This window comes from Chromobacterium sp. Rain0013 (genome assembly GCF_015291765.1).
Taxonomy (GTDB): domain Bacteria; phylum Pseudomonadota; class Gammaproteobacteria; order Burkholderiales; family Chromobacteriaceae; genus Chromobacterium; species Chromobacterium haemolyticum.
Window position 1 is genome coordinate 452,444 of record NZ_CP031514.1, and the last position, 57,671, is coordinate 510,114.

The following is a 57,671-nucleotide window of genomic DNA, read 5'->3' on the forward strand; positions in this document are numbered from 1 at the left end:
GTCAGCGAGTTGGGCGACGGACAAGTCCGCCTGCGCTGGGACATCCGCGACGGCTATTACCTGTATCGCAAGAACATCAAGATCGCGGCCGAGCCCGTCGGCAGCATCCCGCCGCCGGCGATGCCGGCCGGCAAAACCATCCGTGATGAATTCTTCGGCGAATCCGAGGTGTATTACCAGCGGCTGGAACTACTGGTGCAGGCCGGCCAGGCGCGCCGCCTCATGCTGAGCTGGCAAGGCTGCGCCGAAGCCGGACTGTGCTATCCGCCGCAGCATCGCGCCGTTGAACTATCAGGAAGCGGTAAGGCCGTTAAAACCAGCGCGGCGGGAGCGACAGGGATGGATGCCGCCGTCCCCATCGCGCCGGCCTTGGGCGAAGACCAGGCGCTGGCGGCGCGGCTGGCTCAATCCGGCACGGGCTGGGTTTTGCTGGCCTTCTTCGGCCTTGGCCTGCTGATGACCTTCACGCCCTGCGTGTTGCCGATGGTGCCCATTCTCAGCAGCTTGATCGTGGGCAGCGGCGCCACGCCGCGGCGCGGCCTGGTGCTCGCCCTGGCCTTTGTGCTGCCGATGGCCTTGACCTACGCGGCGCTGGGCGCGCTGGCCGCCAGCATGGGCGCCAACCTGCAGGCCGCGCTGCAAACGCCGTGGGCGCTGGGCCTGTTCGCCGCGCTCTTCGTCCTGCTGGCGCTGGCCATGTTCGGCGTTTACGAGCTTCAATTGCCGGCCATGCTGCGCGACCGGCTGGCCATGGCCAGCCAGCGCCAGCACGGCGGCACCCTGGGCGGCTCGGCGACGATGGGCGTGCTGTCCGCCTTGCTGGTGGGCCCCTGCATGACCGCGCCGCTGGCCGGCGCCTTGCTCTACATCAGCGACAGCGGCGACGTGCTCAAAGGCGGCCTGGCCTTGCTCTCCATGGGCCTGGGCATGGGCGTGCCGCTCTTGCTGGTGGGCGTGCTGGGCGCCAAGCTGCTGCCGCGCCCCGGCCTGTGGATGAACCGGGTCAAAGCGGTGTTCGGCTTCCTGCTGCTGGGCATGGCCATCTGGTTCCTCGGCCGCGTGCTGCCCCCGGCTGCCAGCTTGGCCCTATGGGGCGCGTGGCTGTTCGCCGTCGCCGTCGGCTTGCTGACGCTGACCCGGCCCTGGCGCGCCAGCCCAGGCCAATGGACGCTGCGCGGCACGGCGGCGCTGCTGAGCTTGTGGGCGGCGGCGATGCTGATCGGCGCGGCCGCCGGGCAAAGCGATCCGCTGCGGCCGCTCGCCTTCATTTCCACGGCGGCCGCTCCCGCCGCCGGCATGGAACAGCTCGGCTTCGTCACCGTACGCGATGTCCGCGCGCTGCAAAACGGCCTGGACGAAGCCGCGCGCCAAGGTCAGTGGGCGCTGGTGGACTACTACGCCGACTGGTGCGTGGCCTGCAAGGAAATCGAACACAAGGTGTTTGGCGACCCCCGCGTGCAACAAGCCTTGGCCGGCATGAAACTGCTGCGTCCCGATGTGACCGAGTCCGGTCCGGACAGCGCCGCGCTGCTCGCCTCGCGCCAGGTGATCGGCCCGCCCACGCTGCTGTTGATCGGCCCCGACGGCCAGGAGCGCCGCGCCCAACGCATCGTCGGCGCGCTCAGCCCAGACGCCTTCCTTGAACGCCTGAACCAGGCGCGACAGGCCCGCTGAGTTCAACACACCGCAAAGGACTATCAATGTTTTTCAGAATGATCCCGCCGCTGCTGCTGGCCTTGAGCCTGCCCGCCCACGCCCTGGCCGCGCCGGCCAAGCCCGCGCCCATCCAGGCGCTGGAGCGCCAAGGCTATCAAATCCTGGGCCGCTTCCCCGCGCCAAGCGGCCTCAGCGGCTACACCGCTCTTTATCTGGGGCAGCCGCAAACCGTCTACCTGACTCAGGACCGCAAGCAGGTCATCGTCGGCCAGCTCAGAGATGCCAACGGCGAGCCTTGGAACGCCCCGCAGCTGGAACGGCAATTCAGCCAAGTCCTGTGGCGGCAGCTGGAAAACAGCCACTGGGTCGCCGACGGCGACGCCCGCGCCCCGCGCATCGTCTATGTCTTCACCGACCCCAATTGCCCCTACTGCAACCGCTTCTGGAATGACGCGCGCCCCTGGGTGCAAGCCGGCAAGGTTCAAATCCGCCATATCCTGGTGGGCGTGATCAAGGCGGATAGCCCGGGCAAGGCCGCCGCCATCCTGACCGACGCCGACCCGGCCGCCGCGCTGAACCGCCATGAGCGGCAACACGCCAGCGGCGGCGTCAAACCACTGGCCAAGCCGCCGGCCGAGACTCGCGCCAAACTGGAAGCCAACCATAAACTGATGGAACGCTTTGGCGTGTTCGCCACCCCGGTGATCTTCTATGCCGACGCCAAGGGCGCCCTGCAAAAAACCCAGGGCGCGCCCAACCCCGAACTGCTGCGCCGCATTCTTGGCCCGCGTTGACGCCGAACCGACGCGGCTCGCTGAATTTTTTGGAAAGGACCCAGTCTATTCAAGCGATTAAAAAAACAGCCGCCGCCATGCCGCCCCGCGCGGCACAGGACTGAACCATGCTTTCTTTCCACCTTGGCCCGCTGGCCATTCCCATCAGCCTGACCATCGTCGCCGCCGCCTGGCTGGCCGCCCACGGCGCCGGCCTGCTCGCCGGCCGAGGCCGCCGCGTCAGCGTGGCCGCCCACCTCAACGACATGCTGTTGTGGGGCTTCGTCGCCGCGCGCGTCGGTTTCGTCCTGTATTGGTTTTCGCTGTACTCCCACCGGCCGCTGACGATGCTGGACCTGCGCGACGGCGGCTTTCTGCCCTGGGCCGGCATCGCCGCCGCGCTCGCCCTGGCCGCTTGGCGCGGCTGGCGCCGGCCGGAACTGCGCCGCCCGCTGGCCGCCGCCGTCCTGGCCGGCGCTTTGGTCTGGGCCGGCGGCGAGGCGCTGCAACGAAGCGGCGCCGAAGCCGCGCTGTCTCCGCGCGTACTGCGCCAGTTGGACGGCCCGCTCGCCTCGCTGCCGGCCCTGGCCAGCGGTAAACCGGTGGTGCTCAATCTCTGGGCCAGTTGGTGTCCTCCCTGCAGGAGGGAAATGCCGCTGCTGCAAGACGCCCAGCAGCAAAGGCCAGACGTGCGCTTCATCTTCGCCAACCAGGGCGAGGATGAAGTCGCGGTCCGCGATTTCTTCCGCAAACAGCCGCTGCGGCTTCAGCACGTGCTGCTGGACTCCGCCGGCGCTCTGGGCCGGGAGTACGGCTCCGTGGCGCTGCCCACCACGCTGTTTTTCGACGCCGACGGGCGTCTGGCCTCCGTCCATCTGGGCGAACTATCCGCAGCCACCCTGGCCAGCAAACTGCAAACGCTCGCCCGCTCAAACTCCAAGGAATAAACGCGCCATGACCACCCCGCTCGTTCTCCGCCTGGCGCCGTTGGCGCTCTGGCTCAGCCTGCACGCCCTCCCCGCCCACGCCCAGCCCTGGCCGGCGCCCATCCAGGCGTTGGAGGCTCAGGGCTATGAAATCCTCGGCAGCTTCCCCGGCCCGTCCGGGCTCACCGGCTACGCCTCGCTCTACCTGGGCCGGCCGCAGGCCGTCTACCTGACCGCGGACGGCCAGCAGGCCATCGTCGGCAATGTCACCGACGCCAAGGGCGAAAAATGGAACTCCGAGCTGCTGGACCGGCAATTCAGCGCCGCGCTGTGGCGGCAGCTGGAAACCAGCCACTGGATAGCCGACGGGAAGACCGGCGCCCAACGCGTGATCTACACCTTCACCGATCCCAACTGTCCCTACTGCCGACAGCTCTGGCGCGACGCCCGGCCCTGGGTCCAGGCCGGCAAGGTCCAGATCCGCCACATCCTGGTGGGCCTGCTGGCCGAAGACAGCCCGGCCAAGGCCGCCGCCCTGCTGGCCGCGCCGGACCCGGCCGCCGCCCTGGCGCGCCACGAGGCCGGCGCTTCAATCCAACCGCTGGCCAAACCCCCGGCCGCCGTCAGCGCCAAACTGGCGGCCAACCAACAGTTGATGGAGCGCTTCGGCGTGTTCGCCACCCCGGCCTCCTTCTACCGCGACGCTCAGGGCCAGTTGCAAAAAGTGCAGGGCGCGCCCACGGCGGCCACGCTGCAAAAACTGCTAGGGCCGCGCTGAGCTCGGCTCAGCCGTTCCGGCGGCTGCGCCGCCACTGCCACAAAGGCGGCAGCAAGAGCAGCGCCACCATGCCCAGCACCAGCCACAACATATTGTCCTGCACCCATGGAATCGCCCCCAGCCAGTAGCCCATGGACACCAGACCGCCGCACCAGATCACCGCGCCCAGCACGTTGTAGCAGGCGAAGCGTCGCGGGCACATGCCGGTCAACCCGGCCAGGAACGGCGCCACTGTGCGCACGACAGGCACGAAACGGCCGATGGTGATGGTGGGCGCGCCGTAGCGGTCGAAAAAGGTTTGGGTCTTGGCCAGATGCTGCGGCTTGACCCAGCCGCGGCGGATCAGCGTCTGTCCCAGCGCGGAGCGGCCTATGCTGTAATTCAGCAAATCCCCCAGGATGGCGGCCAGCGTGATCAGCCCCATGGGCCACCACGGCGACACGCCCTGCGCGCCCAACAAGGCGCCGGTGGCGAACAAGAGCCCGTCGCCGGGCAGGAAGGGCAGGACCACCAGGCCGGTTTCGCAAAACACGATGGCGGCCACGATCCACACTCCCAGCACCCAGTTCTGCGCCAGCAAGGACATCAGATTCTCATCCCCGAACAACCAGCTCAGAAACCCCATGGTCAACACAATCGCACTCCTCGCATGATGAAAGCCACCGCCGCCAGACCAGCGCCCGCAGAGCCTTGGCTTGACGCTACCTAAAACTTGACCGCGCCGGCGGGCCAATGGTTCAGACGCGAGCATTCGGCCATCGCCGACGCCTGTTCCTTTGTTCACCCAACAGAAAGTCATTTGGCATTATATTCCAGGCAGACAGTCCCTCCACCGCCTGGCTGCGCCCAGGCCACCGCCAAAGGAAGACCATGCTACGTGTCCGCTATTTGTTCATCGCCGCCGTCCTGGCCGTTTCCGGCCTGGCTCAGGCCAAGGCCCTGAATTTCTCCGGCTATGCCTGGGAAGTCCGCAACCAAAGCCAAAGCGGCCCCGGCCCCAACGACTGGGATGAAAACAATGCCTGGGTGGACGCCCAAGGCCGGCTCCACCTCAAGATCGCCCAACGCGGCGGCAAGTGGAGCAGCGCCGAAGTCTACCTGCCGCAACGGCTGGGCTTTGGCCGCTACCAGTTCAAGCTGATAGGCCGGCCGGACCTGTTCGACGACAACATCGTGCTGGGCCTGTTCAACTACCCGACGCCGGACGTGGGCCCGGACGCCACCAATGAAATCGACATCGAATTCGCCCGCTGGGGCAACCGGCAAAACCCGATGGGCAACTATACCGTCTACCCGGCCGTGCCCGGCCCCAAGCCCACCTCCTACGCCTTTGAACCGCACCTCAACGGCGACTACAGCACCCATCGCTTCAACTGGGACGCCAGCCGGGTGCTCTACCAATCGCTGCACGGCCACCAGGACGGCGACCTGTATGAAATGGCGCGCTGGAACTTCGCCCCGACAGACCCCAAGCGCCTGGTGCCGCAACAGCCGCTGCCGCCACACATCAATCTGTGGCTGTTCCAGGGACGGCCGCCGAAGGACGGCAAGGAAGTGGAAATCGTGATCCAGGAGTTCTCCTTCATCCCAGCCGCCGCAAAATAGCCGTACAGCGAGAGCGGAAATGAAAAACCCGGCCTGCCGGCCGGGTTTCGCACTGAGAGCGGCTAAAATTGTCAGTTTCACGGCTGAGGCAAGGCTCGCCGACGCAAGCAGTACTTGGAGTACGACAAGTCGGCGCAACGCAGCATCAGGGGTTTGTTAGCCGCGGAGTACAAGACGCGTCAAAGCTTGATCAAGGCCAGGCGCTTTGGCCAATAGCGCTCCAGCAAGGCAAACAGGATGGCCGCGGTTTCCACATCCATCACCCCGCGGTAATCGCTGGCGCGGAAATGCATCTGGAAGGCGCGCACCAGGGTGGTAAAGCCGGCGTCGCCGCCCGCCGCCGCCACCTCGTAGCCGTAATGCTTGAACGCCTCCAGCATCTTCTCCCGGCTGGGCAAACCCTGCTGCTGGAACTGCCGGGCGTACTTGCACTGCGTCTCCGCCTCCGGCCACGCGCCCACCCCGGCCTGGTGCAGCTCCAGCCACGGGAACATCGGCCCCGGATCGCTCTTGCGGCCCACGGCGATGTCGGAATGGCCCAGCACGTTCACCGGGCTGATGTCCGGATAGCGCGCCAGAATGTTCCGCGCCAATTCCGTCACCGCCTCCACCTGCTGCGGGTGAAAAGGCGGAAACACCATGCCGCCCTTGTCCTCCCGCGCCAGATTGACGATTTCCACGCCGATGGACGAATCGTTCAGATTGCTGCGGCCGTCCCAGGAACTGGCGCCGGCGTGCCAGGCGCGGTCGTTCTCGTCCACCAGATTGAACAGATTCATCTGCTTGAAGCCGGCCTGCTGATAGCTGGGATCGCTGGGGTCCGGCGCCAGATAATGCGCGCTCACCTGGCCGGAGCCGGTCAGCGCCTTGATGGAACCGGCGAAGTCCAGCGCGGTGTAATGCAGGATCAGGAAACGGACGCGTTTGTTGAAGCCTTGGACCGAGCGATAAGTATTGAACAGGATGGGCGTCATGAAGAATCTCCAGGAGGGGGATGGGAAGGGATGCGGCCGGCCAGACAGCCGGCACATAGAGTCTGAGTCCTCCCGGGCGCAGGGGTTCGGCGGGGGTGACGGGTGTCAGTGCAGCGCGAACGGGCTGCGACCCGCTGCAAAACCGGCGTCAATCGTGTCGCCCACCTAGCGGCCGCCCGGTCTTAGGGTCCAGACCCTTGGCCGCGGCCAGTTGGCTCATCAAGGCTTCCGACGGTTTTTCCGGCGGCACATTGGCCTTGAACGCCTCCAACCACTTGAGCTTGCCGTCCCAAGCCGGCAGTGGAGCCGGCGGCAGCGGCACGATCTCGTCCAGTTCCGCCACCTTGGGGTGAGCGTAGGAGTAGTCGCTTAGAACATCGCTAATGATTTTGTAGCGACGGCTACGCTCATCATCCTGCTTCAGACCAAGACCGAACCTCTCTTGTTTCGAATCTGCTATTGGACCAAAACCCTTTTGCAACTTGTAAGGAGCAGCCTCATCTCCCCATTTGGTCGCAAGCTGGAAAAATTTGACAGATTCTTCATTATTTTTTCCTGCTATTAGGTAGGCATACTCTTTTGCAGCCTTTCCATGCCCCTGCTCTCCAGCACACTTGAGCATTTGGGTCCCAATAGCAAACGGTACAGGCTGCGATATCGTCAGCCCCGTCAACTTGTCCCCCACCAGATACTGCGCGTCCGGGTTGCCCAGGTCCGCCGCCTTGCGGTAGTAACGGTTGGCCAGTTCCTCGTCCTGCTTCACGCCGTAGCCGGCCTTCAGATAGCGCCCCATATCGTAGTAGCCGCCGGGAATGCCGCGGTCTATCAGCTCCTGGGTCAGGTCCAGCGTTTCCTTGACCGGATCGTCGCTGCGCGCCGTGCCCCGCCCTATCATGTCGCGCAGGTCCAGATTGGCCTTGTAATGGCCGTGAGCCGTGGCGATGCGGTAATAACGCTCCATCTCCGGGAAGCGCAACGGGTCTTCCTTCTCGATCTGGTTCTTCTGCAACCAGCGGGCGTAGCGGTATAACTGCTCCGCCTCCGGGGTCAGAGCCGGCAGATGGTCTTTCTCATACGCGCAGTTGAAAGCCAGCTTGGCTTCGACTTCTTTCAAATCAGGCACGGAACGCTCCTTGGCGCCGCAGGCGGCCAGAGCCCCCAACAGCGACAAGGCGTACAGCGTTTTAACCATGCTTGCCGTTCAGCGGCCGTCCGGTCTTGGCATCCAGGCCCTTGGCCGCGGCTAGCTTACTCATCAGGGCTTCCGACGGTTTTTCCGGCGCCACATTGGCCTTGAACGCTTCCAGCCATTTCAGCTTGCCGTCCCAGGCCGGCAGCGGGGCCGGCGGCAACGGCACGATCTCGTCCAGTTCCAGCACCTTGGGGTGGGCGTAAGAGTAGTCGCTGAGAACTCCTCCAATTAACTCGTAACGACGAACCCTCTCATCATCCTTTGATAAAGCCAAGTACTTGTACTGACTTGTCTTATCATTGGCATCGATAGCTGGTGTAGTGAAACCATTAACAAGGAAAGCAGCAGCTGTCGCATCTCCGGCCTTAATTGCTAGCTGGAAAAACCTAACCGCTTCGGGATTATTCTCACCCATCATTGATGCAGCGTACTCTTTCGCGGCCTTTCCATGCCCTTGTTCACCTGCACACTTTTTCATTTTCAAACCAACGGAGTACGCAGCTGCCTGTGCAACCGTCAAGTTGGTCAGTTTATCTCCCACCAAGTACTGCGCTTCCGGGCTGCCCAGGTCCGCCGCCTTGCGGTAGTAGCGGTTGGCCAGTTCCTCGTCCTGTTTCACGCCGTAACCGGCCTTCAGATAACGCCCCATATCGTAGTAGCCGCCTGGAATGCCGCGGTCTATCAGCTCCTGAGTCAGGTCCAGCGTTTCCTTGACCGGATCGTCGCTGCGCGCCGTGCCCCGCCCTATCATGTCGCGCAAGTCCAGATTGGCCTTGTAATGGCCGTGAGCCGTGGCGATGCGGTAATAACGCTCCATCTCCGGGAAGCGTAGCGGATCTTCCTTCTCGATCTGGTTCTTCTGCAACCAGCGGGCGTAGCGGTATAACTGCTCCGCCTCCGGGTTCAAGGCCGGCAGGTGGTCTTTCTCATATACGCAGTTGAAGGCCAGCTTGGCTTCGACTTCTTTCAAATCGGGCACGGAACGCTCCTTGGCGCCGCCGCAGGCGGCCAGGCTCAGGGTCAGAATCAGGGTCAGAAATGCGGGCTTAATCACTATTGCTCCGGGCTGGGTCTGTGCGCAGGAATTCACGAAGAGGTGCTACAGGGGGCAACTGCTTTTGTGAAGCAACTTTATTACTGTCAAGAATTAGCTGCCATTGTTCATATGCCTTTTTGGCATCAATCTCACGATCCATTCGATCTGGATTCGCACGATCCCAATGGCTAGTATGCCTCCCCCACAACTCCTGGCGCAGCGGCTTGGAGATTTCCGGCCGGTCCAAAGCAATGTTCAATTCACTGTCCACCTGCATGCTGCGGGTATTGATATTGGCCGAGCCCAGCGTCAGAAAAGCGTCGTTGATGATCATCAGCTTGGCGTGGATATAGGTTTCAGCCCATGCCCCCGGTGGGGAGTCCGGCGCCACGATGGAGCAAATATGGGTTTTCAGCCCGGGCTGCTCCACCGCGCTAATGGGAGCGTCCGGCTTTTGGGCGGCCTCGTACTCCTTTTCCATCCGCTCGCGATAAGCCGTGGCGTCTGCCTCCGCTTCCTTGATCTTGCTTTTGAGCTTTGCCGGCGCCATGACGTTCAAGGCGCTCACCACTTTGGCCTCCCGTTCCGCCTGCTTGGCCTGGCCCAGCCGGGCCTCCACATCATCCGCCTTTTCCTGGCGCGCCACGCCGGGAATCGTGTCGGCGCGCCCCAGGCTGTCCAGCATCCGGTAGGTGTTGACCGTGCCGGCGCCCACGCCGGCGTCGCTGGTATTGGTGATCACGAACAGGTAGATCGGATAGGGGCGGCCGGCCTGCTTCTGCGCCTTGGCCGCGTCCTTGATCTTTTCCGCCAGCGGCGGCCAGCGGAAGTACTGGTTTTCGATGAAGATGTAGGAGGTGACGTTGTTGACCGCCTTCAGATACAGCTTCTTGATGTCCTGTTTCTTGTATTCCGGCTGGGTGCGCAGCAGTTGCACCATGGCGGCCTTATTGGCCTGCCCATCCACCCGCGGCGCATAACTGCCGAAACCGCAGCCGGGCAACGGCAGGTCTTCCTTGGTTTCGTCGCGCCAGGCACGGCGGAAATTGTGGAATAGATCGCCCACCGCCGGGCCGGTGATCAGGCTGGAGAAATCCTCGCGCGGCCCCACCGTACCGTTGCGGCCCAGATTGGGCGCTTTGGGCTTGGCGCTGTGGGCATTGGTGTCCCAGTACTCGTCCAACATATTGTGGCCCATGACGAAGCCGACATGGGCTTGCGCGTCGTCGTAATCCACCAGCACCATTTTCTGGTGATGGCTGGGACCTATCGATAAGGCGGTCTTGGTTCTTTTCTTCAAGCCCTTGTCGTCGTAATCCTGCGTCGCGATATGGGTACGGGTATACGGACCAAAGCCGCGGCTGCGGAAATGCAGGTATTTGCTGGGAATATCCTTGTGAAACTGGTCCCGCACTTCCTTGTCCGTGGCGCCGGCCGCTGGCTGATCCTCGTCATACCAGGAATACCACTGCGAATCGTATTTATACTGCTCCGGGGTTTCATAGCCCGGCTTGTCCTTGATGCCCACCCCCCAGCGCCCCGGCGTTTGCGACTCATCTACCGTGGCGCCGGTGCTGTTGACGTACAGGCCGGCCGGCTTGGAGGCAAAACACAGCACCCGCACCTGCACGCCCTGCTTGGCCTTATGCTCCAGCAGCTTGCCTATCTGCGCCGGCACGGCTTCCGCGATGTCCGCGTACTTCACCGTGTCCGCCCCCTTGCGGACAAAGTACATGGATGGCTGGAAGCCCCAGCAGATGATGCTGACGTTTTTCTTGGCCTTGGCGATGGCGTAATGCACCGCGGCAAACGCCGCCTCGCCGTTGACCAGGGGCTGGAAGCTGCCCTCATGCGGCGCGTATTCGCTGGTCTGCAAAAACCAGGGCAGGGTCAAATTGGCCCGCAGCGGCTCTTTGACGCAGATCGGGGAGACTATCGTGTTCGCGCTCATTTATTACTCTCCTGCGGGCGAAGCGTCGGCCTCGCCATTCAGCAAACGGTGGTAGCGCGCGCGTGCATGCTCGTCCGGCTCCACGCGGCCATCCGGCGGCGCGGCGCCGGCCACCACTTTATGGAAGCCGGCGTTGGCCAGCGCGCCCTTGTCCGGTTTGCTCAGCTCATTGGCCACCGGGATATCAAACTTGACGCCGTTGGCCAGCTCCACCGTGTATTTTTGAGTGGTGACCGCATGTTTGACCGCCAGGTGGCCGCTTTCGTCAATGATGCCGCGCTCCACCTCGCCGCCGTCGGCATGCAGGGTATAGGGCATGCCGGTCCAGCTGCTGTTGCCGCCTTGCGGCGATTGATCCAGGCGCAGCGACAACGGCATCCTGGGAATGCTCTGCGGATAATCCGGATGCGTGACCGTCATTTGCGCCGGCCCGCTCATCTGATGGCTGGCCCCCTTCACCGACACCTTACCGGGGCAATGCAGTTCGATATTGCCGCCGGCGATGCGGATGTAAGCGCCCCCGCTGACGTTGAGCAGGATTTCCTGCTTGGCCGCTACCGTGATTCTTTCCTTGCAGGAAGTCACCGTCACGTCCTTGTCCGCGGTCACCTCGATGCTGTCGCTCTGCGCCAGCACCTGCATCTTGCCCTTGGCGGCGATCAGCTTCAACGCGATCTTGTCTTGCAGGCCGGTGACGAACAGGCTGATGTGCTGGCCCACGTTATGGAGCCAGCGCCGGCCGCTGGTCTGGTTGGTGTCGCGTTGCGCCACCAGGTCCAGGTTGGTACCGGCCGCCACGGTCTGGCTTTGCTGGCTCAGGCTGGCGATGCCCGCCGGCGCGGACAGAACCAGCAAGGGCTGGCGGCCGGTCTGCTCCTTGGCAGTTTTGCCGTCCTTGTCGGTGTTGCTGCCCGCCTCCCAGGCTTTCAAGGCGGCAGCCTGGTGCTGCAGATGCCCCTTATCCCCTTTTCCCGCCTTGCTATTGTCCGGATTGACCTTGTCCGGCCCGGTTTCCATGGTGTCAGCCTGCTGGCCGGTGGCGGTGTCGCCCAGGCTTTGGCTTAGGCTGAGTGCTGCGTCCAGCTGGCTTTGCGCCTGTTCGCGCGCCAGTTGTTTACCGGACGCGCTGTTCTGCGCTTCGGTGCTCAGCAGCAGGCCGTGGCCGGCGCGGATGGCGCCGTGCTGGTCGGTTCTGAGTTCAAAGCCGTCGCCGCGCGGCTCGGCCTTGCCGTTGCTGCGCGGGTGGGTGAGGAAGCCTTGGTTGAGTTGGGTTTTGCCCGGTTCACTCGATAGCTTGGTTCTGACTTCACCGGGGGTGTCGTCGAACAGCAGTTCGTTGTACTGGCCGCCCTGGTGTTCCTTGGATTTGATGCCGGACAGGGTTTTGTTGGCCGGCAAGGCGCCGGCGCCGCTGAAGTCCGGCAGCGGGTGGCTGCCGTTGTAGAGCACGCCGGTGATCACCGGGCGGTCGATATCGCCTTCGATGAAGTCGACCAGCACTTCCTGGCCGATGCGCGGGATGAATTGGTGGCCCCAGCCGGCGCCGGCGCTGGGCATGACCACGCGCAGCCAGCAGGAGGATTTGTCGTCCAGGTTGGCGCCGATGCTCGGGTGTTCGTCCGGCCGTTGCCAGTGGAATTGCACCTTGATGCGGCCGTGCTGGTCGGTGTGGACTTCCTCTCCTTGCGGCCCCACCACGGTGGCGGTCTGCACGCCGCGGGATTTGGGCTTGGCCAGTTCGGTGTGGGCGTAGGCCGGGGTCAGCGGCACGCCGCGGCGCTGGGCGTCGAATTCGGCGCGGAAGGGTTGGGCGTCTTTGCCGTCTTGGAGGGCTTTGAGGTCCGCCGGCAGGTTGTTGCGCGCGCTCAGGGTTTGACGGGTAACGACGAATTCGCGCTGTTCGCTGCTGTCGCCGTCGTGGGCCGGGTGGTCGTCCAGGCGAAACCATTGGCCGGCGGCCAGGCCGCGCACGCTGCCGCCGCCGCTGAATTGCTTGGCCTTGAGGTCATGCGCTTGTTGGCGCAGTTGGGCGTAGTGGCTGAGCTGGTCGGCGTCGCCGGCGTAGTACAGCGATTGCGGGTCGTAGTCGTGCAAGGAAGACTGCAGCGCCTTGCCGTTCTGGCCCTGGTCGATGCGGCTGTCGTCGCCGCTGTGCTGAGTTTGCACCGGCTGGTAGTCGAAGCTGGCCAGCGCCACCGCGCCGGGGACGATCTGGCGTTGGGCGTTCCACTCGGTCAGGCCGTCCTCGGCCTCGGTGGCGTCGCTGCGGTGGAAACGCACGCGCTCGACGCTGGCCGGCGGCAGGCTGTAGGGGTCGTCGAAGGCGACCAGTTGCACCTGGGGAGTGTCACCGTCGAGGTGATCGAAGCGCCAGGCATAACCTTCTTCGTGCAGCAGCCGCACGATGAAGTCGTAATCGGATTCTCGGTATTGCAGGCAGTAGCTGCGCGGGGACGCCGCGCCGGTCTTGAACTCCAGCGTCTGCACCCGGGCGAACACCGGGTTGGCCTGCTGATGCTCGGCCAGGATCTGTTTGACGATGTCCGGCACCGACAGGTCCTGGAACACCCGCGAGCTGACGCGATGACGCAGCAGCGCGAACGGCGGCTCAATGGTCAGCTGATAGCGGCTGAAACCGCCGTCCGAGCCCAGGCTTTCCACTTTGGACACCACGCCGCAGCGCAAGGACTCGGCGCCGGCGGCGTCGAGAATGCCGATGCGGGCCGGCAGGCCGAGCAGGGTCTTGAGTTCGATGGCCCCGTCCGGCGACAGACAGGTGAGCTGGTAGGCGTAAGGCCGGGACACGCCTTCTTCGCCGGCCAGGCTCAGGGGCAGCAATTGCTCGGCCGCCACGCTGCCGTCGCCCAGGCTGAGGGTGAGCAGGCGTTGGTCTTGGTTGAAGGCGGAGGCGAAGCTGGCGAGCAGGGTGCTGAGGTCCATGGGGCGGTCCTTCGAACTATCCAAAATCAAAACACCCCCAAACCAGCCTTATGCAAAGCCCCCATGGCGACGGGCTTCGACCTGGTCTGCGGATGGGGGCCGTGAGGCGTAATGGGGGTGGAGATGACAAAATTTGAGCCAAAACATTTTAGATAACCGGTACTTAGCGGGCAATCCAAGAAAATTGCCATTTTCACAAAACTGGCCAAAAGGACAGGTTTAAACTCTTATCAATCAACTAAAGCGGCTTAAACCTTGTTTACCGACATTAAAAAGTCAAAACAAGGAAAGTTATGGCTTGGTAAGAAAAGGTAAGAGGCGTTCAAAACCACGCTAAAGACCTGAATTGAATGTGTTTTTATCATGCCGTCTCCACCCAAGGCCCAGGCCAAGCACCTGCGCGCCGCAACCACTGGAGACCACAATGAAACAAAAGCACGCCCTCCTCACCCTGGCGGCCGTCTTTGCCGCAGCGCTTCCGCTGACGTCTCAAGCCGCCGTCACCCAAACGGGCAGCATCAAATTCACCGGCCGCGTAACCTCTCCCACCTGCAAAATAGTTAGCGGCACCGGCGCCACCAGAAGCGGCACGGACATCGCGCCCGTTCTCACCGTTAACATGCCCGACATCTCCATGGACAAACTCGTCGATCTGGGTCAAGTACCGCTGGTGAAAAAGGCTTTTCAGATCAAAATAGAATGCAGCAGTGCAAGCAATGTAAAAGCCAAATTCACGGCACTCCCGGGCTCGAAGTTTGACGGTAAAACGACCGCCCTGGCTAATGCCATAGGCGGCGGAAAGGCCAAAGGCGTGGGCGTCGCCATTTATAAAGGCAACACTCCGCAGGACCTGAGCACGGGCGTCATTCGAACCGGAGCAGCCCTCAATGGCTCGGAAACCATTGATCTTGACGCCGTCTATGTCACCACCAACACTTTGCGTTCCAGCTTGACCGCCGGCGAAGTACAAGCCGACCTCCCCTTCGAACTGAGCTACGACTAAGCCCTAGTTTCTTCCACCCACAGCGGCGGGCTTCCCGCCGTTGTCTATTTTCAGGGCCCCCATCATGAAAACCCTGCTGCACGCCGCCGGCTTGGCAGCCTGGCTGGCCATGTCCCAGGCCAGCGCCGGCATCAGTCTCAACGGCACCCGCGTCATTTTCGACGGCGCGCATCCGGAAGCCTCCGTCACAGTGCGCAATCACGGCGCGGACATTCTGGTGCAATCCTGGCTGGAAGCACTGGACGGCGACAAGGCCGAACTACCCTTCGCCATCACTCCGCCGCTGACGCGGCTGCCGGCCGGACAGGAGCAATTGCTGCGCATCCTCTACGCCGGCGCCGGCGCGTCCCATCAACAGGAAACCGCCTTCTGGCTCAATGTGCAGGAAATCCCTCAGGCCGCCGGGAAAGGCAATGTGCTGCAATTGGCTGTGCGCCAGCGCGTCAAGGTGTTCTACCGTCCGCCGGGCCTGGACGGCGACGCGCTGCAAGCGCCGGAACGCCTGCGTTGGCGGCTGCGGCGCGAGCGCGGCAACAGCTGGCTGCAAGCGGACAACCCCAGCCGCTACCACGTGACCGTGACCGGCCTGACCCTGCTCTCCGGCGGAAAATCCAAGGAAATCAGCCGCGCCCAAATGCTGGCACCCGGCTCCGGCGGACAATGGCCGCTGCCCGCCGACACCACAAACGATGCGCGCTTGCGCTACCAGATCATCAACGATTTTGGCGCCAGCCAGGCTTTTGAAGCCCAGCTACAAGACGTAGCGCCCGCTCAGCCGCGCCGGCTGGAGCCCTGAGCCGACCGTTGTACCGTGAGACAATGAGAAGCAAGCCGCTGATGCCCCATGCCCGCCGCAACGCCGCGCCTTCGCTGGCCTGCGCCTGCTGGCTGCTCGCCTGCGCGCAAGCGCTGGCGGCGGACGCGCCGGCCTTCAACACCCGTTTTCTGAAGCTGGACGGACAAGCGGCGGATCTCAAAGCGGTGCTGAACGCTGGCAACGACATCCTGCCCGGCAACTATCGCGTGGACATCCTGCTCAACCATCAACTGGCCGACCGCCGCGACATCCTGTTCCGCCAGCAGCCGGACGGCAAAGTCCGCCCCTGCCTAGACGCCGCGCTGCTGCGCAAGCTGGGCGTCAAACTGCCCGCGTCCCGTGCCGGCGACGAGGCCTGCGTCGATCTGCCCCGACGCCTGGAGCACGCGCAAGTACGCTACGACTCCACCCGGCTGCAGCTTGAGCTGAGCGTGCCTCAGGCCCATCTACTGCGCCGCGCCGACGGCTATGTCGACCCGGCTCTATGGGACGCCGGCGTCAACGCCGCTTACGCCAATTATCAATTGAGCAGCCAATACAGCCGTGGCCAGGACGGCCGCGCCAGCCGTCAGTTTTATCTCGGCCTGCAAAACGGACTCAACCTGGGCGGCTGGCGCCTGCGCAACGACGCCACCCTCAGTTGGAATACGGGCCAAGCCGCAGAGATACGCAGCAACCGCACCCTGCTGCAACGCGACATCACCGCCCTGCGCAGCCAACTGACGCTGGGCGAGCAATACACCGACGCCGTTTTGTTCGACAGCGTGCGCATTCGCGGCGCGCAACTGAGCCAGGACGACGCCATGCTGCCGGACAGCGAGCGCGGCTACCGACCGGTGGTCCGCGGCCAAGCACAGAGCCAGGCCACGGTGGAAGTGCGTCAGAACGGCTATGTGCTACACCGCGCCGACGTGCCTCCCGGCCCGTTCGAATTCACCGACATCACCCCTTCCGGCTCCAACGGCGAACTGGAAATCACAGTGACCGAAGCCGACGGCAGCCGCCGCGTCAGCCATCAAAGCTTCTCCAGCCTGCCGCTGATGCAGGCCCGAGGCCGCTGGAAATACCACGCCGCGCTGGGCCAGTACCAGGGCGGCGAAGCGGCCCGCCCCGGGCTGGCCGCCGGCGCGCTGGTTTACGGCCTCAGCGACGACAGCACGGTGGCCGCCGGCTTCCAGCTTTCGCCGCGCTTCCAGGCAGTCAACCTGGGCTTGGGCGCCAACACGCCGCTGGGCGCTCTGTCGCTGGACCTGAGCCAATCCCTCAGCCGCGCCCAAGGCCCGCGCAGCCAGGGACAAAGCCTGCGCCTGCTGTACCACAAGGCCCTGCCCAGCACCCAGACCCAGTTCACCCTGGCGGCTTACCGCTACTCCACCACCGGCTACCGCAGCTTCAATGACCACGCGGCGGACCTGGCCCAGCGCTCCAACCAACACCGCGCGCGCGCGCGGATAGACCTCAGCGCCCAACAAACCCTGGGCCGGGAGGGCCGCCGCGGCAGCCTTTATCTCAGCCTCGGCCGCCAGAACTATTGGGGCCGGCCCGGCGCCAGCCACAGCCTCAACCTGGCTTACAGCCATCGCTGGAAACAGTTCCACTACCACCTCAGCCTCAGCCGAAGCCGCGACGGCCGCGGCCAAGGCGACAAGCAGATCATGCTGGGCTTCAGCCTGCCGCTGGACACTGGGAGACGCGCCCCGCAGCTCAGCGCCCAGCTTGGCCGCAACGCGCTGCACACCAGCCTCAGCGGCCAGTTGGGCGAGGCCGACAGCTACACCGTCTCCGTGAGCCGCGACAGCCAGAGCGGCGCCAGCCTGAGCGCCAGCGGCGTCCATCAGGGCGATGTCGCGCAGCTGAGCGCCGCTTACAGCACAGCGCGCAACCATCAATCCGCCAGCCTGGGCGCCAGCGGCGCCGTTGTCGTCCACGCCGGCGGCGTCAACCTCAGCCGCGCCGTCGGCGACACCTTCGCCCTGCTGCAAGTGGACGGCGCCGCCGGCCTGGGCGGCAACGGCTACACCGTACGCGCGGACGCCCAGCCATACCGCGCCAACAGCCTGAGCCTGGACAGCCGCAAGCTGGGCGCCGCGCTGGAACTGGAAGACAGCGTCAAGCAAGTGGTGCCGCGCCGCGGCGCGGTGGTGAAGGCCGTGTTCAAGGCGCGCAGCGGACGCCGCGTTCAATTCAGTCTGCGTCGCCGCGACGGCAGCGCGGTGCCGTTTGGCGCCAGCGTAGAAGATGTCACCGGCCAGCCGTTAGGCATCGCGGACCCGCAAGGCCGGACGCTGCTCTTGCTCCAGCAGCCGCAAGGCCTACTGGCCGTGAAATGGAGCGACGGCGGCTGCACCGCTCGCTATAAGCTGCCGCCCGCCAAGCCTGGGCGACATTACCAGCGGCTGGAGCTGCCCTGCCTCTAAGAAGCTGTTTACGATCTGCTGCGCGTCGGCGATACGGCGTTGGAAACTGCCTCGAAATGCTCATGTACCACGCGTACATTCCGCTTTCTCAGCTGTTTTCGCCTTGTCTCGCTCTAGCTCGCAAGATCGTAAATAGGTTCTACGCGCCGCGCTTAATCAAAGAAAGGATACCCAGATGCACACTCCGCCTACCCGCCGCCCGCTGCTGACCTGCCTCGTCTTGCTATTGACGCTGGGAAGCTGCAGTCGCCCAAGCCATGCCGATTGCAAAGTGGTTTCATCAACCATCACTCCAGCGCTTCCCGATCCCTTGGTGATTCCATACATGGCACCCGACCAACACCTGATCGCCAAGCAGGTGCTGAAAACCAAGGTCAATTGCGACAAAAAAAACGCAGGTGGCCAACTCAGCTGGTACGCCTTTTTGTCCTATAACAACCTCGACAATGGCGGAGATTCAGGTATCAGAAAGACCCAAACGCCCGGTATTGGCATTCGCTGGATAAACAGCAATACCCACACTGGAAAATCTCAGACCTTCAGCACCACAGGTCTGAACAATGGCCGCACCAATCTTCGCGGCATACCCTTGCAAGGCACCTTCACCATCACCGACACCTTAGAACTGGTCACAACCGGCCCAGTGACATCCGATCGGCTAAACCCAGAGAGCTATGCCGTCAACTACAAGAACCAAAAAGGCAGCGATCACGGAGCACTCCTCTATACCTATACACTCGAACAGCGCGCCATCAGGGTGATCGGCTGCTCGTTCCGCAACGCCAGCCAAACCGTCCCCCTGCCCGACGTCAGCACCCGCGACTTCGCCGGCTCCGGCCGCGCCGGAGGCACTCGCTTCCAGATCGACCTGAACTGCGCGCCCGGCACCAGCATCCGCGCCAAATTGAGCGACGCCAACGCGCGAGGGAACACCGGCACGCTGCTGAGCATTGCCGGCGGGCGAAACAACGCCCAGGGCATTGGGCTGGAGCTGCAACGCCAGGGCGAAACCGGCGCGTATGTACTGGGCACCGAGTTCACCAGCCTGGCGGCCAGGCAACAGCACGCGCTGCCCATGGTGGTGCGCTACGCCGTCAACGGCGCCCCCATCCAGCCCGGCGAGGTCAATGCCGCCGCCACCGTGGAGCTGAGCTTTGATTGAACCGCCAGTTGACGCGACAAGGCCGGGCATGCCGCCCGGCCTTGAAACGCGACGCGGCGGCTTCAGTCCTCCACGCTCCAATGAATGCTGCCCGGTTCCGGGCATTGCCAAGAAGCCATCAGCCGCTGCCGGATCTCCGCCAGCGATTGCCGCGCCAGCAGCTGGCCATCCCTGAACACCGGCCGCAACTCGCCGCCTTCCGCCTGCTCCGCCGTCTGTTGCTGATGCAGCACGTAATGATCGCCCTCACGCTCCACCCGCAGCAGGCCCTTGGCGGATTTTTTGGTGCCGTCGTCCGTTGCCGGGTCCTTGTAGATATCCACCGCCTCGCCGTCCACCTCCGCGTAAATCGCCTTCAGCGCGTAGCCGAAGGTGTCCCGCGAGTTCATGCCGTAGACAAAGCTGCCGATGCCGAACACCACATTGCCGGAGGCGAAACCCTTGGCCGCCAGCCGGCGCAGGATGGCACGGGCACGCGGCAGGGTGATGGAGTCGCCATAGATCAGACCCACGTGGCTGTCCAGCAGCCGGTAGCCGGCGGCGCTGACCGTGCCGCCGTAAATCTCCCACAAGCACTCCACCGCGCCCTTGCGCTCCGCCTCCGTCACCCGCAGGCCGCCGCTCAGCGCTGTGTACGCGCCGTCCGCGTCCCGCACCGGCAGGCCGTCAACGCGGACCAGCTCGTCGTCGCGGTAGCCGGTGAGGATTTTCACCGGATCACCGGAGTCCGGGCGGAACACCACCTTGGCGTTGCCCAGCGCGTCCGGCCGCCGCGCCAGGATGTCGTCCTTCAGTTCACGGGCGATCACCGTGACCACGTTCCAGAAATCAAAGGTGTCGCTGACAATGGACACCATGCCCTGCGGATAATCCTGGCTAACGAACTCGCGCACCACTTCCCGTTCCGCCAGCCGGCGCAGCGCTCCCTCCTCCAGCCCAGCGTGGGCCGGGTCGCGGCGTAGCCGCTGCAGCGTCAACAGGATGCGCAGCGCCATCACGCTGTGTTCCGACGCCGGGATGGAGCCGCCCACCAGTTCCCGTTCTGCGTCCGCGTCGTAAAAGTCCTCCAGATAGTCCAGCGCCGGAATGGTGTCGGTGCCGGTGAAGGACAACAGATGGCCGGCGCCACAGCGCATGGCGTCGTGCACCCCGCTCATGCCGCGCATGGAGAAGTCATGCCCCTGCCAATTGACGAACTCCGGGGTGCTGCCGGTGAGGCGGGCGAAGTAATCCAGCAGTTTGCGGAATTCAAACGCGATGGAGGCCACAGTGGACGGCTTCCAGGATTCGCAGCTGAACAGGGTTTCAAAATAGGTGGCCACCCAGGGGAAGTCCGGATGCGTATTGCTGAAGATCACCGGCGGCACCTTGATATCCACCCGCGCGCCTTCCGGCAGGGAGCGAATCTCCAGCGGCAGATAGCCCAGCGCGTGCAGCGCTTCCAATCGGCCGACGGGCACCGCGCCCGCACCCAGCGCCGTGTCCATGCGGCGCTGGTATTTGCGCACCGCCTTATCCCGCGGCTGACGGAAGAACTCCTGGTCGAACAAGTCGATCAGGTATTGCTGAATGAAGCCCTGCAGGCCGAACCACACCACCTTGTTGTCGAACAGCTCCGGCAGCACCGGCGCGTACTTGGCCGAGCGCGGGGTGAAATTGGCCACCAGCTTGGTGGTGGCCGCCGGATACATGGATGGATGCCCGGTTTTATAGAAGTCCGCCAGATTGAACGGCTGCAGTTGGTTCAGTTCACGGGCCAGGGGGCGAATGGGGGCGTTCATGATGTATTCCCTATTTAATGTGTGAGTCAAACCAGCTGGCAGCGGATATCCGCCGTCCAGTTATTGCGGCTGAACACCTGCTGGTAATGCGCCAGCAGCGGTTCCAGGCCATGGCTGAAAATGCCGTGGGTCACGTACAGGTGCAGCGGCGCGTCCAGCCCCTGTTCCCGCTGGCGTTCGCGCAGCGCCTTGGCCAGCTCGGTGAAGGTGCGGCCGCCGTCGCAGATATCGTCCACCACCAATAGCTGCAGCGCCGGCAAGGGGCCGGTCACCTGGGTGCCGCTGATGCGGCCGTTTTGGGTATCCCGCACCTTGTCCGCCAACACCGCCTCGCAGCCCAACTCCCGCGCAAGCTTCAGCACCCGCTTGCGCGCGCCGGCATCCGGCGCCACCAGCGCCGCCGGGCCTACCCGCTCCAGCACCCGACGTAGCGCCGGCAACGGGTCCTCCACTTCCACCCGATCCAGCAAAGCGGTCACCACATCGCTGTGCGGATCCTGGATCACCACCCTGCTGTAGCCTTGGGCGTTGATCAACTGACAAAACACTTTGGCGCTCAACGCCTCGCCGGGATTGGCTACCCGGTCCTGACGCGCATACGGCACATAAGGCAGATGCAGCGCCAGCGGCCGGCCCGGATAAGCGCGGCGCAACGCGTCGCTCAGCATCAACAAGGTCATCACCGCTTGCGCGTCGGGCAGGTGGGCATGCAACCGCAAGGCTTCCGCCGACGCGTCCAGTTCCACCGACACCTGAACCTCCCCACCGGGAAAGACCGTGCTTTGAAAAGCCAGCTGCTGGCTGACGCCCTGCTGCGAAACCGCGAAAACCTTGAACATGATGCCGACTCCTGCGCTGTGTTGGCTTACTTAGTTGATAATTTCAACTAACGTGCACACAGTATAAATTTACTTAGTTGAGTTTTGCAACTATATGGCGGAAAATATCGAATAACCAAACCGGAGACTGCATATGAGCACCTCTCGCCCCGCGCCCGCCGTCAGCGTGGACATCGTCCTGCTCACCCTGGGCGCCACCGGCCTGCAAGTGGCGCTGCACCGTCGCCAACATGCCCCCTGCCAACACCAGCTGGCGCTGCCCGGCGGCTATGTGCATGTGGACGAGGACGAAAGCTGCGAAGCCACCGCCATGCGCGTGTTGCGCGACAAAACCGGACTGGAACCCCGCTACCTGGAACAGCTGCGCACCTTCGCCGGCCCGCGGCGCGATCCGCGCGGCTGGTCGGTGGCCATCGCCCACGTGGCGCTGATCCCCTTGCAGCAGCTGCGGGACGCCGGCGACGGCGTGTTCCACTTTTACGATGTGGACCAGTTGCCGGAGCTGGCCTTCGACCACGCGGAGCAGGTGCGGGAAGCGGTGCAGCGGGTACGCAACAAGGCCAGCTACTCCACCCTGCCCTGCTGGCTGCTGCCGGAGCTGTTCACCCTCACCCAGCTTCAGCGCACTTACGAGCAGATCTTTGGCGAAACCGTGTCCCGCGGCACCTTCCGCTCGCGGCTGGGCATCAAGGTGGCGGACGCCAAGCCCGGCGAATACGCGGACGAGGCCGCCATACTGGAAGCCACCGAAGAATTCCTGGGCGGCAAGCAGCGCCCGGCGCGTCTGTTCCGTATCAACCGACTCAGCCTGTTCAAGCGAGCGCGCTGGTAAGCCGGCATCAGACGCGACAACGCCGCGGCCGAAGCCGCGGCGTTGACTCGCTTCCCTGCGCGCTTAGCGCCGGCTCACGCTCTCGCGAGCCAAGACGGCCCAAGGCGGAAACCACCGCGCAAGCGAAATCCCGCGACGCGCAGCGGATCGCAAGCAGGGCCTCAGAACGACAAAGTGCCGGACAGCAGCAAGGTCCGCGGCGCGCCCAGGCCGCCGGACAAGCCGCTGCCGTCGCCGCCGTTCCATGACCCCGCCCAGTAAGCTCGGTTGGCGACGTTCTGCACCGTCGCGCGCAGGGTGATTTCCTTGGCCGCCACTTTGGTGGTGTAGCGCGCGCCCAGGTCAAACAGGGTGTAGGAAGGCAAGGACAGTTGGTTGTTGTCGCGGACAAAGCGCTCGCCCACGTACTGGGCGTTGCCGGTGGCGGTCAGGCCCGGTAGAGCGGCGATATCGTATTCCACGCCCAACTTGGCCATCACCTTGGGCACGCCCGTGGCCTGCTTGCCCACTTGCGTCGGGTCCAGCGCCTTGGTCAGCTCGGCCTTGGTGTAAGACGCACCGCCCATCAGGCGCAGGCCGCGGCTGGCCTCGCCCCAGAAGCTCCACTCCAAACCTCGGTTGCGCTGCTCGCCGTACACGCCGAAGACATTGCTGTCCGGGCTGGTGTAAGCGCTGGGCCGGGCGATCTGGAACAGGCTCAGGCTATGGGTAATGCCGCCCCAATCCAGCTTGGCGCCCAGCTCGTACTGCTCGGTCTGATACGGCTGCAGGCTTTCGCCGGCGTTCTTGGCCGCAGTAGGCGCGGTTTCGCCTTTGTTCAGGCCCTGAATGTAGTTGCCGTAAACCGAGAGCCGGTCCGAGAGCTTGACCAGCAAGGCGGTGGCCGGGGACCAGCGGCTTTGGTCATAGTTGGAGGTTTGCGCGCCGGCCGCGTCGTAGTTGCTGCTCTGCACATTCTGACGCCGCGTGCCCACCGTCCATTGCACCTTGCCGTCCATGAAGGAGAGGGTGTCCGCCAGGGCGATGCTGCCCAGCTTGTCCTCAACGCTCCTGCCCATATACCGGAACGTCGGCTTGGGTCCGAAGGACGGCGCATAGTAATTAGTAGTGAAGGAAGGCCCTCTGCCATCCTGGTAGTTCCACTGCGAGGTGTAGCGCGTGGCCACCAGCGACCATTTATGTTGAATCTTGCCGGTGTCGAAATGACCACGCACGCCGGCCTCGCCGGATTTCTGCGTCCCATCGCTGATTAAGCGAAAGGCGTTCACGTTGATGTCCCCGGCATTGTTCAGCAATTGATTTCTGGTGATCTGGGCGTCGAAATCCACGTCCCGCTGTCCCCATGCGCCAAACAGGGTGAGCGCATCGCTCAGTTCGTATTCGCCACGCAGCATGGCCATCTGGGTGTTGTTAATGCTGGCGGCCCAATCCGGCGCCAGCTGATAATCGCCGGTTTTGGGCGTAGGCACTTGGGTCACGCCGGGGGCGATGGAGAAGATGCCGAAGTAGTTGATGCCGTCCAGCCTCTCCCGCTGCTTGTAAAGGTCCAGCGAAACGCGGGCGCGCTCTCCGCGCCAGTCCAGGCCCAGCGAGGCCAGGCCCATGTCCTGCTTCTGCTTGTCCACCGCGGTGTCGCCGTTGCGGTAAACGCCGTTGAAGCGCACGCCCCATTGCTGCTTGTCGCCAAAGCGCCGGCCCACATCCACGTGCACGCCGGGCATATTGTCGGATTCATAAGTCGCGGTGATGGAGGTCAGCGGCGTGTTGCCCGCGCGCTTGGGCACAATGTTGACGCTGCCGCCCAGGCTGCCTTCCGGCGGCATGCCGTTGAGCAGGGTGGACGGCCCCTTGAGCACTTCCACCCGCGCCGCCATTTCAGTGGAGCTGCGTTGGTTCGGCGCCATGCCGATCAAGCCGTTGAAGGTCATATCGTTGGCGGAGGTGGGAAAGCCGCGGATATTGAATGTTTCTTTGACGGATCGTTTGCTAGCCACATAGACCGAGGCGTCTGCGGCGCCGATCAATGTGCCAATATCCCGCGCTTGCTGGTTTTCGACATAGTCCTCGGTGTAGCTGATGGTGCTGAACGGCGTGTCCATCACGTCCAGATTGCCCAGTACGCCCACTCGGCTATCGGTGGCCAACTGGCCGCCGGCGTAGACGCGGCGGCCTTGCACCACCACTGGCTCCAGCCGTTCCGGCGCGCCGTTGCCGGCCTGGGCCTTGGCCGGCGCGGCGTCCGTGCCTTGCGCCAGCGCCGCCGGCACCACGGCCATGCCGCCAAAGCCCACCAACAGGGCCAGGCGGGTGGCGGAGAGAAGTTTATTCAGCGGGAAGGCGGATTGCGGCGCGAGTCGGCGTGTAGTTGATATGGGGGAGGCCGACCGTTTCTGACTCAACATCCAAGTTCCTTTCTACGTGAGGAGATTGTTTCACTTCACTATGTATTCCGAAGCAAAGTGAGAAACCCTCAAATAGAAATGAAAATCATTTTTGATAGCACATCGTCAAGACATCCGCGCCGCGTCCGGTTTAGAGCCGCTAACAAAACCGCGCAGCGTACCTGAGCCAAGGCGCGCCGACGCAGAAAACGAAGTTTCTGCGAAGCTACAGTACAAGTCGTACGACAAGGAGGCGCAACGCAGGATCAGGGGTTTTGTTAGCGGGTCTTAACTACGGTAGCCCTTGATCACCTCATCCCCAATCCGGTTCAGGCAGCTCAGGCTGGCCGTGCACAGATACCAGGTTTCGGCGTCGGCAAAGATCACCTTGCCCTTGCGCCAGGCCTTGGTTTGCCGCAGCAGCGGGTTGTCCAGGGTTTTCAGATTCAAGGCCGGACGCCGCTCCATTACCGCGGTGCGGTCTATCACGTAAAGGATGTCCGGGTCCGCCTGCTGGATGAATTCATTGGAGATGGGCTGGCCGTGCAGGCCGCTGCTGGTTTCGTTGCTGGCCGGCTTCACCCCCAGGGTGTCGAAGATGTAACCGTAGCGCGAACGCACGCCGTAGGAGGTAAAGGCCCCGTTGTTGTGCAGCACGATCAAGGCCTTTTCCGGACGGCCGGCGGTCACCTCGCGCACCTGCTTGATCTTGGCGTCGATCTCGCCGGCTTTCTCGCGCGCCAGCGCCTCCTTGCCCAAAATCCGGCCCAGGGTCAGCAAATGCTCCTTGGCCGTGTCCAGGGTATGGCCGGGGCGGTTGTTGAGGTCGATGTCGTAATGCAGCGTCGGCGCGATGCGGCTCAGCTCCGGGTAGCTTTGCGCCTGCAGCGGGGAGATCAGGATCAGGTCCGGCTTGAGGGCGTGCAGCCGCTCCAGATTGGGCTGGATGGTGGTGCCCACGTCCATCACCTTGGGGTCCTGCTCATACTTCTTTAGGAAGCCTGCCACGTAATCTTTGGAGATGCCCGCCACCGGCGCGCCCAGCTGATCCAGCGCGTCCAGCTCGCTCATGTCGAAGGCCACCACCCGCTCCGGCCGCTTGTTGATCTGCGTGGTGCCCAGTTCGTGCTTGACGGTGACCGGGGCGTAAGCGGCCTGGGCCGTCGGCGCGGCGGCGGTTTCGGATGCCGCCTGACGGGCGTCGCAGCCCAGCAGGCCGCCGGCCACGGCCAGCGCCAGCAGGGCCGCGCGCGCACGCGGCTTCTTATCGTTGCTCATACGGGTTCTCCAGTGGGGGTAGGGTTGAAGTAATTACAGACGAAGCCGCGCTCGCTGGGCAGGATGTCCACGGCCAGGCCGTAGAGGTCGCGCAGCCGCGCCTGGGTGACCACCTCCGCCACCGGGCCGCAGCCGTGCACTGCGCCCGCCTTCATGGCGACGATGTGGTCCGAGTAATTGGCCGCGAAGTTAATGTCGTGCACCACCAGGATCACGGTGCGGCCTTGTTCCTCGCTCAGCCGGCGTATGGCCTGCATGATGTGCACCGCGTGCTTCATGTCCAGATTGTTGAGCGGCTCGTCCAGCAGCAGATAATCGGACTGCTGGGCGATGCACATCGCCAAAAAAGCCATCTGCCGCTGGCCGCCGCTAAGCTCGTCCAGATAACGGACGCGCAGCGGTTCCAGCTCCAGGAAGGCCAGCGCCTCGTCCACCGCGCGGCGGTCATCCCGGCTCAGCAGGCCCTGGCTGTAGGGAAAGCGGCCGAAGCCCACCAGCTCCTCCACCGTCAGGCGCAGGCCGATATTGGGGTGCTGACGCAGCGTGGCCACGCGCTTGGCGTAACTGCGCAGCGGGATCCGCTCTATCTCCTCCCCGTCCATCAGGATGCGTCCGGCGCTGGGCTTCAACAGCCGGGCGATGGACATTAGCAGCGTGCTCTTGCCGGCCCCGTTGGGGCCGATCAGCGAGGTGACTTGCCGGGAGGGAAAACTGAGATTGACGTCGCGCAGCACCTGTTTGTCGCCATAGGCCTTGTAGACGCGCTCAAGCGTGATCATGCATGTCCTCTGCTACGCACCATCAGCGCCAGGAAATAGGCGCCGCACACCAGGTTGACCAGGATGCTGACGGTGGTTTTGTAATTGAACAGCTGCTCCACCAGCAGTTGGGCAGCAATAAAAATGGCGATGGCGATGGCGCAGGCCATGGGCAGCGTGACCCGGTGCCGGAAAGTCCGCGCCAGCGCGTAAGTGATGTTGGCCACGAAGACGCCCATGAAGGCGGTGGGCCCCACCAGGCTGGTGGACACCGCCGCCAGCACCGCAATCAGCGCCAGCTGCATGCGCACATTGCCGGGGTAATCCACGCCCAGGGAGATCGCCTGCTCGCGCCCCAGCAGCAGCACGTCCAGCACCGCCAGCCGCCGGCTCACCAGCCAGGCCGCGGCCGCGGTCAGCAGCGCGGCGAACAGCAACGCCCCTGGCTGAACCCGGTTGAAGGAGGCGTAGCTGAAGCCCTGCAGAATGGCGAACTCGCCCGGGCTGGTCTTGAGCTGGATGAACTGGGTAAAAGTGCCCAGCACCATGGTTAGCACCAGGCCGGTCAGCAGCAGCAGATAGAGATCATTGCGCTCCTTGCGGAACAGCGCGCGGTGTATGGCCCAGGAATAAGCCAGCATCACCGCGATGGACAGCAGCGCGTTGCCGTGGCGGCCCAGCAGCGCCAGGCTGTGCGCGCCCAGCGCCATCACCAGCAGGGACTGCAGCAGCAGGTAGATCGCCTCGTAGCCCATGATGGCCGGGGTGAGGATGCGGTTGCCGGTCAGCGTCTGAAAGGTGAGCGCGGACACGGCGATGCAGACCCCGGCCACCACCATCGCCGCCAGGCGGATCAGCCGGTTGGGAATCACGTAATCGAAATCCAGGCCGGAGCCCAGCAGCAGGAACACGAGCGCCAGCGCCGCCGCCAGCGCCCAGACGCCACGGCGGATCAGGGCGTCCCTCATTTGTGCTTCCATAGAATCATCATCAGGAACAGGACGCCGCCCACGCTGCCCGCAGTCAGGCCGATGGGCACTTCAAACGGGTAGATCAGCAGGCGGCCCATGATGTCGCAAACCAACATCAACAAGGCGCCGCAGGCGGCGACGATGGGCAGCGTGCGCTGCAGGTTCTCGCCCCAACGCAGCGCCACCAGATTGGGAATGACCAGGCCGACAAAGGGAATCGCGCCCACGGTGATAACGGTGGCGGCCACCGTCACCGCCACCAGCACCAGGCCTAGCGCCGCAGTGGCCGCGTAGCTCAGGCCCAGGCTGGCGGCCATCTCCTCGCCCATGCCCAGCACGGTGAAGCGGTGAGCGTAGCAATAAGCCAGCGCGACGATGGGCAGGATCAGGTAGACGATCTCGTAATTGCCTTCGACGATCTTGGAAAAATCGCCCAGCAGCCAGCCCTGCATGCTTTGCAGGATGTTGTGGCGGTAGGCGTAGAACTCGGCCACGGCGCTGAGCACGCTGCCGTACATCAGCCCTATCACCGGCACCAGCACGATGTTCTTGAACTGGATGCGGCGGATGATGGCGATGAAGACCAGGCTGGACGCAAAGCAGAAAGCCAGCGCAAACAGCATCCGTCCCAGGTTGCCGGCCTCCGGGACCAGGCTCAGCCCCACCAGAATGCCCAGCTTGGCCGCGTCCAGCCCGCCTGAGGTGGCCGGCTCCACAAAACGGTTGCGCACGATCTGCTGCAAAATCACCCCGCACACCGACAGCCCCACCCCCACCAGCAGCAGCGCCGCCAAGCGCGGCAACCGGCTGGCGGTGAGGGTCAGCCAACTGTCGTCGGACAGGGCCAGCGGCCCGGTCCAGGCCATCTGCTTGGCCCCCACCATCAAAGACAGGCCGCTGCAAGCCAAGAGCAGCAGCGGCAAGGCAAGTCGTTTCAAGACACGGCCTCTGCGACGGGCGCCGCGGTGATGCGCCAGCCCTTGGCGCTTCTGCGCTGCTCCAGGAAGTGAGCGTAGAGACCGGAGCGCGCGCTCAGCTCGGCATGGCTGCCTTGCTCGCGCACCTTGCCGTCCTCCAACACCACGATCTGGTCCGCCATCTCCACCGTGGACAGCTGGTGGGCGATGACGATCAGGGTGCGTTTGCCGCGCAGCCGCGCCAGCGCCTGGGCGATGGCGGCCTGGTTTTCGGTGTCCAGCGCCGCCGTGGCTTCATCCACCAGCAGGATGGGCGCGTCCTTGATCAGCGCGCGCGCAATGGAGATGCGCTGGCGCTCGCCGCCGGACAAGCGCGCGCCGCCCTCGCCCACCGGGGTTTCCAGGCCCTGCGGGAGCCGCTCGATGATTTCCTCCACCCCGGCCAGCCGGGCCGCCGCCAACACTTCGGCGTCGCTGGCGTCCGGCTTGCCGATGCGGATGTTATCGCCAATGCTGCCCTGGAACAGATAGGCGTCCTGGAAGATCTGGCTGATCTGGCCGGCCAGCCGTTCGCTGGACAGATCGCGGACATCCACGCCGCCCACTTTCACTTCGCCCTGGTCCACATCGAAGAAACGGGCGATCAAGCGCAGCAAAGTGGTTTTGCCGGAGCCGGACGCGCCCACCAGCGCGGTCATGCTGCCCGGCGCTATGCGCAGGTTGAGCCCGTTCAGCACCGGCGCCTGCTCCGGCCCGTAGCGGAAGCTCACCCGGTTCAGTTCCACCGAGGCGTCCGCCGGCGCGCCGGAACGGGCCGGTTCCGCCATGGGCGCCACCTCAAACAGCTTGGCCACCGCCTGCAACTGGCCGCGCGCGCCGCGCAATACCTCGCTGTAGCCGGCCACGTCCAGCAGCGGGTCGATGAAGCGGCTCATCAGCATCAGCGCCACCAGCGCCGGAATCACCGTGGCCGGGGTCAGGCCCAGGCCGGCGTGGTCGCCCAGCCACAAGGCGGCCACCAGCAACAGCGCGGCGAAGCTGGCCTGCACCGCCCACACATTGAGCACCGAGGACAGCGCCGACAACCGGATCAAATGCCGGCCGGATTGCTGCTGCTGGGCGATGGCCTGCTCCAGAAAACGCGTGCCGCCGCTTTCGCCGTTAAAGGCGCGCAGCACCGATTGGGCCTGCGCGAACTCCACCATGCGCTGGCTGCTCTGAGCCGTACTTTGCTGGTAAGCCTGGTCCGCGCGCTGGCTCAGCCGCGCGGTCAGCCCAAACACCAGCAGCAGGCAAGGCAGGCTGGCCAGCCCCACCCAGCCCATCAACGGATTGACGGCGAACAACGCGCCCAGCACCACCACCGGCGTCACCACGCCGACAAACAACGGGGTGAACACATGGGCCGGCAGCTGGGCCATTTCCATCATGCCCTGAGTGGCGATGTGGTTGAGCCGGGCGGTGTTGCCGGCGCTGAACCAACCCACCGGCAGGCTGCCCACATGCTCGGCCAGCCGGTGGCGCCCGCCTTGCAGCACGGCGATGCCGACGGCGATGCCGGCTTTTTCCACCTTGCGCCGCAGGCCCCAGCACAGCGCCACGCCCAGCGCCTGCGCCGCCAGCCACATGCCGGCCGCGCGCGCCTCGCCGGCCAGCAAATGGCTAAGCACCGGCGCCAGCAGCACAATGGTCACGCCGCACAGCAGGCTGTAAATCAAGGCCAGCCACGCGTAGCGGCGCAATTTGGCCGCATCGTCCCCCAGCAGCCGAATAAAAGTTTTCAACATTGCGGCACCCATCCTTCCTGTTCTACTTCCTCGGTCTTGCCGTAATGGCCCTGCGCCCACAACCGCGCGTAGCAGCCGCCCTGCGCCAGCAGCTCTTGATGGCGGCCGCGCTCAATCAGCCGGCCCTTGTCCACCACCAGGATCTGATCCGCCTGCATCACCGTATCCAGCCGGTGGGCGATCACCACCAGGGTGCGACCGCGGGCGAAGGAGGACAGCGCCTGCTGCAGCTTCACCTCGTTTTCCGCGTCGGCCGCCGCCGTCGCCTCGTCCAGCACCAGCACCGGCGGGTCCAGCAACACCGCGCGGGCAATGCTCAGCCGCTGGGCCTCGCCGCCGGAGAACTGCACGTCCTCGCCAATCACCGAGTCATATCCGCGCGGCAGGCTGAGAATGCGTTCGTGGATATTGGCGGTGCGCGCGGCCTCTTCGATCTCCGCCTGGCTGGCCGAGGGCCGGCCCAGCGCGATGTTGTCGCGCACGCTGGCGTGGATCAGGCGCACGTCCTGCAGGACGAAGCCGATGCGCCGGTACAACTCCGCGCTGTCCAACTGCCGCAAATCCACGCCGCCCAGGGTGATGCGCCCGGCGCTGGGGTCGAAGAAGCGCAGCAGCAGCCGCGCCAGCGTGGACTTGCCGGCGCCGGAGGGGCCGACGATGGCCGTCACCGTGCCGGGAGCCAGCGTGAAATCGATGCCGGACAACACCGGCTCTTGCTCGGAATAAGCGTAACTCAGCCCTTCCACGCGGATTTCGGCGTCGGCCGGCCGCGCCGCGCCGGCGGCGGTTTCCAGCACCGGGGTCTGCAGCAGCGCGTGCACGCGCTGGGCCGCACCGGTGGCGTGGTTAAGGTCATGGGTGATGTAGCTCAGCATCAAGAGCGGCGAGCTCAGCCCCGGCGCCACCAGGGCGAAGGGCAAGACGTCCACCGGGGCGATCCAGCCCAGGCCCACCATCAGCGCGCCAAAAGCCAGCACCACGCCCAGCACCGACACCGGCGCGATGATGGCGTTGGCGTTGGCCATTGCGCTGACCAAGGGCCGGGTGAAATCCGTGAAAGCGCTGGCGAAGGCGTCTATCGCCGCGCGGTAGCTGCCGTGCGCCTTGTGCTGCGCGCCAAAGGCCTTCACCACCGGAATGCCGTTGACGAACTCCACCACCGCGTTGTTGATGCGCGCCATGCCCGCGCCAAAGCTCTCCATATTGGCCGCGCTGGCCTTGTGCGCCCGCGCGAAAAACAGGAAGAACAGCGGGAAGGGCAGCAGCGAGGCGATGGCCATGCGCCAATCCATCGCAAACATGTAGACGATGGACGCCAGCACCGCGCCCACGCTGCGCCCCAGCGTAGTGTAGAAATGGGCGGTCAGGCTGTGCAGGATGCCGATATCGTCGTGCATCGCCTGCTTGACCTCGCCCGAGGCGCGGCTGGTGAACCAGCCCAGCGGCACCTTGGCCAGCCGGCGGGTAATGGCCAGGCGCAGCAGGCCGGTGATGCGGTTGTCCGCCAGATGGGCCACCACATCGCCGGCCAGGATCAGCGTCATGCCGGCAAACAGGCAGAGCAGGCTCAGGCCCACCACCCGCCACAAGTCATCGCCGCCCAGCGCGGCCGCGCCCTGGCCCAGCGCCAGCTGCGCGATATGGGCGACGCCGGCCAGCGGCGCCAGGCTCAGCATGGCGCCCAGCCCCGCCAGCAGGCCGGCGGCGATCAGCCGGCCGCGTATCGGCGCCAACACGCGGGCGATAGGCCCGGCGGCGGCCTCTCCCAAAACCTCTTCCTCAACACTCATGACAACTCCTCTACAACACGGATTAATGGTTGTTGCTTGCACGCGTCCGGCCCCAGGCCGGCCTCCACGCTGCGCCGGCAGGCTTGCAGGCCCAGCGCAACGTACTTCTCCACCGAAGACACCGACACCTGAAGCTCCGCGGCGATATCGCCGTAGCTCATGCCGTTGAGCCGGGACAGCAGCAGCGCCTGGCGCACCTTGAACGACTTGCCCATCAGCGCCAGGTCCACCCCCTTGATCTCCTCCTTCACCAGCGCGCGCGCCTCTTCCGACTGCGCGCGCGGCTCCGGCTGCTGGGCCTGGCTTTCCAGATAGCTGGCCTCCAAGCGGCGGCGGCGCAGCAAATCAATCACCTTGCCTTTGGCGATCTGCGCCAAGTGGCAACGGGATTCATCCGCCGGCGGAATTCGCCCTTTCTGAATGAGGTGCAGGTAAATGTCGTGAGCCAGATCCGTCGCATCGTTTGGATTGCCCAACTTGCGCTGCAGCAAACCGCACAGCCAGCCGTGGTGATCCAGGTACAAGCTCTGCAATTGCGACTGAAAAGTGATCGGGCCATTGTCCACGCCCCTCTCCTTTTCACTTGAATTTGCAAATGATAATCATTTTTATTATTATCATCGACATTGTCAATACGTCATACCCAACGCAAACACACAATGTCTTTTGCATTAATTATGCCGAAAAGCCAGTTTACGGCCGCCGGGCATGACGTATAAGCGCCCCCTCAGCCCGATGGGGCCATGACTGAAACGGCCGGAATCCCGTCGCCGTCCATGCCGTAAACATCTCATCGCAAGAACCAGCCGCACCCATTCCCAGGGCCGTCATCTCCCGACGACGCCCTAGAGAACAGGCGACCACCAAGCAACTCCAGTCGCCGCCCGCAACGATTATTGGCCGTTGAATTCCAGAAGGAGACTACCCTTGTCGCACCCCCACCCCGACATCCCGTCGCAGCGCCTGTCCCTGAGCCTTCACGAAGAACAATGCTGGCTATTGCAGCAGCAGCACCCGGAACGCCTGAGCCGCCATGTCGACGCCTGGCGGCTGGACCCACAGACGGACCTCGCCCTGCTCACCCTGGCGCTGCAACAGCTGATCCAGGCCCGGCCGGAGCTGAACGCCCGTTACGAGTTCAGCGACGACGGCGATCTGTGCAAATCCCATGTGGACGGCTGGCACCCTTGCATCGCCTTCCCCCGTATGAAGGAAGCCGAGCTGGCCGACCGCCTGCAGGCGCTGCGCGCGGCGCCTTGGGACGCGGCAACGCAGCCGCCGTTCCAGGCCCTGATCATCCATACCGAGCACAGCGCCGTGCTGGCCTTGAGCCTGCACCCCATCCTGGACCCCGCCCAGCCGTTCAACGCCTTGGCGGACGCGCTGACCCAGGGTTATCAGCAACTGGAGCCCACGCGCCGGCCGCTGACCCTGACGCCGCTAGAGGCCGGCGGAGCCGCTGACCGCCCGCCGGCGGCCGGCCAGCCCGCAGCCGATGGCGTGGACGCGGTCGCCGCCGTCATCCTGGGCGAACTGCGCGCCGTGCTGGCCGAACCCGGCATGAAGCCGGACGACAACTTCTTCGATTTCGGCGGCCATTCCCTGCTGGCCACCCGCATCATCGGCACCCTGCAAAGCAAGCACGGCATTCAGATCCGCTTCAACGACTTCTTTGAAGCCCCAACCGCCGCCGCGCTGGCCGCCCGCGCCACCGTCAGCGAACAACGCCGCCAGGCCGCGCCGTCCGGCGAAGTCCGCCAAGCCCCGCTGGCGCTGGCGCAGGCCTCGCTGTGGCGCGCCTACGCCGCCTACGACTTCGGCACCATCTTCAACCTGCCTTTCGCGCTGGATCTCCTGGACCCGGTGGATGAAAACCTGTTCCGCCTGGCCTTCACGGACTTGCTGGAACGCCATGCCAGCCTGCGCACCACCTTCCATGAAGAAGACGGCGCCGCGCTCCAGCGCATCGTGCCGCTGACGGAAATCGGCGGGTACAAGTGGTTCTGGAGCAGCGCGGAGAGCGAAGGGCTGACGCTGGCCGACGAAGCCGCCCACCGCTTCGACCTGGGCCGCGAACTGCCGCTGCGGATACGCTTCCTGCGCCACCCGGCCACCGGCCGCCAGACCTTGTCCTTCCTGGTGCACCACATGGCCATCGACGAATGGTCGCTGAATGTGATGATGGACGAGCTGGCGCTGGCCTATCGCGCCCGCGCCGCCGGGCAGGCGCCGCGATGGGCCGCCCCGGCGCCCTCCTTCCACGCCTTCGCGCTGGAACAACAGAGCCAGGGCGTCAACCCGCGCCACATGGACTACTGGACCTCGATGTTGCGCGGCGCCACGCCGGGCCTGCGCCTGCCGGACCCGGCCGCGTCGGCCGCCGAGCCCAACCAGCCCGCCGGCTTCAAAGCCAAATGGCTGGAGTTCAGGCCCGAGCCGGGCGCGCTGGAAGCCATCACCGCTTTCGCCAAACGTCACGATTCCTCGCTGTTCAGCGTGGTCTACACCGCCATCGCGCTGGCCCTGCATAAGCTGGGCGATCTGCCGGAAATCGTGATCGGCACCTCGTCCTCCGGCCGCACCGACGCGGCGTATTTCGACACCGTCGGCTACTTCACCACCATGGTGGCGCACCGGGTGCGCTTCGACCGCCGGCAGTCGCTGGGCAGCCTGCTCAAGGACGTGACTCTGACCATCAACGACTCCATGGCCTACGCCGACATTCCGCTGGAGCTGGTGCAAAACGCGCTGGGCATGACGCCGGCGGACGGCCTGCTGTTCGACGTCTACATCCAGGTTCACGCCAACAACGCGCTCAACGGCGCGCTGCCGGCCCCGGACGGCGGCGAGATCCGCTACTGCCAGATCGACCCGGACAAGAGCGAATCCATGTTCGGCCTGCAGTTCGAGATCATGGAAGACGCGCACGACGGCTCGCTGCGCCTGGTCATCACCTACCGCGCGGAGCGCTACTCCGCCGCCCAGCTCGAGGCCATCTGCGCTACGCTGCACCGCTTGTTCGCGCTCTTGAGCGCGGGCGACGCCAGCGAGCGGAGGCTAGAAGAGCTGCTGGGCTAAGGCCTGTTCCATGTCCGCTGCGCGCCGGTGATAAGGCGCGCAAAGCCTGACGCCCCCGCCCTCAAACGAGAGCGGGGGCGTCAATTCCATTCGGCTTCAAAACCCGTTTTCGATCTTTCTTTCGCGCAGCGGATTCAAAACCAGCTAGCCAGAAATAACTTACCCCCGCGGCAGCCCATAATGCTGGAACGCCGAACGCTGCGGCAGACGATAACGCGGCTGGCCCAGCAACTGATTGATGATGGCCGCGTTGCGGATCGGGCCTATGCCCAGGTCCGGCGAACCCACCCCGTGCTGGAAAATCTCCGCGTTCTGCACAAAGACCCGGCCCGGCCCCTGATCGCGGCGGCGGGCGGTGAAATCCTCCTCCACGATGCAATCGCCCTGCGCGTCCACCTCCAGCACCGTCTCCTTCAGCCGCTCAAACCACTGCGGCCAAGCGTGCGCGTAGCCAGTGGCGGCCACGATGGCGTCGGTCTCCAGCTGGCAGCGCTGGCCCAGTTGCCGGTGATGGCAAGTCATGCGCAGCGCGCCGTCCGCGCCCAGTTCCTCCAGCGCTTCCACATCGCAATTGGAATACAGCTTCAGGCCCGGATCACGGCCGCCTATCGAGCGCTCGTAGAGCAAGTCGAAGATATCGCCGATGGTGGAGAAGCTGATGCCCTTGTACAGCAGGCCCTGGCCGGCCACCACCTCGCGGCGCTTCTCCCGCGGGATGCTGTGGAAGTACTGCATATAAGCCGGGGTGAAGCACTCCTGCCCCAGCTTGGAAAACTCCATCGGGTGGAAGCCCGGCGCGCGTGTGATCCACTGAATGGACGCTCCGGCCGCCACCTGTTCCGGGCTCAGCTCGCGGAACAACGCCAGCACGCACTCCGCCGCGCTCTGGCCGGAGCCGATCACGGTGACGCGCCGGCATTGCGACAGCGCCTGTTGATTGGGGATGAACTGGGCGGAATGGATGACCCGCGGGTGGCGGCTGGCGCGCGCCCACGCCGGCAGCCACGGCGAAGTGCCCACCCCCACCACCAGATCACGGCCGGCATAGCGGCGCATCCCGCCGGACGCCGATTCGCTATCCACCACAAAGCGCCCCGCGCCGGCGTCGTAAGTCACGTCCCGCACCTCCTCGCCAAAAAGGCAGGCCGGCAACTGTTGCGCGGCCCAGCGGCAGTAATCGTCGTATTCGATGCGCGGCACCAGGGTGTTGTCGTAGTAGTAGAACTGGTAAAGCCTGTCGTGCTGGTGCAGATAGTTCAGATAGCTGAGTGGATGCGTGGGGTCCGCCAGCGTGACCAAGTCGGCCAGGAACGGCACTTGCAGCGTGGTGCCCGGCAACAGCAAACCCTCATGCCAGCGGAACGCCGGTTTGCGCTCCAGAAACACTCCTTTGATGTCCGAGTGGCGCGACAACAAGGCCGCCAAGCCCAGATTGAACGGCCCGATGCCAACGCCGGCAACATCTACGTTCGCCATTTCCATATACGAAAAACTCCCAAGGTTCTATCGGTTGTCCCCAGGGCGGAGAAGCTGCCCCGGGATGAGTTTGATTAAGGCTGACCAGCCACCAGCAAACGCTCCACATCCGCCACATTGCGGCAACGCAGCAGCTGTCCGGGCGACAGCTCCACGGCGAAGGTTTCCCGCATGCGCGCCGCAATGGCTTTCAGATGCTGGGGCAGCAAGCCCATGCTGCTGAAATCCAGCAACTCGTCGGCCAGCTCCTGATAGGAACGCCCCAGCACGCCCAGATAAATGTCCAGCACCGGGCGCCGGTGCCGTGTCGCCGGGGCCGGAGCCTCGGCAACGGCGGCCGCGGGCGCGGGCGGCGCCACAGGGTTCTGAGCCGGAACCTGGGCCGGCGCCTGCAACAGCGCGCGCGCGCCGCGGCGGTCCGGCTTGCCGTTTTGCGACAAGGGCAGCTGCTCCACCCTCAGGAAGCGCGTGGGCACATGGGATTGCGGCAGGACGCGGCGCGCGTGTTCGCGCAGATCCGCCACGCTCGCCTCCGCGCCGGGCTTGGCCACGTAAAGCGCGCCTATGCCCAGCTCCCCCTGCCGCTCGTCGCCCACATCCACCACCAGCACATGGGCCAGCGAAGGATGCTTGATCAGCTCCATCTCGATGTCCGGCAGCGACACCCGCACGCCGCGCACCTTGACGTAGCCGTTCACCCGGCTGTCGAACATCATCACCCCGTCCGGCCGGTAGCGGCCGCAGTCGCTCGTGCGGAAGGCCCGCGCCTCCTGGCCGGCCTCGTCCCGCACCGTGACGAAGTCGTGCTGGGTCAGCTCGCCGTTTTCCAGATAGCCCAGCGCCAGATTGACGCCGGCGGTGTGGATGCGTCCGGCCACGCCGGCCGGGCAATGCTCGCCGCGCTCGTTCAGCAGCCAATAGCGGTTGCCGGGCAGCGGCCGGCCATAGGGCACCTTGGCGCAATCCTCGGCGGCGATGTCGTGCCAGATGCTCCAGATCGTGGTTTCCGTCGGCCCGCCCAAGGACAGCAGCCGCGCTGCCGGCAGGGCGGCGCGCAAGTCCGCGATGATGGACGGCTTGATGTAATCCCCGCCCTGGGCCACCAGCCGCAGGCTTTGCAGCCCGCCTTCCCGCCGGCAAGACAGCAACATCTCCAGCATGGCCGGCACCGTGCACCACAGCGTGACGCCGTGCTCGTCCACCAGCTGGTTCCAGCGCACCGCGTCCTTCTCCTCGCCCGCCTCCGGCAACACCAGCGTGGCGCCGGCGCTCAGGCTGCCCAGCACGTCGAACACCGACATATCGTGATGCAGCGGCGTCACCGACATGCACACATCGCGCTGGCTCACCTGCCAGTGTTCCAGCGTGGAGCCAATGACATTGGCCGTGGCCCGGTTGCACAACACCACGCACTTGGGCTTGCCGGTGGTGCCCGAGGTGTACAGGTAATACGCCGGCGTCTCGCTCAGGGACAGCGCCTGCCAGCCGCCGCGCGCGGCGAGCGGCGCGGGCTCGGCCAGCAGTTGTTCCGGCGTGGCCCGCGCATGCTCCGTCGGCAAGGGCTGGGCCGCCACCACCAGGTTTGGCCGGCAGTTATCCAGCAGATAACGCAGCCGCTCCTCCGGGGACGCCGCGTCTATCGGCACCCACACCACGCCGCTGAAGGCGCACGCCAGGGTGATGATGGTGTGCTCCGGGCTGCGCGGCAGGCATACCGCCACCACCTGGCCCGCGCTCACGCCGCGCGCCTTCAGCGCCGCCATCGCCCGGGACACCGCCTCGCCCAGTTCGCCGTAGCGTATCCGCCGCTGGCCGCTGATCAGCGCCACCCTGGCGTTGTCTGGGTCAAAGATATGGGCGGCGATGCGGCCGAGGAAATCCTCGCGCCGCGCCTCGGCTTCCACGCTGTTCAGCCGGTAATGGCCGTAATCCAGCACCCGCCCGGCCGGCGCCTCGAACACGCCGCTGTCCACCACCTGCTCGATGGCCCGCTCCAGCGCGCTCAGCACCGCGCCCACCAGCGCCGGCTCCAATGCGTCGCGCGCATAGTCGATATCAAACACCAGCGCGCCGTCCGCCCGCGCGGAAAAGCGCAGATCCATCGCCACCTGCGGCGTCTGGGTCAGCCCGCCTATCTGGCGCATTGCGCCCTCCGCCGCCGCCGGCCACGACAAGCCATTGGTCACCACCACCGGCAGCGCCGGGCCGGGGCCATGGCTTTCAAACAGCATCCGGGCCAGGTCCACACCGGAGAAGGCCAGATGCTGCAAGCCCTCCATCACGTCCGCCTGCAAGCGGCGGCCGCGCTCCGCCAGGCTGTCCAGCCCCGCCTGCCACGCCACCGCGATGAAGCTGGAACGGTTGGAGAAACCGCCGGACGGCAGCGGCGCCACCGGCACCGCCACGCACAAGCCACCCTCGTCCAGCCAGTGCGACAGCACCTCCAACACCAGCGCCATCACCGTGGTGTTCTTGAAAAAGCGTTGGCCGTTGCCCAGCTTGCTCAGCCGCTCGAAACGCTCCGCGCTCACCGTCAGGCTTTGCCGCTCATAGCGCGCCACGCCCAATTGATCCAGGGGCTTGCGCCAGGGCAGCCTCGGCGCGCCGCCGCAATCGGCCAGCTTGTTTTTCCAATACAGCGCGTCCGCCTTGCGCGCTTCCGCGGACACCTCGGCCGCCGCTGCGGCGGCCGGCCTGCTCGGCTCCACCACGCCCTGGAACAGCTCCAGCATCAGCGCGGCGATGGAACGGCCGTCTACGATCAAGGCGTCAAAACGCGCAAACACCGTCAAGGAGCCATCCGGCAGCAGGAACAGCGTCAGCTCCCACGGGGAGTGCTCCAGATCAAACAGCGCGTGGGCGTAATCCTCGCGCGCCGCCGCCACCCGCTCCTGAGCCGCCGCTGGCGACAAGGCGCGCAAATCCACCTCCCGCAGATTCACCCGCGGCTGCGCGCGGACCCGCTGCCGCAAGCGCGCAACGTCTATCACCGTGCGCAGGCAATCATGACGCCGCACCATCTCGGCCAGCCGGGCGCGCAACAACGCCGGATCCATGGTGCCGTGGTATTCTCGGAATTCCTGCATCGCCACCCCGCCCAGCGGCAGCTGCGCGGTGCGTCCCAGCAAATACGCCTGCTGCAACACCGTCAACGGCGTTTCCGCCTCCGGCTGCGCCAGCGGGCGCTCCAGCGCGGCCGGGTCCGCCGCCACCGCCGTGGCCAGCGCCACAAAATCGTTGAATAGCTGCGTGACCCAGTCTTGCGGCAAGGCGTCCAGACGGATGTCCCAATTGATCAACACCCCGCCGTCCGCGCTGACGATCTGCGCGTCCAGCGCCACCTGCGGCCCTTGCGAAATCACCCAGTTCATCGCGCCGAAGGAGCGCCGCACCCGCTCCGAGAACAGCTCCCCGCCCGGCATGTCCAGCGCCGCGGTGAACACCACCGGCGCAATCTGCGGCGAACGGTGATGGCGGGACAAATCCCGCATCAGGTTGACGCCCGGATAAGCGCAATGGCCGGCGCGCTCCAGCAACTGCGCGGCCAGGTTTCGGCACAGCGCGCCCGTAGTTGGCGCCGCGTCCAAATCCACATCCAGCAACACCAGGTTGGCAAACTCCCCGATGATGCGTTCCGCGCCCTCCAGCAGCGGCGGCCGCCAGAACACCGGCACGTTCAGCCGGAAGCGCCGGTCCCCGGTGGCCGCGCCCAAGGCCTGGGCGAACAAGCCCAGCATCAGGCCGGACAGCGTCAGCCGTTGCGCCTTGGCCAAGCGCCGCAAAGCCTGGCGCTGCTCCGGCGCCAGCCAGGCGCACAGGCGATGGCTGGACGCCGCGCCCGCCGGCGCCGCCCGGCGCGGCAAAGACGGCGCCGGCGCGATATTGGGCAATTTCTCGCGCCACCAATCGCGGTCCCGCTCCCGGGCCGCCTTGAGCCAGGGCTCGTCCCGCGCCCGGTCGCACCACTCAAAGAAAGACGGCGTGGGCGGCAGCTCCGCGTCCGGGGATTCGTAAAACAGCGCCAAATCCTCCATCAGCACCCGGAAGCTGGACGGGTCCACGGCGATCATGTCCGCGTCCACATGCAGCCGGCTATCCCCCGCGCCAAACAAGCTGATGGAAAAACGAACGGCTTGACCCGTTGCCAGGTCAAGCCGCTGATGTGTCCACTGCTGGCGCTTGGCTTCCAGGCGCTGCGCCAGCGCCTCGCCCTCCAAGGCGGTGAAATCCTCCACCTCCAAATGAGGCGCCTTGTCCGCCGCCGCCAGCGCCTGCATGCCATCCGCCGTTACGCAGGCGCGCAGCATCCCGTGCTCCCGGCCCAGCCTGCCCAGCGCGGCCACCAAACGCGGCAGATCAATGGCCTGGCCGTCGAACTCCGCATACAAATGCGCAGAGACGCCACCCAGATCCGAATGATCGCCCCGGCCCATCCAGCAGGCCGCTTGCATTGAAGTCAACTCTCTCATTTCACGCCCCTGAAAATTGACAAATGGATTTCTTGCATTTCTTTCATCTCCATATGGCATCTCTAAATGCGAATGATTATAATTTACACCATTAGCGTGATGCAATGATCAAGGTGAAATCTTCATGACGAATGAAAAGCCAGCAAAACCAAGGCAATTGGAAGCCGCCAGCCCGCGCCAATGGCTGCACAGCCGGCTACGGCAACTGATAGCGGAAGACGGGGAACTGAACCCCACGGAAAACCTGATGTATTACGGCCTGGATTCCCTGCGCCTGATGACGCTGGCCGCGGGACTCAACGCCCGCGGCATCCCCGTGCGCACGGAAGAACTGAGCCGCTCCCCCACCCTGGCGGACTGGGAAGCGCTGCTGGAGGCCCGACAAGCGGGCGCTTGAAGAACGGCAGTGGCCGGCGCGCAGAACCGGCCCTCACACCTCAAAAAATAGACCAAACCGGGCGCCAACCCACGCCCAGTCAACAAGGAAAAACACCCGGCAATACCCACTCCAACCCACTGAGAAACCACGGAGCCACCCATGTCGCTGTCTTCTCTAGACCAAAACCGTATCGAATCTTTTTGGCAGTACTGCTTGCAGCACCAATATTTCAATCTTGCTTACCCAGAGTCCGCCGACTTCGACTACACCCCCTTGCACCGCTTCCTGCGCTTCTCCATCAACAACTGCGGCGACTGGAACGAAAGCAGCAACTACCTGCTGAACTCCTTCGACTTCGAACGCGAAGTCATGCACTTCTTCGCCGAACTGTTCCACATCCCCTTTGACGAAAGCTGGGGCTACGTGACCAACGGCGGCACCGAAGGCAATATGTTTGGCTGCTACCTCGCCCGAGAACTGTTCCCGGACGCCACGCTGTACTACTCCAAGGACAGCCACTACTCCGTGGCCAAGATCATCAAGCTGCTGCGCATCAAATCCCGCGCGGTGGACTCCCTGCCCAGCGGCGAAATCGACTACGACGACCTGGTGGCCAAAATCCAACAGGACCAAGAACGCCACCCCATCGTCTTCGTCAACGTGGGCACCACCATGAAAGGCGCCGTGGACGACATCGGCATCATCCAGGACAAGCTGGCCCAGGCCGGCATCCCGCGGCGGGACTACTACCTGCACGCGGACGCCGCGCTCAGCGGCATGATCCTGCCCTTTGTCGACGCCCCGCAGCCCTACTCCTTCGCCGACGGCATCGACTCCATCAGCGTGTCCGGCCACAAGATGATAGGTTCGCCCATGCCGTGCGGCATCGTGCTGGCCAAGCGCAGCAACGTGTCGCGCATCTCCGTGGAAATCGACTACATCTCCGCCAGAGACCAAACCATCAGTGGCTCCCGCAACGGCCACACGCCCATGATGCTGTGGGCGGCCATCAAGAGCCGGCCGCTGGCGGAATGGCGTCGCAAAGTGCGCCACTGCCTGGACATGGCCCAATACGCGATAGACCGCTTCCAGGCCGCCGGCATCCAGGCCTGGCGCTGCCAGAACTCCATCACCGTGGTGTTCCCCAGCCCGTCCGAACCCGTGTGCAACAAACACGGCCTGGCCCGATCCAGCGGCGCGGCCCACCTGATCACCACGCCCCACCACCACGACAGCCAGCGGCTGGACCGCCTGATTGACGACATCATCCAGGACCTTGGCGCCGTAACGGCCCCGGTCGGCGCCGCCATGAGCGCGGCTTAAAGCCAGCTTAGATCCGCCACCTTGCGGCAATGCCGCATAAAAAGCCGCCCGGAAAGGGCGGCTTTCTGCTGTAATCCCCACCCCCGGCCCGCCACCGCCTTGACGCTGGGCCTAGCCCCCCTTACTCTGCCCATGCGCTGCGCCAAATAACGCAGCCATGGGCTGGGAGGCCCGTTTTGAACACGCTAGCAAGCCGCATGGCTGCGACTTGCTACGTCCATGCGTCTGCCACCACCGGGCGGGCGCATGGCATTGAGCCCTCCGGGGCTGCCGTACGTGTTCCGGTCCTCCCACTTTGTCATGCGCCTGCCCACGCCTCCCGTGCGTGCCGCGCAGGCTTCCTTAAGCAAATGTTTGTGGAGGACATAATGAATATATTTAATATCCATCAATCCAATACCGACCCCAGCGCCTTGGCACAAGCCATTACCGCCAGCGCCACCCCCATCCTGCAGCAGCTGCAAGATCTGCTGAAATTACTGCACGCCAATGCTCAAGGCAGGCCGGAACTGGAAACACTGAGCCAACAACTGGACCGGCGCTACCTGGACGTGGACGAAAGCATCACCCGCGGCACCATGCACCTCCACTACGCCAGCCAAAACCTGCACGCGCTGCTGACCCTAATGCAAAGCTGCCCGGAAGACAGCACGCTGAACTGCGACCAGATCGTGACCCTGCTGGAACCGGTGCGGCAAGAACTACAAATCAGCCACAGACTGATTGGCTCGGTGATGTAGATGTGGAAACGCCGCAGCGGGGCTGCGGCGTTTCCTCGACGTCCCCCCTGTATTGAGTAGCGCGTGACTTTAGAGTCCAATCCACCATGACACGGAGATTGGACATGAAGAAACGATTCACCGAAGAACAGATCATCGGCTTCCTACGCGAGGCGGAAGCCGGCATGCCCGTTGCACAGTTGTGCCGCAAGTACGCCTTCTCGGAAGCCAGCTATTACCTCTGGCGCAACAAATTCGGTGGGATGAATGTCTCCGAGGCCAAGCGTCTCAAGGAGCTGGAAACTGAGAACGCACGGCTGAAGAAACTCCTGGCCGAGACCATGCTCGAAAACGAGATTGCCAAAGAGGCCCTGCGAAAAAAGTGGTGAGCGCACCGTCACGGCGGGGGCTGGTACGCCATCTGATGGGCAAAGGGCTCAGCGAGCGTCGATCGCTGCGTTTGGCTGGCATGAGCCCCAGCGCATTCCGTTACCAGCCAGCCACCGACCGCAATGTCGCCTTGAGAGCAAAAATCATCGCGCTTGCACAACGTCACCGGCGTTACGGAGCCGGCATGATCTACCTGAAGCTGCGGCAGAGGGCATACAGGTCAATCACAAGCGGGTGGACCGGCTTTATGCCGAGGCGGGTCTGCAAATCCGCCGGCGCAAGCGCAAGAAAATCCCCGTGGCAGACCATCACCCACTGGCTCGTCCTTTGGTGGCCAATCAGGTTTGGTCGATGGACTTTGTATTCGACCGAACGGCAGAGGGGCGTGTCATCAAGAATCTGACGGTGGTCGATGATGCCACGCATGAGGCAGTCGCCATTGTTCCGGAACGGGCGATGGGAGGCCTGCATCTGACCCGCGTCCTCGACCAGCTGGCGAAGACACGTGGACTGCCCAAAGCCATCCGGACCGATAATGGCAAGGAATTCTGCAGCCGTGCGATGTTGACCTGGGCACACGTCCGTGGGGTTCAGCTTTTTCTCATTGGACCTGGCAAGCCCAATCAGAACGCTTACATCGAGTCCTTTAACGGGCGTTTCCGGGATGAGTGTCTGAACGAACACTGGTTCACCAGCCTGCGCCATGCCCAAGTTGTAATCGAAGCTTGGCGAAAGGAATATAACAATGAAAGGCCGAAGAAAGCACTGGGCGGTTTGACACCGGCGGCCTATGCCGAATCACTTGCAGAGAAATCAGGTAAATTAAGCTTGGACTCTAAAGCCCCCTGCTACTGAAGGCGGGGGGACGTCGCTGTGACCACAAAATAGGCACACAGTCAAAAAACAATTTCTACAATTCAACAGATCGTCTTAATTTAAGTAGTGGCAATCTTAACAATCACTCCCATCCTCTAACCTTTCGAGACTCATTAATATACTCTATGGAAGGATAATCTCTTCGATCACTAGGTAATATAATTGCAGATCTCAGGAATTTTTTAAACTCATCCAGCCCTCTAGTAAAATTTTTACCACCTAAGCGCTTAACTTCTGCTTCACTGATTTCAATTTTATAATTTTCATCAAATGAGATTAAATTTCTATCGTATGCTTGATGATGAAGCTTACAAAGCGCAATCCCATTGCTTGTTTCATCCGTACTTGTATCGGCTGCAACAGGAATTATGTGAGCAGCATCGACAAGGTCTAACTGAACTCCACACACTGCACAACGATGCTCATAGGCCCCCAGAACTCGCTTACGGAAGTCTGATGCCCTATACCTTCTAGCAATAGTGGAAATAATTTTTTGGCGACTTTTATCCGAAATAACTTCAATTTTATGATCTGTCAACACATCAAGATCATTCAATAGAGATAGATCGCCCTCAGCACTTCCCATTAAATGGAGAGATTCAGCGCTCAAAGCATAATCTACAAGAAATTCTGGGCGAAAAGCTACCGCAATTTCACCATTCAACCTACTATATGTTGAGAAAGCCTTTTTATGAGCACGCTGAAGCACATCCTCTTTTACTTGAATAGAAGGAGACTTCGAAGATTGCGAACTATGACGATTTATATCAAAACCAACGAACACTTCATAGCCTGAATGCCATCCCAGAACTAGTGTCACTGCATTTTTAGCGATACATGGCATAGTCCCTGTCAACTGAACACGATACTCATCAATAGCTCGAGCCCGTCCTCCGCCATGAGTGCAATTCCAAAGATAGAACTCAACATCGAACCCTTTATTGTCATCTTGATACAACCTGAGTTTAAAAGGTTTTTTGGAGTTCAAAATAATTACATTCCAGCCACTTTTATCCACTGCACTCAACAAAGTTTCAAATAGCTTTTGGGGAGACAAAGTAGAAGGCATATAAAATCACTCAAGTTAATTTTTGGCTACAAATACAGTAGTCCCACCACAACAAAATCATTTACTTTAAATTTTTTGCAAGATGCCGAGCAATAGCAATCCCAAAATGATATCCAAGAATGGGAGGAACCGCATTACCAATCTGGCGCCACTGCTTCTCTACATTTCCAGCGAGTTGATATGTATCTGGAAATGATTGCAATCGCTTTATTTCTTCAATCCGTAGAATTCGGCTCCGCCAATGAAAAGGCCCCATATTATTAGAACGCCGAGCCTGAATAGTCCATGACGGCAGATTAGGACTAAGCTTGAGTAGAAATGACCAGTAACGTGAGCGCCATTTGAAAAGAGGATTGGGATGGCCACGCTCGGCAGTAAAGAATAAATAATTCTCACCGGGAGGAATCTCTCTTAACTCCTTATGGTGCTTTCCTCCTGCAAAGTGACCCTCATCACTTGCATTTTCATCAGTGTCAAGATCTTCTAATACGTCCCCGGCAGTAACCCACCGAGGCAACTCCCCAAGCAACGACGAAGTACCTTTTTTTGAATGTGTTGCTTCTGGAGTTGAAATTGGACCATATAGAGACCCCATAACAAGACATCGTTCACGAATTTGTGGTGCACCATAATCAGCCGCATTGACTATTCTCCACGACACATCATAGCCCAAGGCCCTAGCTGTATCCAGAATATGGTCAAGAGCTTCTCGATGCACTCCATATGCTAAGCCTCTAACATTCTCTAAGAGAAAAACTTTAGGACGCACATCACGTAATATACGGAGATACCCTCCGACGGTCTCCGCTGCAACTGGGTCATCAAGGGCTCTCGGCTTCTCCGTCAGATAAAATCGACTCTTTGAAAATGCGGGACATGGAGGCCCCCCGGCTAAAAGATCCACCTCCCCCGGTTTCAGCTTTGCCGCCTCAAGAAGTACCTCTGTAGACACCTGTCCAATTGGTCCAACAACATAGGGGGTTTCTGGCCAATTAAGTTGATATGATTCTGCACATGTCGCATCAATATCAGTCGCTACGGCAACCTCAAACCCTGCTGACTCAAGCCCAATATCTAAGCCCCCACAACCTGAAAACAAACTTATGCACTTGAGCTTATTACTTTTACTCATGCTTTATTCCAAAGATTCCAAAATACTTTTGACCATCGCCTGAGCTACAGGAACAGGAACTGCATTCCCCATCTGTCTGACACGCTCGCGTCTTGGGCCCTCGATTTTATACCCCCGGGGAAATCCTTGTAGCGCAGCAAGTTCTGGAGTCCTCAGACGCCTATTCTCCCAATGAAAAGGGCCGGTCCAAGGTCCTGGGGACGCTGCAATAGTCCAGGATGGACGATCGGGAGAAAGCTTTAAGAGAAAATTCCAAAATCTTGTCTCAGCAACAAAGGAAGGGTTTGGATGGCCTGCCCATTCTGTTAATGCTTTGTAGTTCCATCCAGGGGGAACTTCTATTAGATGCTTAGCCCAACGTCCAGAAATAATCTCTTCCGGCTCGAAAAATTCCAAACTATTAAATCCTTCTAAAGCCTCGCCTGCAGTTACAGCTCGAGGCAAAAGCAAATCACCTTTATCATTCGTAGAATGTGTCTCGACAGGAGTTGTTGGCTTACGTTTTTTGGAGCCCAGCAGGACAACACGCTCTCTAGCTTGAGCCACTCCGTAAGCCAATGCTTTCGCCGTCAGTTCCGTAACTTCATACCCTGCTTCTTTAGCTCGCTGAACCAACCCTTCATAGACGGGGCGATTTCTGGGGTGCTTGATACTTGGAACATTTTCAAAAACAAAGCCGTCAGCATTTGTTTCTTCTATAATTCTCCAATACTCTAGAACTAAATCCCGACGACTATCCTCTTTGACTTGAGTTGGAGGAGCAGGACGATCTACATCTACACCTTGAGCACGAGCTCGTCTGTAAGCCGCATCTTCACCTGACTCAGTCCAATATGCAGCTTTTGAGAATGGTTGACATGGAGGACCACCCACAATGATTAGAGGTTCATTATTTCCTAATCCAGAGATCTTGCGTAAGTCCACTCCATGAATATTACAAATATCTCCTTCAACAACCTCTCCATGATATTCGGAATTTGCTCGAAGAGTATTACATGCCACTGGATTAAGCTCGACACTTGACCGAACTCGAGCACCAGCGAGATGAGCTCCAACGCTAAGCCCACCTGCTCCTGCAAATAAATCAATGACATTGAACGATGAGGGCTTGGCCATGAAAGTACTCTATTGAATCAGTCGAAACTCTCCATTGTACCAATTTTCTGCCCTTCCGGGCAGGCTGCCATCAGACACTATGGACCCAATCCTGATCACCTTCCCCCAGCCACTTCCAACTAGACAATCAAAACAAGTGTCTTAGACTCGCATGACCGAGGAGACCGTAGCTGCAAGAATCCCGCCACTGACGGCTGAAGGTAATACCATAACACTGACCATTCTTCCCTTCCTATTTTTCTTACCCATGCCTAGATTCGACAATACGGTAGGTGTCAAGCCAGCCAGCTACAAACCGAATAACATAATTACCAGAACATAATCCCCCGAACCCGAATGAAAACCCTCACCCTCAATCGAAAACCAGCCCCCCTCTCGTAGGAAGGGCTCTTGCGGATAGGAACAGCAGCAATAAGTTGCCAGAAGGACCGCTTCCGCCGAAAACTTTTGGCGAACTGTTGTCGGGGGGAGGATCGCACTTCCTTGAAGCCATGATGTGACGAAAGACAGCAACTGTTTGTAAGCTGACTTTTTCCTGACAACAGGGAAAGCTCGAATGATTATGCCAAATATATAATTCGTGACTTTAAAAAAATAAGACCCATAAATTTTCAACTTATGGGCCTCGATTTCTCAGACTATGCGTTCACCCACATATATCATTACACATCAATATTCCGCGCAATCAAGGCATTGCCCTCGATGAAGTTCCGGCGCGGTTCCACTTCGTCGCCCATCAGGGTGGTGAACACGTCGTCCGCGCTCATCACGTCTTCAATGCGCACCTTCAGCAGGCGGCGCACGGTGGGGTCCATGGTGGTTTCCCACAGCTGTTCCGGGTTCATCTCGCCCAGGCCTTTATAGCGCTGGATGTTCATGCCCTTCTTCACTTCCGCCAGCAGCCAGTCCAGCGCTTCGCCAAACTCCGCCACCGGTTTCACGGTTTCGCCGCGTTTGACGTGGGCACCTTCGCGCAGCAGGCCGCTGAGCATGTCGCCGGTTTTCTTCATTTCCGCGTAGTCGCCGGATTCCAGGAAGTCCTGGTCCATCACCGTTACCATCACGTTGCCGTGCAGTTTGCGGATGATTTTGATCAGGTGGCCGTCGTTCTTTTCATCGCGCAGCAGTTGCAGTTCGATGGCGTCCGCCGGCAGCAGCGCGCTCAGTTTGGCCAGCGCGGCGTCCGCTTCTTGCTGGCTGCTGAGGGACAGCGGGCCGGTTTTGAGCATGGCTTCCAGCACCAGCGGGTCTATCACGCGGCTTTCACGTTCAATCACGGAGCGGGTCAGCAGGAACTGGCGGGCAATTTCGCCCAGGGTGTCGCCGGACAATGCGGCGGCGCCTTCCGCCGGGATCAGTTCGGCTTTTTCCAACGCCAGTTGCAGCAGGAACTGGTTGAGCTCGGAGTCGTCCTTGAGGTAGCGCTCTTGCTTGCCCAGTTTGGCCTTGTACAGCGGCGGCTGGGCGATGTAGATGTGGCCGCGCTCCACCAGTTCGCTCATTTGGCGGTAGAAGAAGGTGAGCAGCAGGGTGCGGATGTGGGCGCCGTCCACGTCGGCATCGGTCATGATGATGATGCGGTGGTAGCGCAGTTTGTCCGGGTTGTACTCGTCTTTGCCAATGCCGCAGCCCATGGCGGTGATCAGGGTGGCCACTTCCTGGCTTTGCAGCATTTTGTCGAAGCGGGCACGTTCCACGTTCAGGATCTTGCCCTTCAGCGGCAGGATGGCCTGGAATTTGCGGTCGCGGCCTTGTTTGGCGGAGCCGCCGGCGGAGTCACCCTCCACCAGGTACAGTTCGCACAGCTTGGGGTCTTTTTCCTGGCAGTCCGCCAGTTTGCCGGGCAGGCCCAGGCCGTCCATGATGCCTTTGCGGCGGGTGATTTCGCGGGCCTTGCGCGCGGCTTCACGGGCGCGGGCGGCTTCCACGATCTTGCCGCAGATGATTTTGGCGTCGGCCGGGTTTTCCAGCAGGTAGCTCTTCAGCGCTTCGCTGATCACTTCATTGACCACCGGGCCAATTTCGCTGGAAACCAGCTTGTCCTTGGTCTGGCTGGAGAACTTGGGGTCCGGCAGTTTGACGGAGAGTACGCAGGTCAGGCCTTCGCGCATGTCGTCGCCGGAGGTGTCCACCTTGGCCTTTTTGGCCACTTCGGATTCTTCGATGTACTGGTTCAGCGTGCGGGTCATCACCTGGCGCAGCGCGGTCATGTGGGTGCCGCCGTCGCGCTGGGGGATGTTGTTGGTGAAGCACTGGACGCTTTCCTGGTAGGAGTCGTTCCACTGCATCGCCACTTCCACGCTCATGCCGTCTTTTTCGCCAATGCCGTAGAACACCTTGGGGTGCAGCACGGTCTTGTTGCGGTTCATGTATTCCACGAAGCCGGCCACACCGCCGGAGAAGGCGAAGTTTTCTTCCTTGCCGGTGCGCTTGTCTATCAGCTGGATGCCCACGCCCTGATTCAGGAAGGACAGTTCGCGGATGCGCTTGGCCAGGATGTCGAAGTGGAATTCCACCAGGCCGAAGGTTTCTTCGCTGGCGCGGAAGGTCACTTCCGTGCCGCGGTGGTTGGTGTGGCCGGTCACGGTGAGCGGGGCCACGGCGTCGCCGCGGCGGAATTCCATTTCATGGACTTTGCCGTCGCGCCAGATTTTCAGTTTCAGCCAATCGGACAGCGCGTTCACCACGGAGACGCCCACGCCGTGCAGGCCGCCGGAGATCTTGTAGCTGTTGCTGTCGAATTTGCCGCCGGCGTGCAGGATGGTCATGATCACTTCCGCCGCCGATCGCCCTTCTTCCGGGTGGATGTCGGTGGGGATACCCCGGCCGTTGTCTTCCACGGTGATGGAGTTGTCGGGGTTGATGATGACCTTGATGGTGTCGGCATGGCCGGCCAGCGCTTCGTCAATGGCGTTGTCCAGCACTTCAAACACCATGTGGTGCAAGCCGGTGCCGTCCGAGGTGTCGCCAATATACATGCCGGGGCGTTTGCGTACGGCATCCAATCCTTTGAGGACTTTGATGCTATCCGCGCCGTATTCCTGTTCGCTCATCTGCTGCTTTCTGTATGGAGAGGGGCCGGGCGGGCCGGGAGTGATTCCTGGCGCCGCGCGGCCGGCCTCTGCCGGTCAATCTGAAAATCCGTTTGCCGGGGCGGGGGCGGGGCCTCCGCCGCCGGCGGGCTGCCGGGTGGCGGCCGGCGTCAAATCCGCATGGGCATGACGATGTATTTGAAATTGCTCACGTCCGGTATGGTGACCAGGGTGCTGCGGTTGGAGTCGCCAAAGGCCATTTGCAGGGTGTCCGCCGGCAGGTTGGTCAGCACGTCCATCAGGTAGTTGATGTTGAAGCCGATTTCCAGCTCGCCGCCCTGGTAGGCGATTTCCAGTTCTTCTTCCGCTTCTTCCTGCTCGCTGTTGGTGCAGAGGATGGACATGGAGCCGGGCTTGAGCACCAGGCGCACGCCGCGGAATTTCTCGTTGGCCAGAATGGCGGCGCGCTGCAAGGCGTGCAGGAATTCCAGGCGTTCGATCAGGAAGATCTTGTCGTTGTCCAGCGGGATGACGCGGTTGTAGTCCGGGAACTTGCCGTCCACCACTTTGCTGATGATGACGGTGGAGCCGAAGCTGAAGCGCACCTGATTGGCCAGCACTTCGATATTGATCGGGTCGTCGATGTCCTGCAGCAGCTTGTACAGCTCGATGATGGTCTTGCGCGGCAGGATCACTTCGGATTTGGGCAGGTTGGCTTCCACGTCCGCGCTGGCGAAGGCCAGGCGGTGGCCGTCGGTGGCCACCAGGCGCACTTGGTTACCGTCGGTCTGCATCAACAGGCCGTTCAGGTAGTAGCGGATGTCCTGCACCGCCATTGCGTATTGCACCTGGGAGATCAGGCGCTTGAGTTCGCGCTGGCTCAGGCTGAAGCTGGAGTCGCTGGCGCTGCCCACGGACAACAGCGGGAAGTCGTCGGCCGGCAGGGTTTGCAGGTTGAAGCGGCTCTTGCCGGCTTTCAGGGTCAGGCGGCCGCCGTCCAGTTGTTCCAGGGTCACGGTGGCGTTGCCCGGGATGGCGCGCAGGATGTCCTGCAGCTTTTTGGCGGAGGTGGTCAGGCGGAAGTCTTCGCCCGGTAATTCATCGCTGCTGGCGGTGGTGATCTGGATTTCCAGGTCCGTGGCCAGGAAGCCCACTTGTCCGCCTTTTTTCTCTATCAGCACATTGGACAGGATGGGCAGGGTGTGACGACGCTCGACAATGCCGGTGACTGCCAGCAGTGGCTTGAGCAGGGCATCGCGTTCGGCTTGCAGGATCAGCATGGGGCGGGCTCCCGTTGGGTGTTTGTGAGTCGGTTCAAGTTAGGCTTCATGGTCTTAGTTACGCAGCATGGCCAGCAGCGTGTCGTAATCGTGAGCGATATCGGCGTCGTTGCCGCGCATTTCGGCAATGGTCTTGCAGGCGTGCAGCACGGTGGTGTGGTCGCGGCCGCCAAAGGCGTCGCCGATATTGGGCAGGGACAGCTGGGTCAGTTCCTTGGCCAGCGCCATCGCCACCTGGCGCGGCCGGGCGATGTCGCGGCTGCGCTTTTTGCTGTGCATGTCGGACAGCTTGATCTTGTAGTACTCGGCCACGGTTTTCTGGATGGCGTCCACGGTCACCTGGCGATTGCCGGCGGCCAGGATGTCTTTGAGCGCTTCCTTGACCAGTTCCAGCGAGATGTTCTGATTGGTAAAGCGGGCGTAAGCCACCACGCGCTTGAGCGCGCCTTCCAGTTCGCGCACGTTGGAGCGCACGTTCTGGGCAATGAAGAAGGCCACGTTGTGGTCCAGCTTGATGCTGTCGGCCTCGGCCTTTTTCATCAAGATGGCCACGCGCATTTCCAGCTCCGGCGGCTGGATTTCCACGGTCAGGCCCCAGGAGAAGCGGGAGATCAGCCGCTCTTCCATGCCTTCTATCTGCTTGGGGTAGCTGTCACAGGTCATGATGACCTGCTTGCCGCCCTCGATCAGCGCGTTGAAGGCGTAGAAGAATTCTTCCTGGGTGCGGTTCTTGCCGGCGAAGAACTGGATGTCGTCGATCAGCAGCAGGTCCAGCGAGTGGTAGTAGCGCTTGAATTCGTCAAAGGCCTTGTGCTGGTAGGCGCGCATGATGTCGGCCACGTAGCGTTCGGCGTGGATGTAGCGGATCTTGGCTTGCGGGTTCTTTTGGAACACGTGGTTGCCGATGGCCTGGATCAAGTGGGTCTTACCCAGGCCCACGCCGCCGTAGACAAACAGCGGGTTGTAGGCTTGGTCGCCCGGGTTTTCCGCAATTTGCATGGCCGCGGCGCGCGCCAGCTGGTTGCCCTTGCCGGTCACCAGGGTGTCGAAGGTGAACGAGGGGTTGAGCCGGGTGCTTTCGTGGCTGCCGCCAATGGCTTTGACCGCGGCCTGCTTGGCCTGGGACGGCGCGCTGGGCACCGGCACGCTGGGTGCGGGCTTGGCCTTGGCCGGCGCCATCGCGGGCGCGGCCAGCGGCCGGCCGGCAGGCGCGCCCAGGCGCAGCTCCACCAAGCATTCGCCCACCAGTTCCACCGCCAGTTCTTCAATGCGCGCCAGGAAGCGGTCCTTGATGAACTGCATGATGAAGCGGTTGGGCGCAAACAGCGCGATGCCCTCTTCCGTGGTTTCGGCCGATAGCGGCTTGATCCAGGTATTGAACTGTTGCGAAGACAGTTCGGCCTCCAGGCGGGCCAGGCAGCCAGGCCAAAATTGATCCAGTTCGGTCATTACATATACGCAAGTAAAAGCGAAAAACCCGCTGTCGGCGTTACGGCCAAGCGGCGGGAGAAGCCGCCGCGCCCCGTACGCGGGGCGGACGACGTGTGTTCGGCATGATTCAAGGGCCGCGGGCCGCGCATCGCCGGGCCGCAAGGCGGGCGATGCATGGATGGGACGGCCCCCGAGAACCGCTGGCAAAATTCCTGGATCGGCCCGCGCCGCGCTTGCGCGGGCGCGCGTTGCTCCAGTGGGTGGGGCTGAATTTTGGCAGTGCTTCTCTAGGGTTGGCGTTCCGCCCCGGCGCGCGTTCAATAATTGCGCAGCGAACTCGGAACGGTAAGCCTTGGCATTCTAACGGTTTTTCTCAAAGTTATCCACAGGTGCTTAGAAAATTCCTCATTGACAAACCGGCGTTTATCCTGTCAAATCACGCGTTTATTTCCGTTTCGAAACAGGAATTCCAATCATGAAGCGTACTTACCAGCCCTCCAATACCCGTCGTAAACGCACTCACGGCTTTCTGGTCCGCATGAAGTCCCGCGGCGGCCGTGCTGTGATCGCAGCTCGTCGTTCCAAAGGCCGCAAGCGTCTGGCCGTATAAGCCTTTGTCGGCTTACCGCTTTCGCCGTGCGCACCGGCTATTAAAAACGGATGAGTTCTCATCCGTTTTTAGTTTGCGGATGTCGCGCAGCAACGCCACGTTTCAGGTATCGGCCCGACCCAATGAATTGGGGCACGCGCGGCTGGGCCTGGTGGTGGGCCGCAAGGTCCACAAGCGGGCCGTGCGTCGCAACTACATCAAGCGCACGGTGCGCGAATGGTTCCGCCTGAACCGGCAAACGCTGCCGGACATGGACTTCGTGGTCCGCGCCAAGGTGCCTTTTACGCGCGCCGAGCGAACTGAAGTGATCACGGCTTTGTCTTCTCTGTTTGCTAAACTGGCACGATGTCGCGCCTCTTCATCCTCCTGATCCGTTTTTACCAGCTGGCTATCAGCCCGTGGCTGGCACCGCGTTGCCGCTTCCAGCCCACCTGTTCCAGCTACGCGATCGAAGCGGTGAAAAAGCACGGCGCACTCAAGGGCGGCTGGCTGGCCGCCAGACGCATCGGACGTTGCCACCCCTGGGGCGGCAGCGGCTACGACCCAGTTCCCTGAACTTAAATCCGGTATCGAGAGATGGATTCCAAGCGCCTCATAATCTTCATCATGCTGTCCCTGGGCATCCTGCTAGGTTGGCAGGAGTTTTTCGCGCCCAAGCCGACGCCGCAGCAAGTTGCCGCGCAAAAGCAGGCCGCCACACAGCCGCAGGCCGCCAACGGCGCGTCCCACAACGCCCAGCCGGTGGATTCCAACAAACTGACTTCCGGCCAGCGCATCACGGTGAACACCGATGTGCTGAAGGCGGAGATCGACACCGTGGGCGGCGATCTGCGCCAGCTGACGCTGTTGAAGCACGATTCCGCCGTGGACAGCAAAAAGCCGCTTGATCTGCTGACGGACCGGAACGGCCGCGTCTATGTGGCGCAAACCGGCCTGGTGGCCGCCAGCAACCCGGCGCTGCCCACCCACAAAACCGTGTTCACAGCTGAAAAGACCAGCTACGAGCTCTCCGGCGACAAGCTGGAAGTGAAGCTGACCGCGCCGGAAGCCAACGGCGTGAAGGTAAGCAAGATCTACACCTTCACCAAGGGCAGCTACAAGATTGGCGTGCGTTACGACATCGCCAACGGCGGCGCCGCGCCGCTGGCCGCCACCGCTTACTACCGCCTGCTGCGCGACAGCCAAACGCCGGAAGGCGAAGGCCGCCTGGCCCACACCTTCACCGGCCCGGCTGTTTACACCTCGGAAAACAAATTCCAGAAGGTGAGCTTCGACGACCTGGCCAAGGGCAAGGGCGATTACGCCAAGACCGGCAGCGACGGCTGGGTGGCCATGATCCAGCACTACTTCATGTCCGCGTGGATTCTGAAGCCGCTGGACGGCGCCAGCGTATGCAAGGACGACAAGTCCTGCCGCTTTGAACTGAAACAGAGCAACGGCCTGAACTCCGCCGCCGCGCTGGTGGATTACGCCACCATCGCCCCGGGCCAGAGCCTGAGCGTGTCCGTGCCGCTGTTCGCCGGCCCGGAAGAGTACGATGTGATCAGCAAGCTGGCCGACGGCATGGAATACGCCAAGGACTTCGGCATCTTCCACATCTTCGCCTCCCCGCTGTTCTGGCTGCTGACCAAGCTGCACCTGCTGGTGCAGAACTGGGGCTGGGCCATCGTGCTGCTGACCCTGACCGTCAAGGCCATCTTCTACCCGCTGACCGCCGCGTCCTACCGCTCCATGGCCAAGATGAAGGCGCTGGCGCCGCGTCTTGAGCGCATGAAGGAGCAGTACGGCGACGACCGCATGAAGTTCCAGCAGGCGGTGATGGAGATGTACAAGTCCGAGAAGGTGAATCCGCTGGGCGGCTGCCTGCCCATGCTGATTCAGATCCCGGTGTTCATCGGCCTGTACTGGGCGCTGTTGGCTTCGGTTGAGCTGCGCCAGGCGCCGTGGATTCTGTGGTACACCGACTTGGCCCGCCCGGACCCGTACTATGTGCTGCCGGTGATCATGGCGGCCACCATGTTCCTGCAAACTTTCCTGAACCCGCCGCCGGCGGACCCGATGCAGGCCAAGATGATGAAAATCATGCCGGTGGCCTTCTCGGTAATGTTCTTCTTCTTCCCGTCCGGCCTGGTGCTGTACTACGTGGTCAACAACATCTTGTCGATGGCCCAGCAGTGGCAGATCAACAAGAGCATCGAGAAGAAAAACAAGGCCGCGCTGCAATCCTGATTGCCCCGCGCGCTCTGAACCCCAAACCCGGCCGCATGGCCGGGTTTTTTGCTGGATAATTGAAGCGTATTCGCCACGACGCCCCGCCGCGCGGGGGCCGCGGCCCAGATTCCAAGGAATGCCCATGAGCCTCAGCTACACCCCCGCCACCATCTGCGCCATCGCCACAGCTCCCGGCCGCGGCGGCGTTGGCGTAATCCGCGTGTCCGGCAAGGATTTGCTACCCTTCGCCGCCGCCGTCAGCGGCGGCAAAACGCCCAAGCCGCGCTACGCGCTCTACACCGACTTCGTCGACGCCCACGGCCAGCCGCTGGACAACGGCCTGCTGCTCTACTTCCCCGGCCCCAACAGCTTTACCGGCGAGGACGTGATCGAGCTGCAAGGCCACGGCGGGCCGGTGGTGCTGAAAATGCTGCTGGCGCGCTGCGTGGAGCTGGGCGCGCGGCTGGCGGAGCCGGGCGAATTCACCAAGCGCGCCTTCCTCAACGACAAGCTGGA

General features: G+C 62.8%; 43 protein-coding genes and 1 pseudogene (2 of these 44 running past the window's edge). 20 read left to right on the forward strand and 24 right to left on the reverse strand.

The features are described from left to right. The 4 genes from dsbD to dsbG (DXT74_RS02235) form a co-directional block, all read left to right on the forward strand. Nucleotides 1-1,674 carry the 3' portion of a protein-disulfide reductase DsbD gene (dsbD, locus tag DXT74_RS02220; RefSeq protein ID WP_194427211.1) on the forward strand. It extends 105 nt beyond the left edge of the window, so the window shows 1,674 of its 1,779 coding nt (coding positions 106-1,779); its start codon lies off the left edge, out of view; it ends in the stop codon at nucleotides 1,672-1,674. 26 nt (nucleotides 1,675-1,700) lie between these two features. After that, a complete protein-coding gene (gene dsbG / locus DXT74_RS02225; protein WP_196783810.1) occupies nucleotides 1,701-2,450 on the forward strand; it encodes a thiol:disulfide interchange protein DsbG in 750 nt (249 codons plus the stop codon). Between the two features lie 107 nt (nucleotides 2,451-2,557). Then, nucleotides 2,558-3,376 carry a TlpA disulfide reductase family protein gene (locus DXT74_RS02230; protein ID WP_194427212.1) on the forward strand — a complete coding sequence of 273 codons (819 nt, stop codon included), beginning with the start codon at nucleotides 2,558-2,560 and terminating at the stop codon, nucleotides 3,374-3,376. A 7-nt stretch (nucleotides 3,377-3,383) separates the two neighbouring features. Further along, a complete protein-coding gene (gene dsbG, locus DXT74_RS02235) occupies nucleotides 3,384-4,133 on the forward strand; it encodes a thiol:disulfide interchange protein DsbG (RefSeq protein ID WP_194427213.1) in 750 nt (249 codons plus the stop codon). 7 nt (nucleotides 4,134-4,140) lie between these two features. Here dsbG (DXT74_RS02235) and DXT74_RS02240 read toward each other — a convergent pair whose 3' ends face one another. Further along, complete coding sequence (locus DXT74_RS02240) at nucleotides 4,141-4,758, reverse strand: VTT domain-containing protein (RefSeq protein ID WP_179140778.1); 618 nt, start codon at nucleotides 4,756-4,758, stop codon at nucleotides 4,141-4,143. A 245-nt stretch (nucleotides 4,759-5,003) separates the two neighbouring features. On the opposite strand from DXT74_RS02240, the gene DXT74_RS02245 reads away from it, so the two are divergent. Continuing rightward, entirely contained in the window at nucleotides 5,004-5,738 is a 735-nt protein-coding gene (locus DXT74_RS02245; RefSeq protein WP_194427214.1) for a glycoside hydrolase family 16 protein, read from the forward strand. A 179-nt stretch (nucleotides 5,739-5,917) separates the two neighbouring features. Here the strand turns inward: DXT74_RS02245 and DXT74_RS02250 are convergent, their stop codons facing one another. The 5 genes from DXT74_RS02250 to DXT74_RS02270 form a co-directional block, all read right to left on the reverse strand. Further along, nucleotides 5,918-6,712 (reverse strand): N-acetylmuramoyl-L-alanine amidase, encoded by a 795-nt coding sequence (locus tag DXT74_RS02250; protein WP_194427215.1) that lies wholly within the window; start codon nucleotides 6,710-6,712, stop codon nucleotides 5,918-5,920. Nucleotides 6,713-6,860: 148 nt separating this feature from the next. Beyond that, nucleotides 6,861-7,904, reverse strand: coding sequence for a DUF6396 domain-containing protein (locus DXT74_RS02255; protein ID WP_194427216.1), 1,044 nt, complete (start codon nucleotides 7,902-7,904; stop codon nucleotides 6,861-6,863). Beyond that, nucleotides 7,897-8,958: a DUF6396 domain-containing protein gene (locus DXT74_RS02260; protein WP_194427217.1), complete on the reverse strand. Its 1,062-nt coding sequence runs from the start codon at nucleotides 8,956-8,958 to the stop codon at nucleotides 7,897-7,899. Before DXT74_RS02260 ends, DXT74_RS02255 begins: the two co-directional genes overlap by 8 nt. After that, the gene (locus tag DXT74_RS02265; RefSeq protein WP_194427218.1) at nucleotides 8,951-10,891 is read right to left on the reverse strand and encodes a phosphatidylserine/phosphatidylglycerophosphate/cardiolipin synthase family protein; all 1,941 of its coding nucleotides are present in this window, start codon (nucleotides 10,889-10,891) and stop codon (nucleotides 8,951-8,953) included. Before DXT74_RS02265 ends, DXT74_RS02260 begins: the two co-directional genes overlap by 8 nt. 3 nt (nucleotides 10,892-10,894) lie before the next feature. Continuing rightward, nucleotides 10,895-13,831 carry a type VI secretion system Vgr family protein gene (locus DXT74_RS02270; RefSeq protein WP_231138255.1) on the reverse strand — a complete coding sequence of 979 codons (2,937 nt, stop codon included), beginning with the start codon at nucleotides 13,829-13,831 and terminating at the stop codon, nucleotides 10,895-10,897. A 424-nt stretch (nucleotides 13,832-14,255) separates the two neighbouring features. Between DXT74_RS02270 and DXT74_RS02275 the strand changes: the two genes are divergently transcribed. The 4 genes from DXT74_RS02275 to DXT74_RS02290 all read left to right on the forward strand — a co-directional run bounded on the left by DXT74_RS02275 (nucleotide 14,256) and on the right by DXT74_RS02290 (nucleotide 19,230). Beyond that, nucleotides 14,256-14,834, forward strand: a complete 579-nt coding sequence (locus DXT74_RS02275; RefSeq protein ID WP_194427219.1) for a fimbrial protein — start codon at nucleotides 14,256-14,258, stop codon at nucleotides 14,832-14,834. A gap of 64 nt (nucleotides 14,835-14,898) precedes the next feature. Next, nucleotides 14,899-15,630: a molecular chaperone gene (locus DXT74_RS02280; protein WP_194427220.1), complete on the forward strand. Its 732-nt coding sequence runs from the start codon at nucleotides 14,899-14,901 to the stop codon at nucleotides 15,628-15,630. A gap of 41 nt (nucleotides 15,631-15,671) precedes the next feature. Further along, the gene (locus DXT74_RS02285) at nucleotides 15,672-18,068 is read left to right on the forward strand and encodes a fimbria/pilus outer membrane usher protein (RefSeq protein ID WP_194427221.1); all 2,397 of its coding nucleotides are present in this window, start codon (nucleotides 15,672-15,674) and stop codon (nucleotides 18,066-18,068) included. A 175-nt stretch (nucleotides 18,069-18,243) separates the two neighbouring features. Beyond that, nucleotides 18,244-19,230: a fimbrial protein gene (locus DXT74_RS02290; RefSeq protein ID WP_194427222.1), complete on the forward strand. Its 987-nt coding sequence runs from the start codon at nucleotides 18,244-18,246 to the stop codon at nucleotides 19,228-19,230. Nucleotides 19,231-19,292: 62 nt separating this feature from the next. On the opposite strand, the gene DXT74_RS02295 is transcribed toward DXT74_RS02290, so the two are convergent. Both DXT74_RS02295 and prs read right to left on the reverse strand, forming a co-directional pair. Continuing rightward, nucleotides 19,293-21,011, reverse strand: coding sequence for a nicotinate phosphoribosyltransferase (locus DXT74_RS02295; protein WP_194427223.1), 1,719 nt, complete (start codon nucleotides 21,009-21,011; stop codon nucleotides 19,293-19,295). 26 nt (nucleotides 21,012-21,037) lie between these two features. Then, nucleotides 21,038-21,850, reverse strand: coding sequence for a ribose-phosphate diphosphokinase (prs, locus tag DXT74_RS02300; protein ID WP_194427224.1), 813 nt, complete (start codon nucleotides 21,848-21,850; stop codon nucleotides 21,038-21,040). Nucleotides 21,851-21,983: 133 nt separating this feature from the next. Between prs and DXT74_RS02305 the strand changes: the two genes are divergently transcribed. Then, nucleotides 21,984-22,682, forward strand: a complete 699-nt coding sequence (locus DXT74_RS02305) for an NUDIX domain-containing protein (protein ID WP_107733011.1) — start codon at nucleotides 21,984-21,986, stop codon at nucleotides 22,680-22,682. 161 nt (nucleotides 22,683-22,843) lie between these two features. Here DXT74_RS02305 and DXT74_RS02310 read toward each other — a convergent pair whose 3' ends face one another. The 8 genes from DXT74_RS02310 to DXT74_RS02345 form a co-directional block, all read right to left on the reverse strand. Continuing rightward, nucleotides 22,844-25,084, reverse strand: a complete 2,241-nt coding sequence (locus DXT74_RS02310) for a TonB-dependent siderophore receptor (protein ID WP_194427225.1) — start codon at nucleotides 25,082-25,084, stop codon at nucleotides 22,844-22,846. A gap of 267 nt (nucleotides 25,085-25,351) precedes the next feature. Continuing rightward, nucleotides 25,352-26,341, reverse strand: coding sequence for a siderophore ABC transporter substrate-binding protein (locus tag DXT74_RS02315; RefSeq protein WP_194427226.1), 990 nt, complete (start codon nucleotides 26,339-26,341; stop codon nucleotides 25,352-25,354). Continuing rightward, nucleotides 26,338-27,120, reverse strand: a complete 783-nt coding sequence (locus DXT74_RS02320; protein WP_081576227.1) for an ABC transporter ATP-binding protein — start codon at nucleotides 27,118-27,120, stop codon at nucleotides 26,338-26,340. Before DXT74_RS02320 ends, DXT74_RS02315 begins: the two co-directional genes overlap by 4 nt. Then, nucleotides 27,117-28,067 (reverse strand): iron chelate uptake ABC transporter family permease subunit, encoded by a 951-nt coding sequence (locus DXT74_RS02325; RefSeq protein ID WP_114153330.1) that lies wholly within the window; start codon nucleotides 28,065-28,067, stop codon nucleotides 27,117-27,119. The genes DXT74_RS02320 and DXT74_RS02325 overlap by 4 nt, the downstream gene beginning before the upstream one ends. Then, nucleotides 28,064-29,008 (reverse strand): ABC transporter permease, encoded by a 945-nt coding sequence (locus tag DXT74_RS02330; protein ID WP_194427227.1) that lies wholly within the window; start codon nucleotides 29,006-29,008, stop codon nucleotides 28,064-28,066. Before DXT74_RS02330 ends, DXT74_RS02325 begins: the two co-directional genes overlap by 4 nt. Further along, nucleotides 29,005-30,774, reverse strand: coding sequence for an ABC transporter ATP-binding protein (locus DXT74_RS02335; protein WP_194427228.1), 1,770 nt, complete (start codon nucleotides 30,772-30,774; stop codon nucleotides 29,005-29,007). Before DXT74_RS02335 ends, DXT74_RS02330 begins: the two co-directional genes overlap by 4 nt. Then, a complete protein-coding gene (locus tag DXT74_RS02340; protein WP_194427229.1) occupies nucleotides 30,768-32,564 on the reverse strand; it encodes an ABC transporter ATP-binding protein in 1,797 nt (598 codons plus the stop codon). Before DXT74_RS02340 ends, DXT74_RS02335 begins: the two co-directional genes overlap by 7 nt. Beyond that, nucleotides 32,561-33,130 carry a sigma-70 family RNA polymerase sigma factor gene (locus tag DXT74_RS02345; RefSeq protein WP_194427230.1) on the reverse strand — a complete coding sequence of 190 codons (570 nt, stop codon included), beginning with the start codon at nucleotides 33,128-33,130 and terminating at the stop codon, nucleotides 32,561-32,563. Before DXT74_RS02345 ends, DXT74_RS02340 begins: the two co-directional genes overlap by 4 nt. 361 nt (nucleotides 33,131-33,491) lie before the next feature. Between DXT74_RS02345 and DXT74_RS02350 the strand changes: the two genes are divergently transcribed. Then, a complete protein-coding gene (locus DXT74_RS02350; RefSeq protein WP_194427231.1) occupies nucleotides 33,492-35,642 on the forward strand; it encodes a condensation domain-containing protein in 2,151 nt (716 codons plus the stop codon). Between the two features lie 159 nt (nucleotides 35,643-35,801). Here the strand turns inward: DXT74_RS02350 and basC are convergent, their stop codons facing one another. Beyond that, nucleotides 35,802-37,124, reverse strand: coding sequence for a putative histamine N-monooxygenase (gene basC / locus DXT74_RS02355; protein WP_196783811.1), 1,323 nt, complete (start codon nucleotides 37,122-37,124; stop codon nucleotides 35,802-35,804). Nucleotides 37,125-37,192: 68 nt separating this feature from the next. Then, nucleotides 37,193-41,587 (reverse strand): amino acid adenylation domain-containing protein, encoded by a 4,395-nt coding sequence (locus DXT74_RS02360; protein ID WP_194427232.1) that lies wholly within the window; start codon nucleotides 41,585-41,587, stop codon nucleotides 37,193-37,195. Between the two features lie 124 nt (nucleotides 41,588-41,711). Here DXT74_RS02360 and DXT74_RS02365 point away from each other — a divergent pair, with 124 nt between their 5' ends. The 4 genes and pseudogenes from DXT74_RS02365 to DXT74_RS02380 all read left to right on the forward strand — a co-directional run bounded on the left by DXT74_RS02365 (nucleotide 41,712) and on the right by DXT74_RS02380 (nucleotide 45,253). Continuing rightward, entirely contained in the window at nucleotides 41,712-41,984 is a 273-nt protein-coding gene (locus DXT74_RS02365; RefSeq protein WP_194427233.1) for a phosphopantetheine-binding protein, read from the forward strand. Between the two features lie 141 nt (nucleotides 41,985-42,125). Next, nucleotides 42,126-43,289 (forward strand): histidine decarboxylase, encoded by a 1,164-nt coding sequence (locus tag DXT74_RS02370; RefSeq protein WP_194427234.1) that lies wholly within the window; start codon nucleotides 42,126-42,128, stop codon nucleotides 43,287-43,289. A gap of 368 nt (nucleotides 43,290-43,657) precedes the next feature. Beyond that, on the forward strand, nucleotides 43,658-44,029 hold the full coding sequence (locus tag DXT74_RS02375) for a hypothetical protein (RefSeq protein WP_194427235.1): 372 nt from the start codon (nucleotides 43,658-43,660) through the stop codon (nucleotides 44,027-44,029). Nucleotides 44,030-44,133: 104 nt separating this feature from the next. Continuing rightward, nucleotides 44,134-45,253 (forward strand): annotated as a pseudogene (locus DXT74_RS02380) (IS3 family transposase). Nucleotides 45,254-45,356: 103 nt separating this feature from the next. On the opposite strand, the gene DXT74_RS02385 reads toward DXT74_RS02380, so the two are convergent. The 6 genes from DXT74_RS02385 to dnaA all read right to left on the reverse strand — a co-directional run bounded on the left by DXT74_RS02385 (nucleotide 45,357) and on the right by dnaA (nucleotide 54,352). Beyond that, nucleotides 45,357-46,343 (reverse strand): HNH endonuclease, encoded by a 987-nt coding sequence (locus DXT74_RS02385; protein WP_194427236.1) that lies wholly within the window; start codon nucleotides 46,341-46,343, stop codon nucleotides 45,357-45,359. A 61-nt stretch (nucleotides 46,344-46,404) separates the two neighbouring features. Then, complete coding sequence (locus tag DXT74_RS02390) at nucleotides 46,405-47,475, reverse strand: DNA cytosine methyltransferase (protein ID WP_194427237.1); 1,071 nt, start codon at nucleotides 47,473-47,475, stop codon at nucleotides 46,405-46,407. Nucleotides 47,476-47,478: 3 nt separating this feature from the next. Continuing rightward, nucleotides 47,479-48,591 carry a DNA cytosine methyltransferase gene (locus tag DXT74_RS02395; RefSeq protein WP_194427238.1) on the reverse strand — a complete coding sequence of 371 codons (1,113 nt, stop codon included), beginning with the start codon at nucleotides 48,589-48,591 and terminating at the stop codon, nucleotides 47,479-47,481. Between the two features lie 662 nt (nucleotides 48,592-49,253). Then, a complete protein-coding gene (gene gyrB, locus DXT74_RS02400) occupies nucleotides 49,254-51,644 on the reverse strand; it encodes a DNA topoisomerase (ATP-hydrolyzing) subunit B (protein ID WP_194427239.1) in 2,391 nt (796 codons plus the stop codon). Between the two features lie 149 nt (nucleotides 51,645-51,793). Further along, nucleotides 51,794-52,903 (reverse strand): DNA polymerase III subunit beta, encoded by a 1,110-nt coding sequence (gene dnaN / locus DXT74_RS02405; RefSeq protein WP_043592545.1) that lies wholly within the window; start codon nucleotides 52,901-52,903, stop codon nucleotides 51,794-51,796. Nucleotides 52,904-52,957: 54 nt separating this feature from the next. Further along, entirely contained in the window at nucleotides 52,958-54,352 is a 1,395-nt protein-coding gene (gene dnaA / locus DXT74_RS02410) for a chromosomal replication initiator protein DnaA (protein ID WP_194427240.1), read from the reverse strand. A gap of 457 nt (nucleotides 54,353-54,809) precedes the next feature. On the opposite strand from dnaA, the gene rpmH reads away from it, so the two are divergent. The 5 genes from rpmH to mnmE form a co-directional block, all read left to right on the forward strand. Beyond that, on the forward strand, nucleotides 54,810-54,944 hold the full coding sequence (rpmH, locus tag DXT74_RS02415) for a 50S ribosomal protein L34 (RefSeq protein WP_019100333.1): 135 nt from the start codon (nucleotides 54,810-54,812) through the stop codon (nucleotides 54,942-54,944). A 4-nt stretch (nucleotides 54,945-54,948) separates the two neighbouring features. Beyond that, the gene (rnpA, locus tag DXT74_RS02420) at nucleotides 54,949-55,314 is read left to right on the forward strand and encodes a ribonuclease P protein component (protein ID WP_039753648.1); all 366 of its coding nucleotides are present in this window, start codon (nucleotides 54,949-54,951) and stop codon (nucleotides 55,312-55,314) included. After that, complete coding sequence (gene yidD / locus DXT74_RS02425) at nucleotides 55,290-55,499, forward strand: membrane protein insertion efficiency factor YidD (RefSeq protein ID WP_043639818.1); 210 nt, start codon at nucleotides 55,290-55,292, stop codon at nucleotides 55,497-55,499. Before rnpA ends, yidD begins: the two co-directional genes overlap by 25 nt. Before the next feature lie 21 nt (nucleotides 55,500-55,520). Beyond that, on the forward strand, nucleotides 55,521-57,173 hold the full coding sequence (gene yidC / locus DXT74_RS02430; protein ID WP_194427241.1) for a membrane protein insertase YidC: 1,653 nt from the start codon (nucleotides 55,521-55,523) through the stop codon (nucleotides 57,171-57,173). A 124-nt stretch (nucleotides 57,174-57,297) separates the two neighbouring features. Next, a protein-coding gene (gene mnmE / locus DXT74_RS02435) for a tRNA uridine-5-carboxymethylaminomethyl(34) synthesis GTPase MnmE (protein ID WP_194427242.1) crosses the window boundary here: on the forward strand, nucleotides 57,298-57,671 show its beginning. It continues 979 nt past the right edge of the window; only the first 374 of its 1,353 coding nucleotides appear in the window; it begins with the start codon at nucleotides 57,298-57,300; the stop codon falls past the right edge of the window.

What these genes read in the sequence shown, in the direction of transcription:
- DXT74_RS02265 (WP_194427218.1), bottom strand. Translation starts at nt 10,891, where the DNA reads ATGAGCGCGAACACGATAGTCTCCCCGATCTGCGTCAAAGAGCCGCTG.
- DXT74_RS02335 (WP_194427228.1), bottom strand. Translation starts at nt 30,774, where the DNA reads ATGTTGAAAACTTTTATTCGGCTGCTGGGGGACGATGCGGCCAAATTG.
- DXT74_RS02385 (WP_194427236.1), bottom strand. Translation starts at nt 46,343, where the DNA reads ATGCCTTCTACTTTGTCTCCCCAAAAGCTATTTGAAACTTTGTTGAGT.
- DXT74_RS02390 (WP_194427237.1), bottom strand. Translation starts at nt 47,475, where the DNA reads ATGAGTAAAAGTAATAAGCTCAAGTGCATAAGTTTGTTTTCAGGTTGT.
- DXT74_RS02325 (WP_114153330.1), bottom strand. Translation starts at nt 28,067, where the DNA reads ATGAGGGACGCCCTGATCCGCCGTGGCGTCTGGGCGCTGGCGGCGGCG.
- dsbG (WP_194427213.1), top strand. Translation starts at nt 3,384, where the DNA reads ATGACCACCCCGCTCGTTCTCCGCCTGGCGCCGTTGGCGCTCTGGCTC.
- rpmH (WP_019100333.1), top strand. Translation starts at nt 54,810, where the DNA reads ATGAAGCGTACTTACCAGCCCTCCAATACCCGTCGTAAACGCACTCAC.
- DXT74_RS02375 (WP_194427235.1), top strand. Translation starts at nt 43,658, where the DNA reads ATGAATATATTTAATATCCATCAATCCAATACCGACCCCAGCGCCTTG.
- DXT74_RS02340 (WP_194427229.1), bottom strand. Translation starts at nt 32,564, where the DNA reads ATGAGTGTTGAGGAAGAGGTTTTGGGAGAGGCCGCCGCCGGGCCTATC.
- yidC (WP_194427241.1), top strand. Translation starts at nt 55,521, where the DNA reads ATGGATTCCAAGCGCCTCATAATCTTCATCATGCTGTCCCTGGGCATC.
- DXT74_RS02365 (WP_194427233.1), top strand. Translation starts at nt 41,712, where the DNA reads ATGACGAATGAAAAGCCAGCAAAACCAAGGCAATTGGAAGCCGCCAGC.
- DXT74_RS02310 (WP_194427225.1), bottom strand. Translation starts at nt 25,084, where the DNA reads ATGTTGAGTCAGAAACGGTCGGCCTCCCCCATATCAACTACACGCCGA.
- dnaN (WP_043592545.1), bottom strand. Translation starts at nt 52,903, where the DNA reads ATGCTGATCCTGCAAGCCGAACGCGATGCCCTGCTCAAGCCACTGCTG.
- DXT74_RS02315 (WP_194427226.1), bottom strand. Translation starts at nt 26,341, where the DNA reads ATGAGCAACGATAAGAAGCCGCGTGCGCGCGCGGCCCTGCTGGCGCTG.
- gyrB (WP_194427239.1), bottom strand. Translation starts at nt 51,644, where the DNA reads ATGAGCGAACAGGAATACGGCGCGGATAGCATCAAAGTCCTCAAAGGA.
- yidD (WP_043639818.1), top strand. Translation starts at nt 55,290, where the DNA reads ATGTCGCGCCTCTTCATCCTCCTGATCCGTTTTTACCAGCTGGCTATC.
- DXT74_RS02275 (WP_194427219.1), top strand. Translation starts at nt 14,256, where the DNA reads ATGAAACAAAAGCACGCCCTCCTCACCCTGGCGGCCGTCTTTGCCGCA.
- dnaA (WP_194427240.1), bottom strand. Translation starts at nt 54,352, where the DNA reads ATGACCGAACTGGATCAATTTTGGCCTGGCTGCCTGGCCCGCCTGGAG.
- DXT74_RS02370 (WP_194427234.1), top strand. Translation starts at nt 42,126, where the DNA reads ATGTCGCTGTCTTCTCTAGACCAAAACCGTATCGAATCTTTTTGGCAG.
- DXT74_RS02230 (WP_194427212.1), top strand. Translation starts at nt 2,558, where the DNA reads ATGCTTTCTTTCCACCTTGGCCCGCTGGCCATTCCCATCAGCCTGACC.
- DXT74_RS02305 (WP_107733011.1), top strand. Translation starts at nt 21,984, where the DNA reads ATGAGCACCTCTCGCCCCGCGCCCGCCGTCAGCGTGGACATCGTCCTG.
- DXT74_RS02270 (WP_231138255.1), bottom strand. Translation starts at nt 13,831, where the DNA reads ATGGACCTCAGCACCCTGCTCGCCAGCTTCGCCTCCGCCTTCAACCAA.
- DXT74_RS02255 (WP_194427216.1), bottom strand. Translation starts at nt 7,904, where the DNA reads ATGGTTAAAACGCTGTACGCCTTGTCGCTGTTGGGGGCTCTGGCCGCC.
- DXT74_RS02280 (WP_194427220.1), top strand. Translation starts at nt 14,899, where the DNA reads ATGAAAACCCTGCTGCACGCCGCCGGCTTGGCAGCCTGGCTGGCCATG.
- DXT74_RS02320 (WP_081576227.1), bottom strand. Translation starts at nt 27,120, where the DNA reads ATGATCACGCTTGAGCGCGTCTACAAGGCCTATGGCGACAAACAGGTG.
- DXT74_RS02360 (WP_194427232.1), bottom strand. Translation starts at nt 41,587, where the DNA reads ATGAGAGAGTTGACTTCAATGCAAGCGGCCTGCTGGATGGGCCGGGGC.
- basC (WP_196783811.1), bottom strand. Translation starts at nt 37,124, where the DNA reads ATGGAAATGGCGAACGTAGATGTTGCCGGCGTTGGCATCGGGCCGTTC.
- DXT74_RS02245 (WP_194427214.1), top strand. Translation starts at nt 5,004, where the DNA reads ATGCTACGTGTCCGCTATTTGTTCATCGCCGCCGTCCTGGCCGTTTCC.
- DXT74_RS02290 (WP_194427222.1), top strand. Translation starts at nt 18,244, where the DNA reads ATGCACACTCCGCCTACCCGCCGCCCGCTGCTGACCTGCCTCGTCTTG.
- DXT74_RS02240 (WP_179140778.1), bottom strand. Translation starts at nt 4,758, where the DNA reads ATGGGGTTTCTGAGCTGGTTGTTCGGGGATGAGAATCTGATGTCCTTG.
- DXT74_RS02295 (WP_194427223.1), bottom strand. Translation starts at nt 21,011, where the DNA reads ATGAACGCCCCCATTCGCCCCCTGGCCCGTGAACTGAACCAACTGCAG.
- DXT74_RS02395 (WP_194427238.1), bottom strand. Translation starts at nt 48,591, where the DNA reads ATGGCCAAGCCCTCATCGTTCAATGTCATTGATTTATTTGCAGGAGCA.
- dsbG (WP_196783810.1), top strand. Translation starts at nt 1,701, where the DNA reads ATGTTTTTCAGAATGATCCCGCCGCTGCTGCTGGCCTTGAGCCTGCCC.
- prs (WP_194427224.1), bottom strand. Translation starts at nt 21,850, where the DNA reads ATGTTCAAGGTTTTCGCGGTTTCGCAGCAGGGCGTCAGCCAGCAGCTG.
- DXT74_RS02250 (WP_194427215.1), bottom strand. Translation starts at nt 6,712, where the DNA reads ATGACGCCCATCCTGTTCAATACTTATCGCTCGGTCCAAGGCTTCAAC.
- DXT74_RS02285 (WP_194427221.1), top strand. Translation starts at nt 15,672, where the DNA reads ATGCCCCATGCCCGCCGCAACGCCGCGCCTTCGCTGGCCTGCGCCTGC.